Annotated in this window: 50 protein-coding genes and 1 pseudogene (2 of these 51 cut by a window edge); 26 read left to right on the top strand and 25 right to left on the bottom strand. The window is 70.3% G+C overall.

Going from position 1 to position 56,064, the window contains the following annotated elements; genetic code table 11:
- On the top strand, positions 1-704 hold the final stretch of the coding sequence (locus WS78_RS15510; RefSeq protein WP_059581333.1) for a xylulokinase. It extends 721 nt beyond the left edge of the window; only the last 704 of its 1,425 coding nucleotides appear in the window; its start codon lies beyond the left edge, outside the window; its stop codon occupies positions 702-704.
- Positions 705-1,122: 418 nt separating this feature from the next.
- Here the strand turns inward: WS78_RS15510 and WS78_RS15505 are convergent, their stop codons facing one another.
- Entirely contained in the window at positions 1,123-2,166 is a 1,044-nt protein-coding gene (locus tag WS78_RS15505; protein ID WP_038750863.1) for a GlxA family transcriptional regulator, read from the bottom strand.
- A gap of 643 nt (positions 2,167-2,809) precedes the next feature.
- Between WS78_RS15505 and WS78_RS15500 the strand changes: the two genes are divergently transcribed.
- Complete coding sequence (locus WS78_RS15500; protein WP_038750861.1) at positions 2,810-3,916, top strand: S-(hydroxymethyl)glutathione dehydrogenase/class III alcohol dehydrogenase; 1,107 nt, start codon at positions 2,810-2,812, stop codon at positions 3,914-3,916.
- 273 nt (positions 3,917-4,189) lie between these two features.
- Positions 4,190-5,038, top strand: coding sequence for an S-formylglutathione hydrolase (gene fghA / locus WS78_RS15495; RefSeq protein WP_059581337.1), 849 nt, complete (start codon positions 4,190-4,192; stop codon positions 5,036-5,038).
- A 196-nt stretch (positions 5,039-5,234) separates the two neighbouring features.
- Here the strand turns inward: fghA and WS78_RS15490 are convergent, their stop codons facing one another.
- The 4 genes from WS78_RS15490 to WS78_RS15475 all read right to left on the bottom strand — a co-directional run bounded on the left by WS78_RS15490 (position 5,235) and on the right by WS78_RS15475 (position 8,458).
- Entirely contained in the window at positions 5,235-6,026 is a 792-nt protein-coding gene (locus WS78_RS15490) for a metal ABC transporter permease (RefSeq protein WP_059581511.1), read from the bottom strand.
- Positions 6,019-6,915, bottom strand: coding sequence for an ABC transporter ATP-binding protein (locus WS78_RS15485; protein WP_038750858.1), 897 nt, complete (start codon positions 6,913-6,915; stop codon positions 6,019-6,021). Before WS78_RS15485 ends, WS78_RS15490 begins: the two co-directional genes overlap by 8 nt.
- A gap of 24 nt (positions 6,916-6,939) precedes the next feature.
- Complete coding sequence (locus tag WS78_RS15480) at positions 6,940-7,911, bottom strand: metal ABC transporter solute-binding protein, Zn/Mn family (RefSeq protein WP_059581341.1); 972 nt, start codon at positions 7,909-7,911, stop codon at positions 6,940-6,942.
- An 82-nt stretch (positions 7,912-7,993) separates the two neighbouring features.
- Positions 7,994-8,458: a Fur family transcriptional regulator gene (locus tag WS78_RS15475; protein ID WP_038750855.1), complete on the bottom strand. Its 465-nt coding sequence runs from the start codon at positions 8,456-8,458 to the stop codon at positions 7,994-7,996.
- 286 nt (positions 8,459-8,744) lie between these two features.
- Between WS78_RS15475 and WS78_RS15470 the strand changes: the two genes are divergently transcribed.
- The 8 genes from WS78_RS15470 to WS78_RS15435 all read left to right on the top strand — a co-directional run bounded on the left by WS78_RS15470 (position 8,745) and on the right by WS78_RS15435 (position 17,073).
- Positions 8,745-9,521 carry an L-iditol 2-dehydrogenase gene (locus WS78_RS15470; RefSeq protein WP_038750853.1) on the top strand — a complete coding sequence of 259 codons (777 nt, stop codon included), beginning with the start codon at positions 8,745-8,747 and terminating at the stop codon, positions 9,519-9,521.
- A 4-nt stretch (positions 9,522-9,525) separates the two neighbouring features.
- The gene (locus WS78_RS15465; RefSeq protein WP_038750851.1) at positions 9,526-10,482 is read left to right on the top strand and encodes a sugar kinase; all 957 of its coding nucleotides are present in this window, start codon (positions 9,526-9,528) and stop codon (positions 10,480-10,482) included.
- The gene (locus WS78_RS15460; RefSeq protein WP_038750849.1) at positions 10,470-11,894 is read left to right on the top strand and encodes a D-tagatose-bisphosphate aldolase, class II, non-catalytic subunit; all 1,425 of its coding nucleotides are present in this window, start codon (positions 10,470-10,472) and stop codon (positions 11,892-11,894) included. Before WS78_RS15465 ends, WS78_RS15460 begins: the two co-directional genes overlap by 13 nt.
- 50 nt (positions 11,895-11,944) lie before the next feature.
- Entirely contained in the window at positions 11,945-13,273 is a 1,329-nt protein-coding gene (locus tag WS78_RS15455) for an ABC transporter substrate-binding protein (protein WP_059581344.1), read from the top strand.
- A 112-nt stretch (positions 13,274-13,385) separates the two neighbouring features.
- On the top strand, positions 13,386-14,330 hold the full coding sequence (locus tag WS78_RS15450) for a carbohydrate ABC transporter permease (protein ID WP_038750846.1): 945 nt from the start codon (positions 13,386-13,388) through the stop codon (positions 14,328-14,330).
- Complete coding sequence (locus WS78_RS15445) at positions 14,327-15,205, top strand: carbohydrate ABC transporter permease (RefSeq protein ID WP_059581348.1); 879 nt, start codon at positions 14,327-14,329, stop codon at positions 15,203-15,205. The genes WS78_RS15450 and WS78_RS15445 overlap by 4 nt, the downstream gene beginning before the upstream one ends.
- A complete protein-coding gene (locus WS78_RS15440) occupies positions 15,202-15,900 on the top strand; it encodes an HAD family hydrolase (RefSeq protein WP_059581352.1) in 699 nt (232 codons plus the stop codon). Before WS78_RS15445 ends, WS78_RS15440 begins: the two co-directional genes overlap by 4 nt.
- Before the next feature lie 60 nt (positions 15,901-15,960).
- On the top strand, positions 15,961-17,073 hold the full coding sequence (locus WS78_RS15435) for an ABC transporter ATP-binding protein (protein ID WP_059581354.1): 1,113 nt from the start codon (positions 15,961-15,963) through the stop codon (positions 17,071-17,073).
- A 183-nt stretch (positions 17,074-17,256) separates the two neighbouring features.
- Here WS78_RS15435 and WS78_RS15430 read toward each other — a convergent pair whose 3' ends face one another.
- Complete coding sequence (locus WS78_RS15430; RefSeq protein WP_059581356.1) at positions 17,257-18,549, bottom strand: haloacid dehalogenase-like hydrolase; 1,293 nt, start codon at positions 18,547-18,549, stop codon at positions 17,257-17,259.
- 520 nt (positions 18,550-19,069) lie between these two features.
- Entirely contained in the window at positions 19,070-19,954 is an 885-nt protein-coding gene (locus tag WS78_RS15420) for a LysR family transcriptional regulator (protein WP_059581363.1), read from the bottom strand.
- Between the two features lie 116 nt (positions 19,955-20,070).
- On the opposite strand from WS78_RS15420, the gene WS78_RS15415 reads away from it, so the two are divergent.
- Positions 20,071-21,282, top strand: coding sequence for a serine hydrolase domain-containing protein (locus WS78_RS15415; protein WP_059581366.1), 1,212 nt, complete (start codon positions 20,071-20,073; stop codon positions 21,280-21,282).
- Positions 21,279-22,490: an MFS transporter gene (locus WS78_RS15410; RefSeq protein WP_038750883.1), complete on the top strand. Its 1,212-nt coding sequence runs from the start codon at positions 21,279-21,281 to the stop codon at positions 22,488-22,490. Before WS78_RS15415 ends, WS78_RS15410 begins: the two co-directional genes overlap by 4 nt.
- A gap of 40 nt (positions 22,491-22,530) precedes the next feature.
- Here WS78_RS15410 and WS78_RS15405 read toward each other — a convergent pair whose 3' ends face one another.
- The 4 genes from WS78_RS15405 to WS78_RS15390 form a co-directional block, all read right to left on the bottom strand.
- Positions 22,531-23,478 (bottom strand): sugar-binding transcriptional regulator, encoded by a 948-nt coding sequence (locus WS78_RS15405; protein ID WP_038750826.1) that lies wholly within the window; start codon positions 23,476-23,478, stop codon positions 22,531-22,533.
- 87 nt (positions 23,479-23,565) lie between these two features.
- Positions 23,566-25,047, bottom strand: coding sequence for a xylulokinase (xylB, locus tag WS78_RS15400; RefSeq protein WP_059581368.1), 1,482 nt, complete (start codon positions 25,045-25,047; stop codon positions 23,566-23,568).
- Positions 25,048-25,142: 95 nt separating this feature from the next.
- Positions 25,143-26,534 (bottom strand): D-arabinitol 4-dehydrogenase, encoded by a 1,392-nt coding sequence (gene dalD / locus WS78_RS15395; protein ID WP_038750820.1) that lies wholly within the window; start codon positions 26,532-26,534, stop codon positions 25,143-25,145.
- 188 nt (positions 26,535-26,722) lie between these two features.
- Positions 26,723-27,634, bottom strand: coding sequence for a LysR family transcriptional regulator (locus WS78_RS15390; protein WP_038750818.1), 912 nt, complete (start codon positions 27,632-27,634; stop codon positions 26,723-26,725).
- 103 nt (positions 27,635-27,737) lie between these two features.
- Between WS78_RS15390 and mdlC the strand changes: the two genes are divergently transcribed.
- The 3 genes from mdlC (at position 27,738) to WS78_RS15375 (ending at position 31,830) form a co-directional block, all read left to right on the top strand.
- On the top strand, positions 27,738-29,357 hold the full coding sequence (mdlC, locus tag WS78_RS15385; RefSeq protein WP_059581515.1) for a benzoylformate decarboxylase: 1,620 nt from the start codon (positions 27,738-27,740) through the stop codon (positions 29,355-29,357).
- Positions 29,358-29,433: 76 nt separating this feature from the next.
- Positions 29,434-30,885 (top strand): aldehyde dehydrogenase, encoded by a 1,452-nt coding sequence (locus tag WS78_RS15380; protein ID WP_038750879.1) that lies wholly within the window; start codon positions 29,434-29,436, stop codon positions 30,883-30,885.
- A 12-nt stretch (positions 30,886-30,897) separates the two neighbouring features.
- Positions 30,898-31,830 (top strand): ketopantoate reductase family protein, encoded by a 933-nt coding sequence (locus tag WS78_RS15375; RefSeq protein ID WP_059581519.1) that lies wholly within the window; start codon positions 30,898-30,900, stop codon positions 31,828-31,830.
- A 400-nt stretch (positions 31,831-32,230) separates the two neighbouring features.
- On the opposite strand, the pseudogene WS78_RS38200 reads toward WS78_RS15375, so the two are convergent.
- A pseudogene (locus WS78_RS38200) lies at positions 32,231-32,412 on the bottom strand (hypothetical protein).
- A 9-nt stretch (positions 32,413-32,421) separates the two neighbouring features.
- On the opposite strand from WS78_RS38200, the gene WS78_RS15360 reads away from it, so the two are divergent.
- Positions 32,422-33,876: an MFS transporter gene (locus tag WS78_RS15360; RefSeq protein WP_059581374.1), complete on the top strand. Its 1,455-nt coding sequence runs from the start codon at positions 32,422-32,424 to the stop codon at positions 33,874-33,876.
- 31 nt (positions 33,877-33,907) lie between these two features.
- On the opposite strand, the gene kynA is transcribed toward WS78_RS15360, so the two are convergent.
- The 3 genes from kynA to kynB all read right to left on the bottom strand — a co-directional run bounded on the left by kynA (position 33,908) and on the right by kynB (position 36,857).
- Positions 33,908-34,828: a tryptophan 2,3-dioxygenase gene (gene kynA, locus WS78_RS15355; RefSeq protein WP_059581377.1), complete on the bottom strand. Its 921-nt coding sequence runs from the start codon at positions 34,826-34,828 to the stop codon at positions 33,908-33,910.
- Positions 34,829-34,924: 96 nt separating this feature from the next.
- Positions 34,925-36,175, bottom strand: coding sequence for a kynureninase (gene kynU / locus WS78_RS15350; protein WP_059581380.1), 1,251 nt, complete (start codon positions 36,173-36,175; stop codon positions 34,925-34,927).
- 40 nt (positions 36,176-36,215) lie between these two features.
- Positions 36,216-36,857 (bottom strand): arylformamidase, encoded by a 642-nt coding sequence (gene kynB, locus WS78_RS15345; protein WP_059581385.1) that lies wholly within the window; start codon positions 36,855-36,857, stop codon positions 36,216-36,218.
- Between the two features lie 128 nt (positions 36,858-36,985).
- Here kynB and WS78_RS15340 point away from each other — a divergent pair, with 128 nt between their 5' ends.
- Positions 36,986-37,486 (top strand): Lrp/AsnC family transcriptional regulator, encoded by a 501-nt coding sequence (locus WS78_RS15340; RefSeq protein ID WP_038750805.1) that lies wholly within the window; start codon positions 36,986-36,988, stop codon positions 37,484-37,486.
- Here the strand turns inward: WS78_RS15340 and WS78_RS15335 are convergent.
- Positions 37,473-37,988, bottom strand: coding sequence for a flavin reductase family protein (locus WS78_RS15335; protein ID WP_038750802.1), 516 nt, complete (start codon positions 37,986-37,988; stop codon positions 37,473-37,475). The two genes, WS78_RS15340 and WS78_RS15335, sit on opposite strands and share 14 nt — an antisense overlap.
- A 375-nt stretch (positions 37,989-38,363) precedes the next feature.
- Here WS78_RS15335 and msrA point away from each other — a divergent pair, with 375 nt between their 5' ends.
- Positions 38,364-38,921, top strand: coding sequence for a peptide-methionine (S)-S-oxide reductase MsrA (gene msrA / locus WS78_RS15325; RefSeq protein WP_059581389.1), 558 nt, complete (start codon positions 38,364-38,366; stop codon positions 38,919-38,921).
- Positions 38,922-38,955: 34 nt separating this feature from the next.
- On the opposite strand, the gene WS78_RS15320 is transcribed toward msrA, so the two are convergent.
- The 3 genes from WS78_RS15320 to pdxH form a co-directional block, all read right to left on the bottom strand.
- Positions 38,956-40,362, bottom strand: a complete 1,407-nt coding sequence (locus WS78_RS15320) for a DUF72 domain-containing protein (protein WP_059581394.1) — start codon at positions 40,360-40,362, stop codon at positions 38,956-38,958.
- A gap of 27 nt (positions 40,363-40,389) precedes the next feature.
- Entirely contained in the window at positions 40,390-41,610 is a 1,221-nt protein-coding gene (locus tag WS78_RS15315; RefSeq protein WP_038750794.1) for an SAM-dependent methyltransferase, read from the bottom strand.
- Between the two features lie 133 nt (positions 41,611-41,743).
- Positions 41,744-42,388, bottom strand: a complete 645-nt coding sequence (gene pdxH, locus WS78_RS15310) for a pyridoxamine 5'-phosphate oxidase (RefSeq protein WP_038750791.1) — start codon at positions 42,386-42,388, stop codon at positions 41,744-41,746.
- Positions 42,389-42,521: 133 nt separating this feature from the next.
- On the opposite strand from pdxH, the gene tcdA reads away from it, so the two are divergent.
- Positions 42,522-43,415 (top strand): tRNA cyclic N6-threonylcarbamoyladenosine(37) synthase TcdA, encoded by an 894-nt coding sequence (gene tcdA, locus WS78_RS15305; RefSeq protein WP_059581397.1) that lies wholly within the window; start codon positions 42,522-42,524, stop codon positions 43,413-43,415.
- 303 nt (positions 43,416-43,718) lie between these two features.
- Here tcdA and trxA read toward each other — a convergent pair whose 3' ends face one another.
- Together trxA and WS78_RS15295 are read right to left on the bottom strand one after the other, a co-directional pair.
- Positions 43,719-44,567, bottom strand: a complete 849-nt coding sequence (gene trxA, locus WS78_RS15300; RefSeq protein ID WP_059581400.1) for a thioredoxin — start codon at positions 44,565-44,567, stop codon at positions 43,719-43,721.
- Between the two features lie 52 nt (positions 44,568-44,619).
- A complete protein-coding gene (locus tag WS78_RS15295) occupies positions 44,620-45,501 on the bottom strand; it encodes a pirin family protein (protein ID WP_059581403.1) in 882 nt (293 codons plus the stop codon).
- A gap of 194 nt (positions 45,502-45,695) precedes the next feature.
- On the opposite strand from WS78_RS15295, the gene WS78_RS15290 reads away from it, so the two are divergent.
- Positions 45,696-46,580 (top strand): EamA family transporter, encoded by an 885-nt coding sequence (locus WS78_RS15290; RefSeq protein WP_059581522.1) that lies wholly within the window; start codon positions 45,696-45,698, stop codon positions 46,578-46,580.
- A 598-nt stretch (positions 46,581-47,178) separates the two neighbouring features.
- Here WS78_RS15290 and WS78_RS15285 read toward each other — a convergent pair.
- Both WS78_RS15285 and tsaE read right to left on the bottom strand, forming a co-directional pair.
- Positions 47,179-48,735 carry an N-acetylmuramoyl-L-alanine amidase gene (locus WS78_RS15285; protein WP_059581412.1) on the bottom strand — a complete coding sequence of 519 codons (1,557 nt, stop codon included), beginning with the start codon at positions 48,733-48,735 and terminating at the stop codon, positions 47,179-47,181.
- Positions 48,729-49,283, bottom strand: coding sequence for a tRNA (adenosine(37)-N6)-threonylcarbamoyltransferase complex ATPase subunit type 1 TsaE (gene tsaE / locus WS78_RS15280; RefSeq protein ID WP_059581417.1), 555 nt, complete (start codon positions 49,281-49,283; stop codon positions 48,729-48,731). Before tsaE ends, WS78_RS15285 begins: the two co-directional genes overlap by 7 nt.
- A gap of 17 nt (positions 49,284-49,300) precedes the next feature.
- On the opposite strand from tsaE, the gene queG reads away from it, so the two are divergent.
- The 3 genes from queG to xerD all read left to right on the top strand — a co-directional run bounded on the left by queG (position 49,301) and on the right by xerD (position 52,070).
- Positions 49,301-50,530, top strand: a complete 1,230-nt coding sequence (gene queG, locus WS78_RS15275; protein ID WP_038752134.1) for a tRNA epoxyqueuosine(34) reductase QueG — start codon at positions 49,301-49,303, stop codon at positions 50,528-50,530.
- A gap of 71 nt (positions 50,531-50,601) precedes the next feature.
- Positions 50,602-51,069: a methylated-DNA--[protein]-cysteine S-methyltransferase gene (locus tag WS78_RS15270; protein ID WP_059581421.1), complete on the top strand. Its 468-nt coding sequence runs from the start codon at positions 50,602-50,604 to the stop codon at positions 51,067-51,069.
- A 32-nt stretch (positions 51,070-51,101) separates the two neighbouring features.
- Positions 51,102-52,070 carry a site-specific tyrosine recombinase XerD gene (gene xerD, locus WS78_RS15265; RefSeq protein WP_082717346.1) on the top strand — a complete coding sequence of 323 codons (969 nt, stop codon included), beginning with the start codon at positions 51,102-51,104 and terminating at the stop codon, positions 52,068-52,070.
- A gap of 201 nt (positions 52,071-52,271) precedes the next feature.
- Here xerD and WS78_RS15260 read toward each other — a convergent pair whose 3' ends face one another.
- Positions 52,272-53,834, bottom strand: coding sequence for a class I adenylate-forming enzyme family protein (locus tag WS78_RS15260; protein WP_059581428.1), 1,563 nt, complete (start codon positions 53,832-53,834; stop codon positions 52,272-52,274).
- Positions 53,835-53,974: 140 nt separating this feature from the next.
- Between WS78_RS15260 and ybaK the strand changes: the two genes are divergently transcribed.
- Both ybaK and plsY read left to right on the top strand, forming a co-directional pair.
- Positions 53,975-54,466: a Cys-tRNA(Pro) deacylase gene (ybaK, locus tag WS78_RS15255; protein WP_038752123.1), complete on the top strand. Its 492-nt coding sequence runs from the start codon at positions 53,975-53,977 to the stop codon at positions 54,464-54,466.
- Between the two features lie 109 nt (positions 54,467-54,575).
- On the top strand, positions 54,576-55,184 hold the full coding sequence (gene plsY / locus WS78_RS15250) for a glycerol-3-phosphate 1-O-acyltransferase PlsY (RefSeq protein WP_059581432.1): 609 nt from the start codon (positions 54,576-54,578) through the stop codon (positions 55,182-55,184).
- Between the two features lie 686 nt (positions 55,185-55,870).
- On the opposite strand, the gene WS78_RS15240 is transcribed toward plsY, so the two are convergent.
- Positions 55,871-56,064 carry the final stretch of a YajQ family cyclic di-GMP-binding protein gene (locus WS78_RS15240; RefSeq protein WP_038752114.1) on the bottom strand. Its footprint extends 292 nt past the window's final position, so 194 of the gene's 486 nt are visible here — the last part of the coding sequence; its start codon lies beyond the right edge, outside the window; the stop codon is at positions 55,871-55,873.

Below are 56,064 nucleotides of genomic sequence, written 5' to 3'. Positions count from 1 at the left end.
CGCTGCTGACGACCGGCACGGGCGGCCAGATTGTCGTGCTGACCGCGCAGGGCGCCGCGCCGCGCGCGGGCCTGCACCGTTATCGTGCGGCGGGCGGCGCGCGCTATTACACGATGGCCGCGATGCAGAACGTCGGGATCGCGCTCGAATCGGCGCGCGGCTGGCTCGTCTATCCGGATTGGCGCGCCGCGTACGACGATGCGTTCGGCGCTCACGCGGCCGCGCAGATCAGCTTCCTGCCGTACCTGACGGGCGAACGCTCGCCGTGGATGAATCCCGCTGCGCGCGGCGGCTGGCTCGGCCTGTCGCTCGGCGATTCGCGCGGCGCTTTGATGCGCGCGGCGTTCGAGGGCGTCGCGTTCGCGCTGCGCGCGGGGCTCGATGCGATCCGCGCGGACGGCTCGCCCGTGCGCGCGCTGCGGCTCGCGGGCGGCGGCTCGGTCGATCCGCGCTGGCGGCAACTGCTGGCCGACGCGCTCGACGTCGAACTGCACGCAGTCGAGGGCGCGGACGCCGCCGCGCGCGGTGCGGCGCTGCTCGGCGGCGTCGCCGCGGAACACTGGCGCGCGACGGAGCTCGTCGCGCTCGGGCCGGGCGCGACATGCGTCGCCAAGCCCGGGCACGATGCCGCGCTCGCCGCGCGCCATGCGCGCTTCGTCGATCTGTATCGGCGGACCGAAGCGTGGTTCGACACGGGCATTTGAATATGGCCGCCGCTGCGGCGGGCGGCGATGCCGATTCGGTCCGTGCGATGTGATCATTGTCGTGAACGCGATGCGTGCGCCGCGTGCGCCGCGTCGACGCGGTGCCGCGGGGAAGGCCGGGGTACCGCGGCGGCGCAGGCGTTTTTGCCGGCAGCATGCTCGGAGATCGGTGGTTCGGCACGGGCGCGCAAGCGTTGCCGGGGTGTTGCCGGTGCGTTGCGGTTGCGTTGGCGGGGCGGCGACGGCGATGCCGGTCGGCGCGACACGCGCGTCGTCGTCGAATCGACGTATGCGCCGCGCGAATTGCATCGCCGCCGCGCCGCCGGCAAGACCGGACGGCGGCGGCGCGGGGCGCGCCGCCGGGAGCGGTCCGTCCGGGATTCCGGGAACCGTCGCCGCGCTCGCCGCGGCCCGCGCTTCAGTCCGTGAAGTCCGCGCCTTCGCTCGCGGCCGCGTCGCGTACGCCGGTGCCCGAGAAACGTTCGCGGTAAGCGCCGGGCGTCACGCCGAGGCGGCGCACGAACACGCGCCGCAGTTGATCGTCGGAATGGAACCCGCTGCGCACGGCGACCGTCTTGAGCGGCAGTTCCTCCTGCTCGAGCATGCGGCGCGCCTTTTCGAGCCGTGCGATTTCGATGAATTCGGCCGGGCGATAGCCGGTTTCCCGCACGAAGACGCGGATGAAGTTGCGCTCGCTCATCGCGGCGCGCTTCGCGAGCTGCGCGACGCTCAGACGCTCGCCGAGCGAATTCAGAATCCAGTCCTGAACGTCGCGGATCGACGAATGCGCGGTCATCTGGCTCGCCAGATACACGCTGAACTGCGATTGTCCGCCGGGCCGCTTCAGATAGATCACGAGATCGCGCGCGACGGCGAGCGCGATGTCGCGGCCGAGATCCTCCTCGACCATCGCGAGCGCGAGATCGAGGCCGGCCGTCACGCCCGCCGACGTCCACACGTTGCCTTCCCGCACGAAAATGGCGTCGGGTTCCACCTTCACGGCCGGATAGCGCGCCTGCAGCGTGTGGGCGACGCTCCAGTGCGTCGTCGCGCGGCGGCCGTCGAGCATCCCGGACTCGGCGAGAAAGAAGCAGCCCGAGCACAGCCCCACCATCCGGCCGATCCTGCCCGACACGTCGCGGCACCATCCGACGAGCATCGACGTGTCGCGCAGCGCGCGCTCGATATCCCGCGCGCCGACGACGATCGCCGTGTCCGGCACGGCGAGGGTGTCGATCGCCTTGGTCGCTTCGAGCACGATGAGGGTGTCGGACTTGACCGCGCCCTTCGCGGGCGCGGCGATCTGCAGATCGTAGACGGGCGGGAGCCCGGCGGCCGCGAGCCGCGCGTTCGCGTAATCGAACACGTTGATGACGCCGACGGCCTCGATCGCCTTGAATCCCGGATAGATCACGACATCGACGGTCGTCGTGCGATGTCGGAGGGGAATTTCCGCTGCCATGCTGCTTCACCATCGACTTGCCGAGACCGCGCCGATCTTAACCCACTTCATCGGTCGGGACGATCGCTTGCCGCGCCACGCCACGCCACGCCACGCCGCGTAGCGTAGCGGCGCACGGTTGCCTCGCTCGCGATTGCCGTCGCTCGCGAGCATGTCCGGCCGGCGGGCGCGGCCGGGGCCGGCGTTGGGCGCGATGCGCGCTTCGTCCGGCGAGCATCGCCCCTTGATCGCCGGCGCGCATGCGCGGGCTGCTCGCGCGCCTTCGCCGTCTGCGGCGCTCGTCCGCGTTCATTTCGTTCGCCCGTCTTTGCGCCGTTCAGCCGTGTTGTGCCGATCACGCCGCTGACGGCCGGCCGCGCATTCGCGAGTTGGGGTGCAATCACGGGCCGCGCGTCCGGCCGGCGGGCGCGCTCGCGCTCGCGGATGCGCCGGCTGCTTTGCCGCGCGTCGCGCATTCGGCCGGCGCACGCGCGCGCTCGGCCGCACGCAGGGCGGCGCGAGCGGAACGGCCGCCGCGACGGCCGCCGGGCCCTGACAACTTTCCGCCGATTCCTGCCAATTTCCCACCCGCTGCCGCCGGGCCGGCCGCGCATGCGGATACACTTTGGGGCACTCAACCCAGTTATTTCTCCGGAGAACACGCATGAAAACGAAAGCCGCGATCGCCTGGAAGGCGGGCGAACCGCTGACGATCGAAGAAGTCGATCTCGACGGTCCGCGCGCGGGCGAGGTGCTGATCGAAGTGAAGGCGACGGGCATCTGCCACACCGACTACTACACGCTGTCCGGCGCGGACCCGGAAGGCATCTTCCCGGCGATCCTCGGGCACGAGGGCGCGGGCGTCGTCGTCGACGTCGGGCCGGGCGTCGGTACAGTGAAGAAGGGCGATCACGTGATTCCGCTCTACACGCCCGAATGCCGCGAGTGCAAGTTCTGCCTGTCGCGCAAGACGAACCTGTGCCAGAAGATCCGCGCGACGCAAGGGCGCGGCCTGATGCCGGACGCGACGTCGCGCTTCTCGATCGGCGGCAAGCCGATCTTCCACTACATGGGCACGTCGACGTTCTCGAACTACATCGTCGTCCCCGAGATCGCGGTCGCGAAGGTGCGCGAGGACGCGCCGTTCGACAAGATCTGCTACATCGGCTGCGGCGTGACGACGGGCGTGGGCGCGGTGGTGTACTCGGCGAAGGTCGAGGCGGGCGCGAACGTCGTGGTGTTCGGCCTCGGCGGGATCGGCCTCAATGTGATCCAGGGCGCGAGGATGGTGGGCGCGGACAAGATCATCGGCGTCGACATCAACCCGAAGCGCGTCGAGCTCGCGAAGAAGTTCGGGATGACGCACTTCGTCAATCCGAACGAGGTCGAGAACGTGGTCGATCACATCGTGCAGCTCACGGACGGCGGCGCGGACTATTCGTTCGAATGCATCGGCAACGTGAAGGTGATGCGCCAGGCGCTCGAGTGCACGCACAAGGGCTGGGGCCAGTCTTTCATCATCGGCGTCGCGGCGGCGGGCGAGGAGATCAGCACGCGGCCGTTCCAGCTCGTGACGGGCCGCGAATGGAAGGGCTCGGCGTTCGGCGGCGCGCGTGGCCGCACCGACGTGCCGAAGATCGTCGACTGGTACATGGAAGGCAAGCTCAACATCGACGATCTGATCACGCACACGCTGCCGCTCGAGAAGATCAACGACGGCTTCGACCTGATGAAGACGGGCGAATCGATCCGCTCGGTGGTGCTGTATTGATCGCGGGCTTCGGATGGGAGCGGGCGCGGCGCACAAGTCAGCGCAGCGTCCGTTCGGCATCCGAGCGACGGCTTCGGATGGGAGCGGCGCGCGAAGCGCTGGGCTGGGGCCGACGCCGACGCGCTCCCGGCTTTGCAGGGGCCGGACCCGGCGCTCGGTCGCTCGCTTCGGCCGACGTCCGGCCGATATCCGGCTGACATGCGCGCTGCGGCGCCAACCGCTCTGAACGGGATTGGACCCGGCGCTCGAGCGCCGGGTCGACAGGAGAGAACGATGCTTGAACTCGTTTCGTCGCATGCATGTCATGGCGGCGAGCAGCGCTTCTATCGGCACGAATCGAAGACGATCGGACTGCCGATGAAGTTCTCCGCGTACCTGCCGCCGCAGGCGGCGCACGGCCGCGTGCCGGCGCTGTTCTACCTCGCGGGGCTCACGTGCACGGAAGAGACGTTCGCGATCAAGGCGGGCGCGCAGCGTTTCGCCGCGCAGCACGGGATCGCGCTCGTTGCGCCCGATACGAGCCCGCGCGGCGCGGGCGTGCCGGGCGAGGCCGACGCGTGGGACTTCGGCGTCGGCGCGGGCTTCTACGTGAATGCGACCGAGGCGCCGTGGGCCGCGCACTGGCGGATGGATTCGTACGTCGTCGACGAGCTGCGCGAGATCGCGACGGCCGGGCTGCCGATCGACGGCGCGCGGCTCGGCATCTTCGGCCACTCGATGGGCGGCCACGGCGCGCTCGTGCTCGCGCTGCGCAATCCGCACGTGTATCGGTCGGTGTCGGCGTTCGCGCCGATCGCCGCGCCGTCGCGCTGCCCGTGGGGCGAGAAGGCGTTGTCCGGCTATCTGGGCGCCGATCGCGCAGCGTGGAAGCAGTACGACGCGAGCGAACTCGTCGCGCGCGCGGGCGCGAAGCGTTTCGACGAAGGCATCCTGATCGATCAGGGGCTCGCCGACCAGTTCCTGCCGACGCAACTGAACCCGGACGTGTTCGAAGCCGCGTGCCGCGCGGCGGGACAGCCGCTCACGCTGCGCCGCCACGAAGGCTACGACCACGGCTATTACTTCATCTCGACGTTCATCGCCGATCACATCGCGCATCACGCGCGCGTGCTGGGGCGATGAACCGATGAGCGCGCGATAAGCTCAATAAGCCCAGCCCGATCGCGCGCCGCGATGCGGCAACGAAAAGCCCGCACGGCTCGAAGGAGCGGTGCGGGCTTTTTTCATCGGCCGGGCGCGGCGCGTGACGGCACGGCAGGACACCACGCGTGACGGCACGGCGCGCGCCGCCGCGCGCGTCATCGCGCGCCGTCGCGCGTCACGCGTGACGCCGTCTTCCGACGAGGCTCGTGCCGTACACGGCCGCCGACAGCGCGGTGATCCAGAAGCTCGTCGGCCAGTCGGTGTAGTACGCGAGCGTGATGCCGAGCCATGCCTGGCCGAGCGCGAACGCGGCCGCGAGCCAGACGCCCGTCGACAGGCGCGCCGCGAGGTTTTGCGCGGCGGCGGCCGGCCCGACGAGCAGCGTGAACACGAGCAGCACGCCGACGATCTGCGTGCACGCGGCGACGGCGAGCGCGCAGATCGACAGGAACAGGATCGACACGAGCCGCAGCGACACGCCTTTCGCCTCCGCGAGCTCCGGCTGCAGCGACGCGAAGAGGAGCGGGCGCGCGATCGCCGCGAGCGCGGCGAGGCTCACGGCGCCGATCGCGGCGAGCACGACGAGCGTCGCGTGGCTCACGCCGAGCACGTTGCCGAACAGGAGCGCCGTGACCTGCGTCGCATAGCTCGTGTAGAAATGCAGGAACAGCAAGCCGCACCCGAGCGCGACGGACAGGGTCACGCCGATCGCGACGTCGCGGCCCGCGAGCCGCTCGCCGAGCGCGCCCATGCTGATGCCCGCGGCGAGCGTGAAGCCGATCATCCCCCAGATCGGCGACAGGCCGAAGAGCGCCGCGCCCGTCGCGCCGGTGAAGCCGACGTGCGACAGCGCGTGGCCCGCGAACGTCTGCCCGCGCAGCACGAGGAAATAGCCGACGACGCCCGCGAGCACGGCGACGATCCCCGCCGCCGCGAACGCGTTGATCATGAATTCGTATTCAAACATCGTGTGTGCGCCTGCCGCCGTGTGAACGCGCGTGCCCGCGGCCGTGCGCGTGATCGTGGCCGTGGCCATGATCGTGGTCGTGCTCGTCCTCGTGCCCGTGATCGTGCTTCTCGACTTCGACGTCGCCCGACATCACGAAGATGCGGCCGTTCACGCGCATCACGTCGATCGGCGAGCCGTACAGGCGCGACAGCACGGGCTTCGTGATCACCTCGTCGACGGTGCCGAGCGCCGCGACGCCGTTGCCGAGATACAGCACGCGGTCGAGCGCGTTCAAGAGCGGATTGAGCTCGTGCGCGGAGAACAGCACGGTGATGCCGAGCTCGCGCTGCACGCGCCGCACGAGCTCGACGACGCCGCGCTGATGGTTCGGATCGAGGCTGATGAGCGGCTCGTCGAGCAGCAGGAGCTTCGGCGCGCCGAGCAGGCATTGCGCGAGCAGCAGGCGCTGGCGCTCGCCGCCCGACAGCTCGGACAGCGGCCGCTTCGCGAGCGCCGTCGCGCCGACGAGCTCGAGCACGCGGTCGACGTCGGCGGCGATCGCGGCGCTCGCGTGGGGCAGCCCCCAGCGATGGCCGTCCGCCGCCGTCGCGACGAAATCGCGGCCGCGCACGCGGCGTCCGGCGAGCGCGCTGCGAACCTGCGGCATGTAGCCGATCGCCGGATTGCCGCGCGCGACGGGCTCGCCCGCGACGCGAATCGAGCCGGATTGCGCGGGCACGAGGCCGAGCAGCGCGCGCATCAGCGTCGTCTTGCCCGCGCCGTTCGGCCCGAGCACGCCGACGAATTCGCCCGGCTCGACGGCGAAGCTCGCGTCGCGCAGGATCGTGCGGCCGCCGAGCGCGAGCGTCACGTGATCGAGTTCGAGCGCATGCCTGGGGTGGGTCATGTCGTGGCCGTTGCTAGACGTTCGTTACGGGCGCTGGCCGAGCGCCGCCGCGAGCGCGTCGAGCTGGGCGAGCATCCATTGCTGGAAGGTCTTGCCGGCGGGCTGCGTCTCGGTGACGCTCACGCTCGGCACGCGCGCGTCCTGCGCGAGCTTCAACATCCGCTTCGTCATCGGCTCGACCGCCTGGCTGTTGTAGATCAGCACGCGCACCTGGCGCTTCTTCAGATCGTTCTCGAACGCGGCGACGTCGGCGGGGCTCGCCTCGGTATTGTTCATCGTCGCGAGCTGGAAGCGCTGATTGCGCATGTCGAGCCCGATCGCGTCGGCCATGTAGCCGAACACGGGCTCCGTCGCGGTCACGGGCGCGCCCTTGTAGCGTGCGCGCAGCTCGGCGACCTTCGCGTCGACCGGCTTCATCGACGCGACGAACCTCGCCAGATTCGCGTCGTACTCGGCCTTGTGCGCGGGGTCCGCCGAACCGAGCGCCGCGGCGAGCGCGCGCGCGGCGGCGGGCATCGTCGCCGGGTCATACCACAGGTGCGGGTTGTCGCCCGCCTTCCTGCCGACGAGCTCGGCGACGACGACGATCGTGCGCTTCGCGTTCTTCGACGCGGCGAGGAGCTTCGCCATCCACGGATCGTAGTCGGCGCCGTTGTAGATCACGAGGTCCGCGCGCTGCAGCTCGCGCGCGACCTTCGGGCTCGCTTCGAACAGATGCGGGTCCTGATCCGGATTGCTGAGGACGCTCGACACCGCGACGTGCGCGCCGCCGATCTGCTTCGCGACGTCGCCGTAGAAATTCTCGGCGGCGACGATCTTGACGGCCGCGTTCTGCGCGAACGCGGCGCCCGCGAACGCGAGCGCGGCGGCTCCGGCGGCGAGCGCGCGCGCCGCGCGCAGCAGCGGCGACGAGCGAAGCGTGAGCGGCGAGCGCGCCGGGCGCGATGAAGGGGCAAGCGCGCGCAGCGGCGCGCGCGACGTGGCGGCAAGGGTCATGCGGTCGATCCTCGATTCGGTTGACGAGATGAAAAGCCGGAAAAACAGCCGGAAAGCGCGGCGCAAGGACGCGGCGGACGGCTCAGCCGTGGGGCGCGTGCTTCGTCTTGCACTGCCCGCACAGGCCGGTGAGCTCGACGACCTGCCGGTGCACCTCGAAGCCGTGCGCGGGCGGGCTCGCCGACAGCTGCTTGGCGAGATCGCCGCCCGGAATCTCGACGGTCTCGCCGCATTCCTCGCAGATCAGGAACTGCCCTTCGTGCGGCTTGCTGATCTCGCAGCAGGCGATGAACGCGTTCTTCGATTCGATCCGGTGGATGAAGCCGTGCTCGACGAGAAACTCGAGCGCGCGGTAGACGGTCGTCGGCGGCACGCGGCCGCGCTGCGGCTCGAGCTCGGCGAGCAGATCGTATGCGCCGATCGGCCGGCCGGCGGCGAGCACGTGCTCGTAGACCTGCCGGCGCAGCGGCGTCCACGCGAGCCCGTGCTCGGCGGCGAACGCGTCGGCGCGGGAAAGGCGGGCGGCGAGGGAGTGGGTCGAGGCCATCGTGCGAACCGGTCGGGCGGGAGATGCGTGATGATATAACGTATCCGGGCGCGCTGCATCCCCGCGCCGCACATCCCGCCGCAACCCCTGCAAGCCTTGTCCCGCCTGGGCCGTCCGCCTCCGCGATGCGGCGGCGCATCATCGAAAGACCGATTTTCCGCCTTGACAGTGCCGGCTTCGTGGCCGATCATTCGTTCGCAATCGGAGCAAATGATCGGTTAATGAGCGAACGCTCGGTTTCGCGGCCGGCGGCGCGACGTATAACGAATCCGAATCGGAGACACCAGTGAGACTGCAGCGGAAAGTCGCGATCCTGACGGGCGCGGCAAGCGGTATCGGCGAAGCGGTGGCGCGACGCTATCTGGCAGAGGGCGCGCATTGCGTGCTCGTCGATCTGAAACCGGCCGACGGCTCCCTCGCGCGGCTCGTCGACGCGCATCCCGGCCGCGCGGTCGCCGTGCCGGCGGACGTCACGCGCCGCGACGACATCGCGCGCATCGTCGCCACGGCCGTCGAGCGCTTCGGCGGCGTCGACATTCTCTTCAACAACGCGGCGCTGTTCGACATGCGCCCGCTCCTCGACGAATCGTGGGACGTGTTCGATCGCCTGTTCGCGGTCAACGTGAAGGGCATGTTCTTCCTGATGCAGGCGGTCGCGCAGCGCATGGTCGAGCAGGGGCGCGGCGGCAAGATCATCAACATGTCGTCGCAGGCGGGACGCCGCGGCGAGGCGCTCGTGTCGCACTACTGCGCGACGAAGGCCGCGGTGCTGAGCTACACGCAGTCGGCCGCGCTCGCGCTCGCGAAGCACCGGATCAACGTGAACGGGATCGCGCCCGGCGTGGTCGACACGCCGATGTGGGAGCAGGTCGACGCGCTCTTCGCGCGCTACGAGAACCGTCCGCTCGGCGAGAAGAAGCGGCTCGTCGGCGAAGCGGTGCCGCTCGGCCGGATGGGCGTGCCCGATGATCTCGCCGGCGCGGCGCTCTTTCTCGCCTCGGCGGACGCCGACTACATCACCGCCCAGACGCTGAACGTCGACGGCGGCAACTGGATGAGCTGACATCATGGCCGCGATCGTCGTCGCGGGCGAACTGCTCGCCGAATTCGTCGCCGCGAAGCGCGGCCAGGGCTTCGACGCGCCGGGCGAGTTCGCCGGCCCGTTCCCGAGCGGCGCGCCCGCGATCTTCGCCGATCAGGCGGCGCGCATGGGCGCGTCGGTCGCGTATGCGGGCTGCGTCGGCCGCGATGCGTTCGGCGACGCGATCGTCGCGCGGCTCGCGGGCCACGGCGTCGACGTCGCGCGCATTCGCCGCGCCGCGCGGCCGACCGGCATCGCGTGCGTCGCGTATCGCGCGGACGGCGGCCGGCAATTCGTATTCAGCATCGAAGGCAGCGCGAGCGCGCTGCTCGAGCCGGCCGACGTCGATGCGTCGATGTTCGCCGGCTGCCGCTATTTCCACGTGATGGGCTCGTCGCTCACGAGCGAGAACGCGATCGCCGCGGTGAAGCGCGGCGTGATCGAGGCGGCGCGCGTCGGCGCGAAGATCTCGTTCGATCCGAACGTGCGCGCCGAGATGCTCGCCTTCGAGCCGATGCGCGCGGCGCTTCACGAGCTGCTCGACGCGTGCCACCTGTTCCTGCCGAGCGAAGTCGATCTGCCGTACTTTTGCGGGCCGCAGCCCGCCGAGCGCGCGATCGCGGGGCTGCTCGCGACGCATCCGCTGCTCGAGCGCGTCGTGCTCAAGCGCGGCGCGGCGGGCAGCGCCGCGTTCGACCGCACGGGCAGCGTCGCCGCGCCCGCGTACGCGACCGCCGAAGTCGATCCGACCGGCGCGGGCGACTGTTTCGGCGGCACGTTCGTCGCCGGCGCGATCGCGGGGCTGCCGGTGGCGACCGCCCTCATGCGCGCGAACGCGGCGGGCGCGCTCGCGGTGTCGCGCATCGGGCCGATGGAGGGCAACAGCATGCCGGACGACATCGACCGTTTTCTCGCCGAGCGGGGTGTGCGATGCGCGGCGTGAACGCGATCGCGCAACGTCCGCGCGCGAGCGGCCACGTGCAGCTCTTGCGCGAGATCTTCGACGCGAACCGCGCAGGCCGCGCGAGCGGCATCTATTCGGTGTGCAGCGCGCATCGCCTCGTGCTCGAAGCGGCGCTCGAGGCGGCGCGCGCCGACGAATCGCCGCTGCTCGTCGAGGCCACCTGCAATCAGGTCAATCACCGCGGCGGCTATACCGGGATGACGCCCGCGGATTTCCGCCGCGACGTCGACTCGCTCGCGCGTGAAGCGGGCTTTCCGGCGCAGGCGCTGATTCTCGGCGGCGATCATCTCGGCCCGAATCCGTGGCGGCACCTGGCCGCGCGCGACGCGATGCGCGAGGCGCGGGCGATGGTCGCCGCGTATGTGGCCGCCGGCTTCACGAAGATTCATCTCGACGCGAGCATGGCGTGCGCGGACGACGCCGCGCCGCTGCCCGACGCGACGATCGCCGAGCGCGCCGCGCAACTGTGCGCGGCCGCCGAAGAAGCGGCGGCCGGCGCCGGCGTGTCGCCCGTCTACGTGGTCGGTACCGAAGTGCCGACGCCGGGGGGCGAGGTGAGCGCGGCGCAGACGGAAACGGCAAACGATCCGGATGACGAAGCAAATCCGCCTGCGCGCCATGCGCGCGGCGGCGCGGCGGCCGACGACGGCGCGTTCGCGCGGATCGACGTCACGCGCGCGGCGAGCGTGAGCGCCACGCTCGCCGCGCACCGCGACGCGTTTGCGCGACATGGCTTGCTGGACGCGTGGTCGCGCGTGATCGCGATCGTCGCGCAGCCGGGCGTCGACTTCGACGATCGCCGCGTGCTCGACTACGATCCGGTGCGCGCGGCCGAGCTCGGCGCGAGCGTGCTGCGCGCGCCGGGCCTCGTGTTCGAGGCGCATTCGACCGACTATCAGACGGAAGGCGCGCTCGCCGCGCTCGTGCGCGATCACTTCGCGATCCTGAAGGTTGGCCCGGCGCTGACCTTCGCGCTGCGCGAGGCGTTGTTCGCGCTCACTTACATCGAGGATGCGCTCTTCGACGACGCGTCAGAGCGCTCGCAGCTGCGCGACGTGATCGACGCGGCGATGCGCGAGCGCCCCGAATACTGGGCGCCTTACTACCGCGGCGACGCGCTCGCGCAGCGGCTCGCGCGCCAGTTCAGCTACAGTGACCGGATTCGCTATTACTGGCTGCAGCCCGCCGTCGCGGCGGCGCTCGATCGCCTGCTCGACAACCTCGCGCGCCGCGCGCCGCCCGAGACGCTCGTCGCGCAATGGCTGCCCGACGCGTACGCGGCATGCCGGCGCGGCGAGCTCGCGCGCGAGCCGGTCGCATGGGTGCGCCATCGCATCCGGGACGTGATCTCGCGCTACGCGCGCGCGTGCGCATTGCAGCAAGGCGCTTGAAGCAGCCTGCCCGACAGGCGGCAACACGAAATCAAAACAGGAGACATGCCATGCAACGAAAGCCGTTCATCGCCGCCGCCGCCCGCGTTGCCGCCGGCGCCGCGCTCGCGTCGTCGGCGCTCGCCGCGCACGCGGCGACGCTGACGATCGCGACGCTCAATAACCCGGACATGATCGAGCTGAAGAAGCTCTCGTCCGCGTTCGAGAAGGCGAACCCGGACATCCGGCTCAACTGGGTGATCCTCGAGGAGAACGTGCTGCGCCAGCGCGCGACGACGGACATCACGACGGGCAGCGGCCAGTTCGACGTGATGGCGATCGGCACGTACGAAGCGCCGCAGTGGGGCAAGCGCGGCTGGCTCGCGCCGATGACGAACCTCTCCGCCGATTACGATCTGAACGACGTGATCAAGACGGCGCGCGACTCGCTGTCGTACAACGGCCAACTGTATGCGTTGCCGTTCTACGTCGAGAGCTCGATGACGTTCTACCGCAAGGACCTGTTCGCGGCGAAGGGCCTGAAGATGCCCGAGCAGCCGACCTACGACCAGATCGCCGAATTCGCCGACAAGCTCACCGACCGCGCGAGCGGCACGTACGGAATCTGCCTGCGCGGCAAGGCGGGCTGGGGCGAGAACATGGCGTACGTGTCGACGGTCGTCAACACGTTCGGCGGCCGCTGGTTCGACGAGAACTGGAACGCGCAGCTCACGTCGCCCGAGTGGAAGAAGGCGATCAACTTCTACGTGAATCTGCTGAAGAAGAACGGGCCGCCCGGCGCGAGCTCGAACGGCTTCAACGAGAACCTGACGCTCACCGCGTCGGGCAAGTGCGCGATGTGGATCGACGCGACGGTCGCGGCGGGCATGCTGTACAACAGGCAGCAATCGCAGGTGGCGGACAAGATCGGCTTCGCGGCGGCGCCCGTGGCCGTCACGCCGAAGGGCTCGCACTGGCTGTGGGCGTGGGCGCTCGCGATCCCGAAGACATCGAAGCAGCAGGACGCGGCGAAGAAGTTCATCGCGTGGGCGACGTCGAAGCAATACGTCGAAATGGCCGGCAAGGACGAGGGCTGGGCGTCGGTGCCGCCCGGCACGCGCCAGTCGACGTATCAGCGCGCCGAGTACAAGGCCGCCGCGCCGTTCTCCGACTTCGTGCTGAAGGCGATCCAGACCGCCGATCCGAACGATCCGTCGCTGAAGAAGGTGCCGTACACGGGCGTGCAGTATGTCGGGATTCCTGAATTCCAGTCGTTCGGCACCGTCGTCGGCCAGGCGATCGCGGGCGCGGTGGCGGGGCAGATGAGCGTCGACCAGGCGCTCGCGGCGGGACAAGCCGCGGCGGATCGCGCGGTGCGCCAGGCCGGCTACCGGAAGTGAAGCGCCGCGCGCGCGGCGTGGCGCTCCTCGCGGGCGCGGCGCGCACGGCATCGCAGCAACGCGGGCGCGCGGCGGTGCGCTCGCCCGCGCATCGAAAGAGGTGGTTCCGATCATGCGTCACTTACGTCTTCCTCTCGCTCACTCGGCGCCGCTCGGCGATGCGGGGCCCGCCGCCGACGAGCGCGCGCGCGGCAAGCCGGCGCGCTGGCTCGTGACGCCGTCCGTCGCCGTGCTGTTCCTGTGGATGGCGATTCCGCTCGCGATGACGATCTGGTTCTCGCTCACGCGCTACAACCTGCTGAATCCCGACGTCAAGGGTTTCGCCGGCCTCGACAACTACCGCTTCCTCGCAACCGATCCGTCGTTCTTGCCGGCAATCTGGCACACGCTCGCGCTGATCGGCTCCGTGCTCGCGATCACGGTCGCGGGCGGCGTGCTGATGGCGGTGCTGTTCGATCGCAAGTTTTACGGGCAGGGCGTCGCGCGCCTGTTCGCGATCGCGCCGTTCTTCGTGATGCCGACGGTGTCGGCGCTCATCTGGAAGAACATGATCCTGCATCCGGTGTACGGGCTCGTCGCGCGCGCGATGCGCGCGCTCGGCATGCAGCCGATCGACTGGTTCGCGCAGTATCCGCTCGCGTCGATCGTGATGATCGTCGCGTGGCAGTGGCTGCCGTTCGCGTTCCTGATTCTGTTCACCGCGATCCAGTCGCTCGACCAGGAGCAGAAGGAGGCCGCGCGGATCGACGGCGCGGGCCCGATCGCGATGTTCTTCTACATCACGCTGCCGCACCTGAAGCGCGCGATCGCGGTCGTCGTGATGATGGAGACGATCTTCCTGCTGTCGATCTTCGCGGAAATCTACACGACGACGGGCGGCGGCCCGGGCGACGCGACGACGAACCTGTCGTACCTGATCTACGCGCTCGGCCTGCAGCAGTTCGACGTCGGGCTCGCGTCGGCGGGCGGCATTCTCGCCGTCGTGCTCGCGAACGTCGTGTCGTTCTTCCTCGTGAGAATGCTCGCGCGGAATCTGAAAGGGGAGTACGAAGCATGAGCGATCTGACCGCATCGACCACACACGGCGCGTCGCGCGGCGCGGGCGGCGGGCTGCCCGCCGCGCTCGGCGCCGCGAAGCGCGCGCTGCCGGGCGTGCTCGCATGGCTCGTCGCGCTCGCGCTGTTCTTTCCGATCTTCTGGATGGCGATCACCGCGTTCAAGACCGAGCAGCAGGCGTATTCGTCCGCGCTCTTCTTCGTGCCGACGCTCGACAGCTTCCGCGAGGTATTCGCGCGCAGCAACTATTTCGCGTTCGCGTGGAACTCGGTGCTGATCTCGGCGGGCGTCACGGTGATCTGCCTGCTGCTCGCCGTGCCCGCCGCGTACGCGATGGCGTTCTTTCCGGCCAAGCGCACGCAGAAAGTGCTGCTGTGGATGCTGTCGACGAAGATGATGCCGTCCGTCGGCGTGCTCGTGCCGATCTATCTGATGTGGAAGAACGCGGGCCTGCTCGACACCGTGTCCGGGCTCGTGATCGTCTACACGCTGATCAATCTGCCGATCGCGGTGTGGATGACGTTCACGTATTTCAACGAGATCCCGAAGGACATCCTCGAGGCGGGGCGCATCGACGGCGCGTCGACGTGGCAGGAAATCGTCTATCTGCTGATGCCGATGGCGCTGCCCGGCCTCGCGTCGACCGCGCTGCTGCTCGTGATCCTGTCGTGGAACGAAGCATTCTGGAGCATTAACCTGTCGAGCTCGAACGCCGCGCCGCTCACGGTGTTCATCGCGTCGTACTCGAGCCCCGAAGGGCTCTTCTGGGCGAAGCTGTCGGCGGCGTCGCTGCTCGCCGTCGCGCCGATTCTCGTCGTCGGCTGGCTGTCGCAGAAGCAGCTCGTGCGCGGCCTCACGTTCGGGGCGGTCAAATGACGGCGCATGCGAGCGGCGCGCGCGCGCTCGTCTGCGATTGCGACGGCGTGCTGATCGACAGCGAGGCGATCGCGGCCGACGTGCTCGTGCGCGAGCTCGAGGCGCGCTGGCCGGGCGTCGCGGTGCGGCCGATCGTGATGCCGCTCCTCGGCCTGCGCACGGAGCGCGTGCTCGACAGCGCGAGCGCGCGCGCGGGCCGCTCGCTCGCCGATTCGGATGTCGAAGCGATTCGGCGCAGCGTCGAGGCGGCGGCCGTCGAGGCGCCCGTCGTCGACGGCATCGACGCGGCGCTCGCGCGAATCGACCTGACGATCGCGTGCGCGAGCAACAGCCGCCGGCATTACGTCGACGCCGCGCTGCGACGCACGGGCCTCAAGCGTTTCTTCGGCGAACGAATCTTCTGCGCGGACGGCGTCGCGCGGCCGAAGCCCGCGCCCGACGTTTATCTGGCCGCCGCGCACACGCTCGGCGTCGCGCCGTCGCGATGCCTCGTCGTCGAGGACAGCGCGACGGGCGTGACGGCCGCGTCGGCGGCCGGCATGACGGTGCTCGGCTTCGTCGGCGGCGGCCACGCGTCGCCGTCGCATGTGTGCGCGCTGCGCGGCATCGGCGCGCGGCGCGTGTTCGACGACATGCGCGAGCTGCCCGGACTCGTCGCGCAGTGGGTCGAGACGGGCGCGGTCGAGCCGCATTGAACGATCGTGCCGCGCGCGCATGGCGCGCCGCGCGGCCGCACAACTGAACGGAGACAAATCATGGCAAGCGTGCTCCTGCGCAACATCGGCAAGCGCTACGACGACAACGAAGTGCTGCGCAACGTGAACCTCGACATCGCGGACGGCGAGTTCGTCGTGTTCGTCGGGCCGAGCGGCTGCGGAAAATCCACGCTGATGCGGATGATCGCCGGGCTCGAGGACATCACGAGCGGCGATCTGCTGATCGACGGCGCGAAGGTCAACGACGCGCCGAGCGCGAAGCGCGGCATCGCGATGGTGTTCCAGTCGTATGCGCTCTATCCGCACATGACGCTCTACGACAACATGGCGTTCGGCCTGAAGCTCGCGGGCGCGAAGAAGCAGGAGATCGACGACGCGGTGAAGCAGGCCGCGAAGATCCTGCACATCGATCATCTGCTCGACAGGAAGCCCAAGCAGCTCTCGGGCGGGCAGCGGCAGCGCGTCGCGATCGGCCGCGCGATCACGAGAAAGCCGAAGGTGTTCCTGTTCGACGAGCCGCTGTCGAACCTCGACGCGGCGCTGCGCGTGAAGATGCGGCTCGAGTTCGCGCGGCTGCACGACGAGCTGAAGACGACGATGATCTACGTGACGCATGATCAGGTCGAGGCGATGACGCTCGCCGACAAGATCGTCGTGCTGTCGGCGGGCAGCGTGCAGCAGGTCGGCACGCCGAACGCGCTGTATCACGCGCCGGCGAACCAGTTCGTCGCCGGCTTCATCGGCTCGCCGAAGATGAACTTTCTCGCGGGCGCGATCGAATCGGCATCGGCCGACGGCGCGCTCGTGCGCTTCGCGACGGGCGAGACGCAGCGCGTCGGCGTCGATGCGGCGAGGCTGCGCGCTGGCGAGCGCGTGACGGTCGGCATTCGGCCCGAGCATCTGCAGGTCGGCGTCGCGGGCGGCGACGGCATCGTCGCTCGGACGATGGCCGTCGAATCGCTCGGCGACGCCGCGTATCTGTACGCGGAGTCGGCGGTTGCGCCGGACGGGTTGATCGCGCGCATTCCGCCGCTCGACACGCATCGCGCGGGCGAGATGCTGCGCGTCGGCGCACAGCCCGAGCATTGCCATCTGTTCGACGCAGACGGGCGCGCGCTCGAGCGCAAGCCGGAGCGCGCGCTGGCGGCTTGACGCGACGGCGAAGGCGCACATGCTGGTTCGTGACGTGACGTGACGTGACGTGACGTGACGTGATGCGATGCGATGCGATGCGTCGGGCTCGGCGCCGCCTTTCACGCCGGCCGAAGCGCACGCGAGCGAGCCAGGCCGCGTGCGCGATGCGCGCGACGCGACGCCGCCCGCGCGCCGTCGCGATCACGCGAGCAGCTTGGGATCGCGTTTGCCGTACTTGATCGAGCGCTCGTCGGCGACCATCAGCCCGGTGTTCTCGTCGCGCCCTTGCAGCACGAGCCGCGCGTTCTTCGCGCCGATCTGCTCGGCCGCCTTGCGGCTGTCGAGGCCGATCTCGCCTTTCTTCATCCGGTTGACGATCACGCCGACGGCGGTATCGTCGAAGTCGCGCAGCATCCATGCGTCGCCGTCGCTGTCGCCGAACACGAGAAGCGGCCCGTAGCCCTTCTTCGCCTGCAGTTCGCGGCGAATGCCGACCGTCTTGCCCGGCCCGTAGTTGAAATGCCAGTCCGGCAGGTATTCGTTCACGTACTTGCCGTCGGCCGTCACGAGCCGCATGCCGATCACGTTCTCGGCGGGCACGCCGTAGCCGAACGCCGGGTGGCCCGCGAACACGCGCACGACGTCGTCGAGCGACGCGGTGCTGACGTATACGTCGATGCCGTTCGAGCGCAGCGTGTCCATCACCGCGCGAATTTCCTCGTGGATGCGGATGCCGTGGAAGTGCGTCGCGGCGATGACGCCCGCTCGGCCCGGCAGCACGCGCGAGCTCTCGTACGTGACCTTGCGCAGCGCGTCGCCGAGATTCGCGACGTTGCTGTCGAACGCCATCGTCTGCAGTTCGTCGCGCGTCATGCCCGCGTACCAGTACATGATCCACTTGTAGCCGATCTCGACGGGATACGTGTCGCAGATCGCGTCGTACATGAAGTACAGCTTCGCGCGGAAATCCTTGAACTGCTCGCTGCGGCGGATCTCGTCGAGCGGCTTGTCGCCGGCGAGGCCCCGGTAGTTCGCGTGCAGCCAGCGATAGTCGGCGTCGACGTCGGCGGCGATGTCCTCCATGCGCACCGGCTTGCCGTCGACCGTCGTGTAGCCGAGCTTCGCATCGAACGGGCCGTCGGGCACGCCCTGGCGCAGGATCGCGGAGAACTGCTCGGGCGTGAGCCGGTAATGCAGCCCGTCGATCTGGTGCATCAGCAACGCCTCTTCGCAGTCGTTCATGATGCTCGTGTTGTCCCAGTCGAACACCGCGTACGGGCGGCGGTCGGCGCGGTAGCGCGCGCCCGTCGAGCCGTGCTCGGCGAGCACCGCGCGCAGCCGCGCGACGTTGTTCGGCGACCAGCGGCCCGGTGTGAGCGAGAGCGGGGCCGCGGGCGCGTCGGATGCGGCGCGCGCGGGGGACCATGCGGCGGCCGCGAGCGCGGCCGAGGCGCTCGCGACCGAGCGCACGAAGTGTCGACGTCCTGTTTTCATCGAGTTCTCCGAAGGGGATTCGCACGCCGAAGCCGGGCGGATTGCGCGGCCGCCCGCTGAGCCGCCGGAACAGGCGGGTGCCGCTCAGCATCGTTGCCCATAAAACGAATCGCCCGACAAAATCGGACATCCATGTGTCGAAATGCGACCGGGGCGGCGGCGCGCGCGGCTTCGCGCGGCCGGTTCGGGGAAATCCGTGGATATGTGTCGACGTGCGGGCGGTATCGGCACCGGCATTGGCCCGGCATCGGCACCAGCGCTAGCATCCGCATCCGCATCCGCATCTGCATCTGCATCTGCATCTGCATCGGCATCTGCATCTGCATCTGCATCGGCATCGGCATCGGCATCGGCCGCGCCGAGTACGAGCACGAGCACGAGCACGGGCGCGAGCCATCCGATCGCGCGCGGCCGGCGCGTCTCCATTCGCTCGCGGCCGGCGGCCGGCCGCGCCGCGGGAAATCCGTTGCTCGCCCCGTGCGGGCCGATCGACGACGTGCGGACAACGCGCGCGCCTGGCCTACGCGAACATGCGCCCGGCGATGAAATCGACGAACGCGCGCAGCTTCGGCGAAGCGTGCCGCCCCGACGGCCATAGCACGTAGAACGACTGCGAGCGCTCGACGTATGCGTCGAGCGCCGTGCGCAGCCGGCCGCTCGCGAGCTCGTCGCGCACGGCGAATTCCGGCACGCATGCGATGCCGCGCCCGCGCACCGCGAAGCACGCGCGCGTCTCGACGTTGTTGCAGATCATCGACGTCGGCAGCTCGACGTCGGCGTCGCCGGGCGCGGGCCGCAGCGGCCAGCGCTCCAGCTTGCCGCTGCTCGGAAAGCGATAGTGGAGGCATGCGTGGCGCGCGAGATCGGCGGGCGTGTCCGGCGCGCCGTGACGCGCGAAATAATCGGGCGAGCCGACGATGACCTGCTTGTACGTGCCGAGCAGCCGCGACGACAGCCGCGAATCGCGCGGCTCGCCGCCGCGCACGACCGCGTCGAAGCCTTCGTCGATCACGTCGACGAGCCGATCGGTGAAATCGAGGTCGAGCAGGATGTCCGGGTAGGCCGCCATGAAGTCGGCGAGCACGGGCAGCACGGGCGCGCTGATCGCGGGCAGGCTCACGCGCAGCCGGCCGCTCGGCGCGTGCGCGCTGCGCGACAGCTCCTGCTCGGCTTGCTCGATTTCCGCGAGCACGCGCCGGCACCGCTCGAGAAAGCGCGCGCCCTCGGCCGTCAGCGCGATGCTGCGCGTGCTGCGATGAAAGAGCCGCACGTTCAGCCGCGCTTCGAGCCGCGCGATCCGCTTGCCGACGGCCGATGCGGATACGCCCAGCGCGCGGGCCGCCGCGACGAAGCTGCGAGTCTCCGCGACCTGCACGAACACGACGAACCCGCTCAGACTCTCCATTCGATCGCTCCCGATTGCGGACATCGATGTCCGCAGTGTCAGGAACTCTATCCTAGTTTTTCTTCATTCGCCGGCTGCCTACCATGAGCGCTTCATCCACTGCATGAGGAAGCGCCATGTCCCTTTCATCGTTGTCCGGGCTCGGCGGGCGGCTCGACGCGGCCATCGACGCCGCACTGACCGAGCGGCGCGTCGTCGGCGCCGTCGTGCTCGTCGCGCGGCGCGGCGAGCTCGCGTATCGGCGCGCGGCGGGATTGGCCGATCGCGAGGCCGGCGCGCCGATGCGCGAAGACGCGCTGTTCCGGCTCGCGTCGGTTTCGAAGCCGATCGTGTCGGCGGCGGCGATGCGCGCCGTCGCGGCGGGCAAGCTCGATCTCGACGCGAGCGTCACGCGCTGGCTGCCCGGGTTCACGCCGCCGCTGGCGGACGGGCGCCCGGCGCGCATCACGGCGCGACATCTGCTGTCGCATACGGCGGGCCTCGGCTACCGTTTTCTCGAAGCGCACGCGCACGGCCCGTATGCGCGCGCCGGCGTGTCGGACGGCATGGATCTCGCCGGCATTTCGCTCGCCGAGAATCTGCGCCGCATCGCGAGCGTGCCGCTGCAGTTCGAGCCGGGCGCGTCATGGGCGTATTCGGTCGCGACCGACGTGCTCGGCGCGCTCGTCGAAGCCGCGTGCGACATGCCGCTCGAGGACGCGGTGGCGGCGCTCGTGACGACCCCGCTCGGCATGGTCGACACGCGCTTTTACGCGCACGACGCGGCGCGGCTTGCAACGCCGTATGTCGACGCGTCGGGCGTCGCTGCGTCGGGCGTCGCTACGCCCGGCGAGCCCCGGCGCATGGCGTCGCTCGAAATCGCGCCGCCGTTTCCCGACACTGTCGGCATCCGCTTCGCGCCCGCCCGCGCGCTCGATCCGCATGCGTTCGCATCGGGCGGCGGCGGGATGGTCGGCACGGCGTCCGATGTCCTCGCGCTGCTCGAGGCGTTGCGCACCGGCGGCGACGGCTGGCTGCCCGCCGCGCGGATCGACGACATGGCGCGCATCCAGCCGGGCGCGGCCGATCTGCCGACGGCGCCCGGCTTCGGCTTCGGGCTCGGATTTTCGGTGCTGCGCGACCCGGTCGCCGCGCAATCGCCGGAATCCGCCGGCACGTGGCGCTGGGGCGGCGCGTATGGTCACGCGTGGTTCGTCGACCGCGCGGCCGGCTTGAGCGTCGTGGCGCTCACCAATACCGCCTACGAGGGCATGTCGGGACGCTTCGTCGCCGATGTGCGCGACGCGGTGTACGGCGCGGTTTGCGCCGCGCGGGAGCGTGCGGCATGAGCGACTGCACGACGCAATCCGTCGCGTTCGCGCGGCCGTCGCGCGCGGCGGCGCGCCTGCCGCTCGCCGGCCTGCTCGCGCTCGCGACGGCGGGCTTCATCACGATCGTGACCGAGGCGCTGCCCGCCGGGCTGCTGCCGCTGATGGGCCGCGACCTGCGCGTGTCGGAGGCGCTCGTCGGCCAGCTCGTCACCGTCTACGCGATCGGCTCGATCGTCGCGGCGATTCCGCTCGTCGCGATCACACGCGGCATGCGCAGGCGGCCGCTCCTGCTCATCGCGCTCGCGGGCTTCGTCGTCGCGAACACGGCGACGGCGGCGTCGCCGCATTACGCGTTCGTGCTCGTCGCGCGCTTCGTCGCCGGCGTCGCGGCGGGGCTCCTGTGGGCGCTGCTCGCGGGCTACGCGAGCCGGATGGTGGACGAGCGGCTGCGCGGCCGCGCGATCGCGATCGCGATGCTCGGCGCGCCCGTTGCGATGTCGATCGGGATTCCGCTCGGCACGACGCTCGGCGCGGCGCTCGGCTGGCGCGCGACGTTCGCCGGCGTGACGGCGCTCACGCTCGCGCTGATCGCGTGGGTGTGCGCGAGCCTGCCCGATGCGCCGGGGCAGCCGTCGGGCGGGCGGCTGCCGGTCGGCCGCGTGCTGGCGGTGCCGGGCGTGCTGCCCGTGTTGTCGGTGATGTTCGCGTATGTGCTCGCGCACAACATTCTCTACACGTACATCGCGCCGTTTCTCGCGAGCGCGCGGATGGGCGCGCGGATCGATGCGGCGTTGTTCGTGTTCGGCGCGGCGTCGTTCGTCGGAATCGGCCTGACCGGCGTGTGGATCGGCAACGGGCTGCGGCGGCTCGCGCTCGCGAGCATCGCGCTGTTCGCGCTCGCGTCGGCGCTGCTCGGCGCGGCGAGCGAATCGCCCGCCGTCGTCTATGCGGGCGTCGCCGCGTGGGGGCTCACGTTCGGCGGCGCGGCGACGATCTTCCAGACCGCGTCGGCGAACGCGGCGGGCGACGCGGCCGACGTCGCCCAATCGATGATCGTCACGGTCTGGAATCTCGCGATCGCGGGCGGAGGCGTCGCGGGCGGCGTGCTGCTCGAGCGGTTCGGCGCGCGCGCGATGCCGTGGGCGCTCGTCGCGCTACTCGTGCCCGCGTGGGTCGGCGCGTGGCGCGCGCGCCGGCACGGTTTTCCGGCGGCCCGCGCGTCGTGACGGGCGGAATGCGCGCGCGGCGCGAGCCCGGCCGGCGCGGTTATTCCGCGAGCGCGGCCCGCGCGCAAGTCTCGTCGGTCACGAGCCCCGACAGCCAGCCGCCGCGCAGCGCGGCGAGCACCGCGGCGCGCTTGCGCGGCCCGCCCGCGAAGCCGATCGTCGGCCGCTTCGGCGGCGCGTCGAGCGCAACGCTCGTCACGCGCGTGCTCGTCGACGCGACGATCGGCCGGCCCTGCGCGTCGATCGGCAGGCCGAGCATCTCGGCCACCGCGCCGAGCTCGACCATCTCGTTGAGCTCTTGCTCGGTGATGAAGCCGTCCTCGTACAGCGGGCAGTGCGCGCCGATGTTGCCGACGCCGACGAACGCGACGTCCGCCTCCGCCGAGAGCTTCTCGACGATCCGGTACAGCCGGTGATTGCACCACTGCGCGCGCTCGGCCTCGCTGTCGGCGAAGAGCGGCGCGGGCAACAGGAAGTGCTTGCCGCCCGTCTTCTCGGAGATGTGCTGCGCGACGTCGTACGGGTTCGACGAGCCGTCCTGCGCGATCGCGCCCACCATCGACACGAGCCGGTGCTGCGGCCGCTCGAGCTGCGCGATCTGCGCGACCGCGGCCTTCAGCGTGCGGCCGCTGCTCACCGCGATCACCATCGGCCTGTCTTCGTTCAGATAGCGCTCCATCACCTGCGCGCCCGCGACGGCGAGCTTGCGGTCGATCGCGTCGGGCGCGTCGCCGTCGATCGGCACGACTTCGCACATCGCGAGGCCGTAGCGCTTCGACAGCTGCGCGGCGAGATCGAGGCAATCGGCGACGCGGTGGTCGACGCGCACGCGAATCAGGTTTTTCTCGACCGCGAACGCGACGAGGCGCTGCGCGACGGGGCGCGACACCTGCAGCTTCTCGGCGATTTCGTTCTGCGTGTCGCCCGCGACGTAGTAGAGCCAGGCGGCGCGCGTCGCGAGATCGAGTTTTTCGGAGGACTTGGACACGGTAGGGCAATCTCAGGTCGGGCGCGCGCGACGGGCGCGAGGCGGGCTGTCGGGCGCCGGGAAAATTCGCACTTTAGCGCACCGCGCTCAAGCGAGCCGCTCGCGCGACGGCTCGAACAGCGGCCGCACGTGGCGATACAGCGCGCGGAACGCGTCGAGCCGCTCGCGCAGCGCCGCGTGGCGGGCCGGGTGCGGCGCGAACTCGTCGTGCAGCGGCGGCTTCGTCAGCACGTCGCGCGCGTCGCCGCCGACCGCGAGCCAGCCGAGCCGCGCCGCGCCGAGCGCCGCGCCCGTCTCGCCGCCGCCGTGCCGGCGCGTGCGCACGCCGAGCGCGTCGGCGATCAGCTGCGCCCAGTACGCGCTTCTCGCGCCGCCGCCGATCAGCGACAGCGCGTCGGTCTGCGTGCCGCCCGCGATCAGCGCGTCGAAGCCGTCGGCGAGCGCGAGCGTCACGCCTTCGAGCACGGCATGGCCGAGCAGCGCGCGATCGGTGCCGTGCGTCATCCCGAAGAACACGCCTTGCGCGTACGGATCGTTGTGCGGCGTGCGCTCGCCGGACAGATAGGGCAGGAAGATCGGCGCGTTCTCGCACGCGGCGGGAGCGAGCGCGGCGATTTCGGCGAGGAGCGCCGGCTCGTCGGTCGACGTGAGCTTGCAGACCCAGCGCAGGCAGCTCGCCGCCGACAGCACGACGCTCATCTGCTGCCAGCGGTCCGGAATCGCGTGGCAGAACGCGTGGACGGCCGAGGCGGGGTTCGGCCGGAAGCGGTCGCCGACGACGCTCAGCACGCCCGACGTGCCGAGCGACACGAAGCCGTCGCCCGGCTGAGTCGCGCCGATGCCGAGCGCGCTCGTCGCGTTGTCGCCGCCGCCGCCCGCGACGACGACCGTTGCGGCGAGCCCGAGCTCGCGCGCGACGTCCGCGCGCAGCGTGCCGGACGGCGCGTTGCCTTCGACGATCCTCGGCATCTGCGCGCGCGCCATGCCGCCCGCGGCGAGGAGCGCGTCGGACCAGTCGCGCTTGGCGGCGTCGAGCCACAGCGTGCCCGCCGCGTCGGACGGGTCGGACACCTTCGCGCCCGTGAGCTTCAGGCGCAGATAATCCTTCGGCATCAGCACGCACGCGATCTCGCGGAATACGTCGGGCTCGTGCCGCGCGACCCACAGCAGCTTCGGCGCGGTGAAGCCCGGCATCGCGAGGTTGCCGGCGATCGCGTGAAGATCGGGCGCGCGCGCGTCGAGCTGCGCGCATTCGTCTGCGCTGCGCATGTCGTTCCACAGGATCGCGGGGCGCAGCACGCGGTCGTCGCGATCGAGCAGCACCGCGCCGTGCATCTGGCCGGACAGGCCGATCCCGCGCACGTCGGCGAACGCGCGCGGATGCTGCGCGCGCAATGCGGCGAGCGCGGCGAGCGTGCCCGTCCACCAGTCGTCCGGATGCTGCTCGGCCCAGCGCGGATGCGCGCGCTCGACGGTAAACGGCGTGCCCGCGGTGCCGATGACGACGCCGTCGGGCGAAAGCAGCAGCACCTTCACTTCGGAAGTGCCGAGATCGATACCGAGATACATGGGCGAAAACGGTGCGTCGACAGGAAGCCGCTACTTTAGCCGCGCGCTCGCCGCCGTGCCAATGGCGATTTGACCCGAGTGACGCGCGCGGCCGATCAGCGGCTCGCGAGCCACGCGTCGACGCGCGCGAGGCCCGCGCGCAGCGCGCGCTCGAGCGCGGGCGCGCCGGCGAGCGTTCCCCACAGCGCGCGTTGCGCGGCGAGCGCGGCGACGGGGTCCTCCGCGCCCGCGATCGCGCGCGCGACCTCGGCGTCCATCACGCCGTCCTGATACGCGAACGGCAGCGCGCCTTGCGCCCAGCGCTGCAGAAAGCGCAGGAAGAGGGCGGGCAGCACCGCGGTCGACACCGGCTCGACGCCGCGCGCGATCGATTCGGCGAGCGTCGGCGCGATGAAGCCGGGGATCTTCGAGAAGCCGTCGGCGGCGACGCGCTGGTTCGTGTCGCGCACGTGCGGATTGCCGAAGCGTTCGAGCACGACGTCGCGGTAGCGCGCGAGATCGAGCGGGCTCGGCGCGAGGCGCGGGATCACGTCGTTGGTCACGTACGCGTGCGCGAAGCGGCGGATGCCGGCGTCGTGCGTGCCTTCGTGGATGTAGGCGTAGCCCGCGAGCGTGCCCGCCCACGCGATGCAGCTGTGCGTCGCGTTCAGGATGCGAATCTTCGCTTCCTCGTACGGATGGACGTCGCCGACGAGCTCCGCGCCCGCTTTCTCCCACGCCGGGCGGCCGGCCGCGAAGCGGTCTTCGATCACCCACTGGATGAACGCCTCGCCCATCACCGGGCACGCGTCGTCGACGCCCGTGGCCGCGAGCACGCGCTCGCGCACGTCGGGCGTCGGGCGCGGCGTGATGCGGTCGACCATCGAGCTCGGGCACGCGGCGTTCGCGTCGAACCACGCGAGCAGATCGGCGAGCCCGCGCCGCGACAGGAATTCGCGCATGCCCGCGGCAAAGCGCGCGCCGTTGCTGCGCAGGTTGTCGCAGCTCAGCAGCGTGACGGGGCCCGCGCCGCGCGCGACGCGCTCGGCGAGGAGCGCCGCGAGCGCGCCGTAGATCGTGAGCCGCGCGCCTTGCAGGTCGGCCGCGAGATCGGGGTTCGACGCGTCGAGCCGGTCGTGCTCGTCGAGGTAGTAGCCGCCTTCCGTCACCGTGAACGACACGATCCTGCAGGCCGGATCGGCGCCCGCGTCGACGAGCGCCGCGAGATCGATCGACCACGGCAGCACGCGCGCGATCGAGCGGATCGTCTCGTACGCGCGCTCGCCCTGCGGCGTGACCGTTTCGAGCGTGTAGACGCCGTGCTGCGCGGCGAGCGCCTCGCGGGTCGCGCGCATGTCGTCGCGGATGTCGCCGACGACGAGCGGCCACCGTTCGTGCGCCGGCGACGCTTCGTTGACGCGATGCAGATACCACGCCTGATGCGCGCGGTGAAACGAGCCGACGCCGATATGCAAGATCGCCGGCGCGGCGTTGGACGGACTGCTCATCCCGTGTCTCCTGACGGCCGGCTGGCGCCCGCCGAATCGCATATAGATCATTTGCTCTTAATGTGAGCGAATGATCGTATCGAGATGGGCGAAAGTCAAGGCGATCGAGCGGGGTTTCGATGCTGCGGCGCGCCAATCCGCCACGACGCGCTCGACGCGCGCGGCGGCGACGCGCCGGCGCGACAGTGTCAGAACGGCTGGCGGGTCAGCAGCGCGAGCTGCTCGAGCAGCTTCGCGGCCGGGCCGGGCAGGATGCCGTGGCGGCGGCGGAACGCGGTCAGCGTGCGGGTCGCGGCGACGCCTTCGACGGCGAGCGTGTCGATCGTGCGCGCGCGGCGCTCCGCGCGGTACATCGGCTCGGCCATCCAGCTCAGGAAGCCCGCGTGCGCGACGAGGCTCTTGAGCGCGGTCACCGAGCGGGTCTCGACCGCGATGTCGGGCGGCGCGAGCCCCTGCGCGTCGAACGCCGCGCGCATCTGCTCGTACGGCGCGGTGCCGCGCGGCGGGATCGCCCAGCGCGCGGCGCGCGTGTCGGCGAGCGTGAGCGGCGCGGGCGCGGCGCGCAGCGGATGGTCGGGCGCGGCGACGACGTGGCTCACGTCGTCCCATCGGCATTCGGGGATACCGACGATGTCGTCGGTATCCGGCACGCGCGTGCTCAACGCGACGTCGATCTCGTGCTTGAGGAGCGCGTCGACGAGCCGGTCCCACACGCCCTCGACGATCTCGACGCGCAGGTTCGGCCAGCGGTCGAGCACGCGCCCGATCGCCACGGGCAGCACGAGGCTCGCGATGCTGCCGACCGCGCCCACCTTGATCGTGCCCTTCGCGAGCCCGCGCAGCGCGTCGATTTCCTCGCGCGCGTGCCGCGCCTCGTGCTGCAGCAGCGTCGCGTGCGGCAGCAGCGCCTCGCCGATCGCGGTGAGCTGCACGCCCTTCGAGTGACGCTCGAAGAGCGGCGCGCCGATCTGGTCCTCGAGCCGCTTCAGGATGCGGCTCAACGCGGGCTGCGTGACGTGCAGCGCGTCGGCCGCGCGGCCGAGGCTGCCGCTCGCGGCGATCGTCGTGAAGGCGCGCAGTTGGCGCAGGTCGAAAGTCATGCTCTCGCGTAATGGCTTATTGCAGAAAATACAGTATCGAGGAATGTGCGTGCCGCCGATACTGTGGAAACCGATGATGACGACGATGAGGAGACACGCCCGCATGACGCCCCCCGATCTTCGCGCCGACGCGCCGGCGCACGCGCGGTACACGGTTCGCGACGCCGTAATCGATCTGCTGCGCCGGTTCGGCATCCGCAAGGTGTTCGGCAACCCCGGCTCCACCGAGCTGCCGATGTTCCGCAATTTTCCCGACGATTTCGAATACGTGCTCGGCCTGCACGAGGCGGTCGCGGTCGGGATGGCCGACGGCTACGCGCAGGCGAGCGGCAACGCGGCCGTCGTCAATCTGCATTCGGCGGCGGGCGTGGGCAACGCGATGGGCGTGCTCTTCACCGCGTACAAGAACAAGACGCCGCTCGTCGTCACGGCCGGCCAGCAGGCGCGCTCGATCCTGCCGTTCGATCCGTTTCTCGCATCCGTGCAGGCGGCCGAGCTGCCGAAGCCGTACGTCAAATGGAGCATCGAGCCTGCGCGCGCCGAGGACGTGCCCGCCGCGATCGCGCGCGCGTATCACGTCGCGATGCAGGAGCCGCGCGGGCCCGTGTTCGTGTCGATTCCGGCCGACGATTGGGACCGCGCCGCCGAGCCCGTGCCCGCGCGCGCGGTGAGCAGCGAAGTGCGGCCCGCGCCCGACGCGCTCGCGCGCTTGGCCGACGCGCTCGACGCGAGCGAGCGCCCGGCGTTCGTGATCGGCGCGGCGGTTGCGCGCGCGGGTGCATGGGACGACGCGGTGCGGCTCGCCGAGCGGCATCGCGCGCGCGTGTACGTCGCGCCGATGTCGGGGCGCTGCAGCTTTCCCGAGGATCATTCGCTCTTCGCGGGCTTCCTGCCGCCGATTCGCGAGCGGATCGTCGAGCGGCTCGCGGGCCACGATTTCATTCTCGCGTTCGGCGCGCCCGCGTTCACGTACCACATCGAAGGCTTTGGTCCGCACGTGCCCGAAGGCGCGACGCTTCATCAGCTCGTCGACGATCCGTCGGTGGCCGCGTGGACGCCCGTCGGCGACGCGGTCGTCGGCAATCTGCGGCTCGCCGCGCGCGATCTGCTCGCGCGTCCCGCGCCGCGCGCGCGGCCGATGCCCGCGCCGCTGGCGCCGCGCGAGCGCGTCGGCCCGGGCGTGCCGGGCGAGCGGATGTCCGCCGCGTTCGCGCTGCAAACGCTCGCCGACGTGCGCGACGCCTGCGACGTCGTCGTCGAGGAAGCGCCGAGCGCGCGCACGGCGATGCAGCGGCATCTGCCGTTCACGCGCCGCGACACGTTCTACACGATGGACAGTGGCGGCCTCGGCTACGGCATGCCGGCCGCGGTCGGCGTCGCGCTCGGCTCGCCGGGGCGGCGCGTGATCGCGCTGATCGGCGACGGATCGAGCCTCTATTCGATCCAGGCGCTCTGGAGCGCCGCGCATCTGAAGCTGCCGGTCACGTTCGTGATCCTGAACAACGCGCGCTATGCGGCATTGCAGGATTTCGCGCCCGTGTTCGGCTTTCGCGACGGCGAGCCGGTGCAGGGCACGGCGCTGCCCGATCTCGATTTCGTGGCGCTCGCGCAGGGCATGGGCTGCGACGGCGTGCGCGTGCGCGACGCCGCGCGCCTGCGCGACGTGCTCGAACGCGCGCTCGCGTCGCCCGCGCCCGTCGTCGTCGACGTCGAGATTGCGTGACGCGCGCGGTTTGTCGCGCGGCCGCATTCCCGAGCATCACGAAGCATCCGAACGCATTCAGAAGGAGAACACACGCATGCAGGACATCTCGATGCTGATCGGCGGCGAGCGCCGCTCGGCCACGGGCGGCGCGACGTTCGAGCGCCGCAATCCGCTCGACGGCGAAATCGCGACGCGCGCGAGCGCCGCGACCGTCGACGATGCGCGCGCGGCCGTCGACGCCGCGTCGGCCGCATTCGCGCCGTGGGCCGCGCTCGGCCCGACCGAGCGCCGCGCGCTGCTCCTGAAGGCGGCCGCCGCGCTCGAAGCGAAGCGCGACGCGTTCGTCGCCGCGATGGCGGCCGAGACGGGCGCGTCGGCGATCTGGGCGCAGTTCAACGTGCAGCTCGCCGCGAACGGCCTGATCGAAGCGGCCGCGCTCACGACGCAGATCGGCGGCGAGCTGATTCCATCCGACGTGCCGGGCTCGCTCGCGATGGGCATGCGTCAGCCGGCGGGCGTCGTGCTCGGCATCGCGCCGTGGAACGCGCCCGTGATCCTCGGCGTGCGCGCGATCGCGCTGCCGCTCGCGTGCGGCAACACCGTCGTGCTGAAGGGCTCGGAGCTGTGTCCGGCCACGCACGGGCTCATCGTCGATGCGCTGCAGGAAGCGGGGCTGCCGCGCGGCGTCGTGAACTTCGTGACGAACGCGCCCGCCGACGCCGGCGCGATCGTCGACGCGATGATCGCGCACCCGGCCGTGCGGCGCGTGAACTTCACGGGCTCGACGCGCGTGGGCCGAATCATCGCCGAGCGCTGCGCGCAGTATCTGAAACCCGCCGTGCTCGAGCTCGGCGGCAAGGCGCCGTTCGTCGTGCTCGACGACGCCGATCTCGACGCGGCCGTCGCGGCGGCCGCGTTCGGCGCGTTCGCGAATTCCGGGCAGATCTGCATGTCGACCGAGCGGATCATCGTCGACGAGCGGATCGCCGACGCGTTCGTCGCGAAGCTCGCCGACAAGGCCGCGTCGCTGCCGTTGGGCGACCCGCGCAACGGGCCCGTCGTGCTCGGCTCGGTCATCGACATGCGCACCGTCGAGCGCTGCAACGCGCTCATCGACGACGCGCTCGCGAAAGGCGCGGTGCTGCTCTGCGGCGGCAAGGCGGCGAGCACGCTGATGCCCGCGACGCTCGTCGACCGCGTGAGCCCGGCGATGCGGATATATGAAGACGAATCGTTCGGCCCGGTGAAGGGCATCGTGCGCGTGGCGGGCGAGGAAGCGGCGATCGCGTGCGCGAACGACAACGCGTTCGGCCTGTCGTCGGCGGTGTTCAGCCGCGACGTCGCGCGCGCGATGCGCGTCGCCGCGCGCATCGAATCGGGCATCTGCCACGTGAACGGGCCGACCGTCCACGACGAAGCGCAGATGCCGTTCGGCGGCGTGAAGGAAAGCGGCTTCGGCCATTTCGGCGGCAAGGCGGGCATCGCCGAATTCACCGATCTGCGCTGGATCACCGTGCAGACGGCGCCGCGCCGCTATCCGTTCTGAGCGATGACGACGATGAAGATCGCGATTCTCGGCGCGGGCGCGATGGGCTCGCTGTTCGGCGGCCTGCTCGCGCAAGGCGGGCACGACGTGACGCTCGTCGACGTGAATGCCGCGCACGTCGACGCGATCGCGCGCGACGGGCTGCGGCTCGACACCGATCGCGGCGAGCGGCGCGTCGCGCGGCTCGCCGCGCTGCGGCCGGACGACGTGCAGGCGTGCGCCGACGCGCCGCCCGAGCTGCTGATCGTGTTCACGAAGACGCTGCACACGCGCGCGGCGCTCGCGGGCGTGCGCGCGCTGCTCGGCCCGCAAACGTTCTTGCTGACGCTGCAGAACGGGCTCGGCAACGTCGAGGCGCTCGCCGAATGCGTGCCGCTCGACCGAATTCTCGTCGGCGTGACGACGTGGCCGGCCGATCTCGTCGGGCCCGCGCACGTGCGCTCGCATGGCGCCGGCTGGACCCGGCTGATGAGCGCGGACGGCGCGATGCGCCCGATCGTGCAGGCGTGCGCCGACGCGCTCGAACGCGCCGGACTGAACTGCGCGGTCGATGCCGGCGTGTGGACGACGATCTGGGAGAAGGTCGGCTTCAACGCGGCGCTCAACACGCTGTGCGCGCTCACGCGCTGCACGGTCGACGAGCTCGGCGCACGCGAGGACGGGCCGGCGCTCGCGCTCGCGATCGTCGCGGAGGTGGCGGCGGTCGCTCGCGCGAAGGGCATCGGCGTCGACGAGCGCAGGATGCGCGAGAACGTGCTGCATGCGATCCGCGAACATTCGGGGCACCGGCCGTCGATGCTGCAGGACGTGCTCGCGGGGCGGCGCACCGAGATCGAATCGATCAACGGCGCGGTGGTCGCGGCCGCGCGCGAGCTAGGCGTCGCGACGCCGCATGCGCAGACGCTGCTGCGGCTCGTCAGGCTGATCGACGCGCGGATCGGATGACGCGGCGGGCGACGGAGCGGGCGTGACGGCGCGGACGCGAGGAGACGGAACGGAGATCGCGCGTCGGCGGTGACATGGCGAGGGCGTGACGACGATGCGGCGATGCACGCGCGGAATGCGCGTGCCTGCGGCGTCACGACGGGCCGCGCGGGCCGCGCGGCCCGCGGCATCGATCGATCGCGCGGCCGAGGCGACGCTTCCCGCACGCGTCGTCCGCCCGAGCCTGCATCGCGCGCATTCGTCTGGCGGATCGATGCGCGCCGCTGCGATGCGCTTGCCGTTCGACGTTCGACGTTCGACGGCCGCGCCGCGGCGGCATGCCAGCCGCGCTAGGGGTTTCCAATAATTCAACTAATCGAAATTAGTTTTACCATGCGTAAATTTGTGACCTTGCGCTAGATCAAAGTTTCATCGCGCGGACATCGCCGTCCGGCGTCGAGCGACGATCGCGCAGGGCCGACGAAGCCCTTGCGCCGCAGGGTTTGCCCGCGACATCGCGAACGGTTTCGAAGAAAGCCGGGCGAGGCGGGGCCGCGCGACGCGCCGATCCAGAGGACATTCAGGAGACGACATGAAGCACACCCCGACCCCGTGTATCGCCGCGGCGCGCCGCCGCATCGTCGGCTCGGCCGCCGCGCGCCGGAGGCTCGCATGAGCGCCCGCCACGGCCGCGCGCCGCTTTCGGTCGACATCGGCGCGACGCTCGACCATGGGCCGTTCACCGCGATGCAGCGCGTCGCGGTGCTGCTCGCCGCGTTCGCGATCGTGCTCGACGGCTTTGACAGCCAGCTGATCGGCTTTGCAATTCCGGTGCTGATCAAGGAGTGGGGGATCACGCGCGCCGCGTTCGCGCCCGCCGTCGCGGCGGGCCTGTTCGGAATGGGCGTCGGCAGCGCGTGCGCCGGACTGTTCGCGGATCGCTTCGGCCGGCGCTGGGCGATCATCGGCAGCGTGTTCGTGTTCGGCGCGGCGACTTGCGCGATCGGCTTCGCGCCGAACGTCGCGGCGGTCGCCGCGCTGCGCTTCGTCGCGGGCCTCGGGATCGGCGGCGCGCTGCCGACCGCGACGACGATGACCGCCGAATACACGCCCGCGCGCCGCCGCACGGTGATGGTGACGGCGACGATCGTCTGCGTGCCGGCGGGCGGGATGCTCGCCGGCCTGTTCGCGCACGAGGTGCTGCCCGCGTACGGCTGGCGCGGCCTTTTCTGGATCGGCGGCGCGCTGCCGCTCGCGCTCGGGCTGCTGCTCGTGCGCGCGCTGCCCGAATCGCCGCGTTATCTCGCGCGCGATCCGGCGCGCTGGCGCGAGCTCGGCGCGCTGCTCGCGCGGATGGGCCGGCCCGTCGCCGACGGCACCGCGTTCACCGATCTCGCCGAAGCACGCACGCACGAAGCGCAGCGGCGCGGCGTGCGCGCGCTGTTCTCGGCGGGCTACGCGCGCGACACGATCGCGCTGTGGTGCGCGTTCGGCATGTGCCTGCTCGCCGTCTACAGCGCGTTCAGCTGGCTGCCGACGATGCTGACGTCGCAGGGGCTGAGCGTGTCGGTCGCGGGCTCGGGGCTGACCGCGTACAACCTCGGCGGCGTGTTGGGCGCGCTCGGCTGCGCGCTCGCGATCGGACGCTTCGGCTCGCGCTGGCCGCTCGCGCTGTGCTGCGTGGGCGGCGCGGCGAGCGCCGCGTGGCTGCTCGGCGTCGATGCGGCGAGCCACACCGGCTGGCTGATCGTCGGCCTCGCCGCGCACGGCTTCTTCGTGAACGCGGTGCAATCGACGATGTACGCGCTCTGCACGTTCATCTATCCGACGCCCGTGCGCGCGACGGGCACCGCGGGCGCCGTCGCGTTCGGCCGCACCGGCGCGATCCTGAGCGCGTTCGCGGGCGCGTACGTGATCTCGGCGGGCGGCGCGAACGCGTATCTGACGATGCTCGCCGCCGCGATGACGGTCGTGCTCGTCGCATTGCTCGCGCTGCGCCGGCACATTCCACGGCTGCGTCGCGGCGGGTTGCCGGCCGGCGACGAACTCGCGCGCACCACGCCCTGAAGCGCGGCCGCGCGCGTGCGGGCGGCGCGCGTTACAGCGTCGTGCGCACGTGCCAGAGCTCGGGGAACAGCACGACGTCGAGCATCTTGCGCAGATACGGCGCGCCGCTCGTGCCGCCCGTGCCCTGCTTGAAGCCGATGATCCGCTCGACCGTCGTCACGTGGCGGAAGCGCCACTGGCGGAACGCGTCTTCGAGATCGACGAGCTCCTCGGCCATCTCGTACAGCTCCCAATGCGCGTTCGGCTCGCGGTACACGGCGAGCCACGCGGCTTCGACCGTCGGATCGTGGCGCGTCGGCTGCGTCCAGTCCGCGTCGAGGCGTTCGGGCGCGATCGGAAAGCCGCGGCGCGCGAGCAGGCGAATCACCTCGTCGTACAGCGACGGCGCCTTCATCGACGCCTCGAGATGCGCGTGGATCGCCGGCCGATGCGCGTGCGGACGCAGCATCTGCTCGTTCTTGTTGCCGAGCATGAACTCGAGCTCGCGATACTGATACGACTGGAAGCCCGACGACGCGCCGAGATACGGGCGCATCGCCGAATACTCGGACGGCGTCATCGTCGCGAGCACGTTCCACGCCTGCACGAGCTGCTCGAGCACGCGCGACACGCGCGCGAGCATCTTGAACGCGGGCGGCAGCGCGTCGCTGCGGATCGACGCGAGCGCGGCGCGCAGCTCGTAGAGCGCGAGCTTCATCCACAGCTCGCTCGTCTGATGCTGGATGATGAACAGCATCTCGTTGTGATCGGGCGAGCGCGGATGCTGCGCGGCGAGGATCGGGTCGAGCGACAGGTAGTCGCCGTAGCTCATCGACTGCGAGAAGTCGAGCTGGGCACGGTGCCAGCCGCCGGGCGCGTCGTCGCCCTCGGCGACGGGCACGTGCGGCGCTTCGTGCGCATGGACACCGGCGAAAGGGCAGCGCGGCGCGTTGTCGTCGCCGGGCGGCTGCATGTGGCCTGAATTCACAATTGTCTCCGTTGAAAGTGCGTGGCGGTGCGAGCGGTGCGAGCGGTCGGGCGTCGCGCGGATCGCGCGATGCGCGCCGGATCAGGTCACCGCGGCGCGCGTCGCGAATTCCGGCGCGCGCCAGGCTTCGGTTTCGAGAATGTCGCGCAGCGCCTCGACCGCGTCCCACACGTCGACGAAGCGCGTGTAGAGCGGCGTGAAGCCGAAGCGCAGGATGTGCGGCTCGCGATAGTCGCCGATCACGCCGCGCGCGATCAGCGCCTGCATCACTTCGTAGCCGTGCGGATGCTCGAAGCTCGCCTGCGAGCCGCGCTGATGATGCGCGCGCGGCGTGACGAGCTTGAGCGGCTGGCCCGCGCAGCGCGATTCGACGAGCGCGATGAACGCATCGGTCAGCGCGAGCGACTTGCGGCGAATCGCGTGCATGTCGGTTTGCGCGAATACGTCGAGCCCGCATTCGACCATCGCCATCGACACGATCGGCTGCGTGCCGCACAGAAAGCGCGCGATGCCCGGATCGGGCTCGAATGCGGGCTGCATCGCGAACGGCGCGCGATGGCCCCACCAGCCAGACAGCGGCTGCTCGAACGCTTGCTGATGGCGCTTCGGCACCCAGACGAACGCGGGCGAGCCGGGGCCGCCGTTCAGATACTTGTACGTGCAGCCGACAGCGCCGTCCGCGAGCGCGCCGTTCAGATCGACGGGCACGGCGCCCGCCGAGTGCGCGAGATCCCACAACATCAGCGCGCCGGCCTGGCGGACCGTCTGCGTGACGGACGGCATGTCGTGCATGTAGCCCGTCCGGTAGTTCACGTGCGTGATCATCGCGACCGCGGTTTCGTCGTCGAGCGCGTCGGGCAGGTCGGCGGGATCGTCGATCAGGCGCAGCTCGTAATCGCGATCGAGCTGCGCGATCAGGCCCTGCGCGATGTACAGATCGGTCGGGAAGTTCGAGCGCTCCGACACGATCACGCGCCGCTTCGGCGCATGCCGCGCCTGGTGGCGCAGCATCGCGGACAGCAGCTTGAACAGGTTGATCGAGATCGTGTCGGTAATCGCGATTTCGCCTTGCGCCGCGCCGATGAGCGGCGCGAGCCTGTCGCCCAAGCGGCGCGGCAGCGCGAACCAGCCGGCCGTGTTCCAACTGCGGATGAGGCCTTCGCCCCATTCGGCGCCGATCACCTGCTGCGCGCGGGCGGCCGCCGCGCGCGGCTGCGCGCCGAGCGAATTGCCGTCGAGGTAGAGCACGCCGCCGGGCAGCGCGAATTGGTCGCGCAGCGACGCGAGCGGGTCGTCGCGGTCGAGCGCGAGCGCTTCTTCACGTGTTTTCATGATGTCGAACCTGGTTGGGGAAAGGGGCCATGCGAGCGCGTCAGCGCGGCGCGCCGGGCAGCGCGCGCAGCACCGCGCGCACGGGGCTCGCGTCGAGCGTCGCGAACTTCAGCGGCAGCGCGATCAGCTCGTAGTCGCCGGGGGCGACGTCGTCGAGCACGAGGCCTTCGAGAATCGCCATCCGATGCGCGCGAATGCGGTGGTGCGCGTCCATCGTCTTCGATTCCTGCGGGTCGAGCGACGGCGTGTCGATGCCGACAAGGCGCACGCCGTGCGCGGCGAGCAGATCGATCGTTTCCGGCGCGACCGCGCAGAACGCGCTGTCCCACGCGCGCTGCGGCGCGTTCCGGTACGTGCGCAGCAGCACGCGCGGCGGCGCGCCGGCGAGCGCCGCGCGTACGTCGTCGGGCGCGACGACTGGGCTCGCGCCGATGCAATGGATCACGCGGCAGCGCCCGAGATACGCGTCGAGCGGCACCGCGCCGATCGGCGCGCCGTTCGCGTCGTAGTGCAGCGGCGCGTCCGCGTGCGCGCCCGTGTGCGGCGACAGCGTGACGCGCGCGACGTTGACGGGCGAGCCCGCCTCCATGCGCCACACGCGCTCGACGCCGACGGGCGTGTCGCCCGGCCAGACGGGCGTCGCGGGGGCGATTGACGGGGAGATGTCCCAGATCGTGTCCATGCGTTGTCGAAGAGCCTCGAATGCTTCGCATGATAGGCAAACACGCGAAGCAAGTGCTTGCGAAATAAGCATGGACAATCCACCAATATGGCAGATAATTCGAATTAGATCTAAAACGGAGACCAAAAATGCATGCGATCACGCTGGACGCAACCGATTGCCGTATTCTCGCGGTCCTTCAGCAGGAAGGACGGATCAGCAACCTCGATCTGGCCGAGCGCATTGCGCTGTCGCCGTCCGCCTGCCTGCGGCGGATGCGGCTGCTCGAAGAGCAGGGGGTGATCGAACGCTATCGCGCGTGCCTGAGCCGCGAGAAGCTCGGGTTCGAGCTGGAGGCGTTCGTGCAGGTGTCGATGCGCAACGACCAGACGCAATGGCACGAGCGCTTCGCGGAGGCGGTGCGCGAGTGGCCGGAGGTGGTCGGCGCGTTCGTCGTGACGGGTGAGACGCACTACCTGCTGCGCGTGCTCGCGCACAACCTGAAGCACTACTCCGATTTCGTGCTGAACCAGTTGTACAAGGCGCCCGGCGTGCTCGACATCCGCTCGAACATCGTGCTGCAGACGCTGAAGGACGAGGCGGGGCCGCCCGTCGCGCTCGCGCGCACGGGCGCCGTCAAAGCTTTGTGAGGCGGTGGAAGACGCCGTTCTGGAACACGAGCGGCGCGAGCGCCGCGGCGTCGGGGTGCACGCCGCAGCGCTCGACCTCGCCGACGAAGATCACGTGGTCGCCTTCGTCGTAGCGGCTGCGGTTGTGGCATTCGAACCACGCGAGCGCGCCGTCGAGCACGGGCATGCCGGTGTCGCCCGCCGCGTGCGACACGCCTTCGAAGCGGTTGCCCTTGAGCGTCGCGAAGCGCATGCACAGATCGTGCTGCGACGCGGAGAGCACGTTGACGACATAATGGCTGTTCGTGCGGAACACCGGCATCGACGCCGACTTGTGCGCGAGGCTCCACAGCACGAGCGGCGGATCGAGCGACACCGAGTTGAACGAACTCGCGGTGATGCCGATCAACTGGCCGGACGGCGCGCGCGTCGTGACGACGGTCACGCCGGTCGCGAACTGGCTGAGGGCTTGGCGGAACGCGGCGGCGTCGAAGTTCGGCGGGCTGGCCTGTGCGTGTTTCATCGTGTGACGGCCTCGAGCGACGAAGGCGTGGTGCGGTGAGCGGAACGGGCGGCGGCGCCGAATGCGCAATGGCGGGAAGTGAGCAGGACGGTCATCGGAATATTCGTCTGGTTGGGACCGATTTTAGCGGAATCGCGCGGCGCTGCGACGGGCCGTCGCGCCCGGCGAGTGGTCGATGCCACATTTTTCGCGGAATGCGGCGCGCGTCGCGGCGCGCGTCGATGTGCGAACGGCGCGTGCCGGCGCGGCGCGAACGCGCGTGCGGCCGCCGCAACGATGCGGCGCGCGGCGATGCTTGGCGCATGCGCTTCGAGCGCGTCCGCGCGCGGCGTGCGAAACGCACGTAACGAACATAACGAACGAAAGGAAACCGATATGAGCGAAGCAACGAACGAAGTCGCGACGCTGGGCGGCGGCTGTTTCTGGTGCCAGGAAGCGGTGTTTCTCGACATCGACGGCGTGACGGCCGTGGAATCGGGCTATGCGGGCGGCCACACGCGCAACCCCGGCTATCACGACGTGTGCGACGGCGACACGGGCCACGCGGAAGTCGTCAACGTCACGTTCGATCCGAGCCGGATCGGCTATCGCGACATCCTCGAAATCTTCTTTGCGACCCACGATCCGACGCAGCTGAACCGCCAGGGCAACGACGTCGGCACGCAGTACCGCTCGGCGATCTTCACGCACTCGGACGCGCAGCGTGACACCGCGCTCGACGTGATCCGCACGCTCGAGCGCGACAAGCTGTACGACGATCCGATCGTCACGCAAGTCGGGCCGCTGAACGGCAATTACTGGCCCGCGGAGGCGTATCACCAGAACTACTACGCGCAACATCCGGGGCAGGGCTACTGCGCGGTCGTGATCGGGCCGAAGCTCGCGAAGTTTCGGCAGAAGTTCGCGCATCGGCTGAAGTCGCGCGGCGCGTGACGGCGCGTGACGGCGCGGGCGGCGCCGCCGCGCGCTACGCCGCCTCGCTGCGCCAGCGCGCGCACGCGGCCGCGATTTCCTTCGCGAGCGCGATGCACGACAGCGGCGCCGACCCTTCCGCCTTGTTGTTCACGGTGATGAGCACCGGCTGCCCCGCGAGCACGTAGCGCGCCGCGAGTTCGGCGAGCGCCGAGCGCGTGTGCGGGTCCTCGTCGACGAGCCGGTCGAACGGCTCGTACTTGGCTTTCGCCTGTTCGTACTTGAAGCCGCCGTGCAGGCTCCAGCGCACGATGAGCGGGCCCGACGGATCGCCGTCGAGGAGCGCGAGCGCCGCCGCCTGGCGCAGCGGGTCCGGCATCTTCGCGTGCAGCCCGACGCAGTAGCGCACGCCCGCCGCCGCGAGCGCGCGGATGAAGCGCGGCGTCAAAAGGCTCGCGTCGCGGATCTCGACCGCGTAGCGCGGGCCGTCCGGATCGTCCGGCAGCGGCGGCAGCGCGCCGAGGAACGCGCTCAGGCGATCGACGAGCGCGGCCGGATCGGCGAGCAGCGTGTCGGGCAGCGGCGGGAACTGGAACACGAGCGCGCCCGCTTTGTTGCCGAGGCCTTCGAGGCACGGGCGCACGAATTCGTCGGCGGCGAGCCGCGTGTTCAGGAACGCCGGATTCGGGCCGGTCGGCTCGCCGCGCGCGCCGCGCAGCACGGCGTCGGTGACGAGCGCCGGCGCCTTGACGACGAAGCGGAAATCGTCCGGCACCTGCTGCGCATAGCGCAGATAGTCGGCCACCGTGAGCGGCGCGTAGAACGAGCGGTCGAGACTCACGCTCTTCAAAAGCGGATGCGCGGCGTACGCTTCGAGGCCTTCACGCGACAGCTTCGACTGCGCGTAGTCGTCGCCGTAGACGATGTCCTTCCAGCCGGGGAAATACCACGACGACGTGCCGAGCCGCACGCGCGGCGGCAGCTCGCGCGCGGCGGCGGCGACGTCGTCCGAGATCGCGGCGGGCGCGACGCCGCGCCGGCGTGCGCGCTTTTTCGGCGGGGCGGGACGCGGCGTGTCGAAGCCGGGGAGCGTGGGCGTCGCGTCGGCGTCGGCCGGCGCGTCGGCGCGGTCGGCTTCCGTTCCGGGTTGGGGATCAGCGCCGGCGTCGGCATCGCGGCCGCCGTTCGCACCGTCGCCCGCGTCTGTACCGGCGTCGGCCGCGGGCCCGGCAGTCCGCGCGGCGGCCGGCGGCGTATCGCTTGACGCCGCGTCGCGCTTCGCGTCGCGCGGCTTGCCGCCCGGTGCGCGCTTGCGCTTCGCGCCTGACGCGGAATCTGACGAGGACGAGGACGGCGAAGCAGGCGGCAGCGGCTGCGCCCCGAACAGGTCGAACTGATCGCCTTGCGCGTCTTCTTGTCGTGTCGGCGGCGCAGGTTTGCGCCGCGTGCTGCCGTCACCCATCCGTCATCGCTGAAAGGCGCCGCCCTTCTAGCGCGGCAGCGCGTGTTGGTACATGTAGCGCCGCGACCACGGCAGCGTCTTCGCGCTCTGCCCGGCCTTGCGGCACACGATCTGGAAGATCGACACGTCGTCGTGCTCGAACGCATACGCGCAGCCGGCCAGGTACACGCGCCAGATGCGGAATTTTTCGTCGTCGACGAGCTTTCTGGCTTCCTCGGCCTTCGCCTCGAAGTTCTCGGTCCAGATGTCGAGCGTGCGCGCATAGTGCCGCCGCAGGCTCTCGACGTCAATCGCCTCGAGCCCGCCGCGCTGCGCCGCTTCGAGCGCGAGGCTGATGTGCGGCAGCTCGCCGTCCGGGAATACGTAGCGGTCGATGAACTCGCCGCCGCCGAGCGCCGTCTCGCCGCTTTCCGCGTCCGTCGACGTGATGCCGTGGTTCATCGCGACGCCGTCGTCGGCGAGCAGCTCGCGGATGCGCGAGAAGTAGAGCGGCAGGTTCTTGCGGCCGACGTGCTCGAACATCCCGACGCTCGTGATCCGGTCGAACTGGCCTTCGACGTCGCGATAGTCCTGCAGCCGGATCTCGATCTTGTCTTCGAGGCCCGCCCGCTTCACGCGCTCGGTCGCGAGATCGAACTGGTTCTGCGAAAGCGTGACGCCGACGCAGCGCGCGCCGAACTTGCCCGCCGCGCGCAGCACGAGCGCGCCCCAGCCGCAGCCGATGTCGAGCAGGCGCTGGCCCGGCTGCACGTGGATCTTCGTGAGGATGTGGTCGATCTTCTTGATCTGCGCGGTGCCGAGGTCTTCGTCGCCGTTCTCGAAATACGCGCACGAGTAGACCATGTTCTCGTCGAGCCACAGCTTGTAGAACGCGTTCGACACGTCGTAGTGATACTGGATCGCCTTCTTGTCGGAATTCTTCGAGTGGTTGAAGTAGCGCCGCACGCGCGCGAGCTTGCTCGCGTTCGTCACCGTGCTGCGCGCGAGCGAATAGCCGATGTTGATGATGTCGGCGAGCTTGCCTTCGATGTCGATCTTGCCCTTCACGTACGCCTCGCCGAGATTGTCGAGGCTCGGCTCGAGCAGCAGCGGCAGCGCCGACGCGTTGTTGACCTTCAGCGTCACCTGCGGCGCGGCGAACGTGCCGAAATCGAGTTGCTGTCCGTTCCAGAGGACGAGGCGCGCCGGAATGTTCGACGTCTCCCGTACTTCGTCCGCCCACTGTGCCAGTTTCTTTTCCCAGAACATTTGGAATCCCCTTTTGTTCGTTGAAACGAAATACAGCCAAGTTGTCGGGCGGGCGGCCGGCGTGCGAAAACGCCGGCCGCCCGCGAGCAAAACGAAATGCACGGCAGGGCGGACGCGGGCGCGCCGCGGCGAGTTACGGCGCGAGGCGCGAGATTTTCCAGCCGCTCGCCGACGCGCCATCGCGCGCGTACAGCAGGCGGTCGTGGAGCCGCGACGGGCGGCCCTGCCAGAATTCGATCGAGCTCGGCACGAGACGGTAGCCGCCCCAGTGCGGCGGGCGCGGCGGATTTTCGCCGAAGCGCGTGCTGATTTCCTTCTCGCGCGCTTCGAGCGACGCACGGTTCTCGATCACCGCGCTCTGGTCGGACGCCCACGCGCCGATGCGCGAGCCGAGCGGCCGCGATGCGAAATAACGGTCGCTTTCTTCTTCGCTCGTCTTCTCGATGCGTCCTTCGACGCGCACCTGCCGCTCGAGCTCGATCCAGTAGAAGAGGAGCGCCGCGTGCGGGTTGCGCGCGAGTTCGCGCCCCTTGCGGCTCTCGTAGTTCGTGAAGAACACGAAGCCGCGCTCGTCGACGCCCTTGATGAGGACGATCCGCGCGGACGGCCGGCCGGATTCGTCGACGGTCGCGAGCGTCATCGTGTTGGGCTCGGGCAGTTGCGCGCTGAGCGCTTCCTTGAACCAGACGTCGAACTGGACGAACGGATTCGGGTTCACGTCCGCGACGTCGAGCGACGCGCGGGAGTAGTTGGTGCGGAGATCGGCAAGTGTCGTCATTGGTGTGCGAACGCTCAATCGGGGCCAGTATAGCGAAGGTGGAAAAATCCTGCGTTGCAGTGGTTCGGCGTGTGTTCGCCGCCGGCCGATCAGGCAAAATAGCGGGCTGTCCCTCGCCTTTCGTTCAGCTTGTATGTCACGTACCGACGCCATTGCGACGCCTCACGATCTTACTCCGCAGCCATCCGGGCAGCTTGACGCCGATCGGGCGCGGCGCTTCGGCGGCGTCGCGCGGCTCTACGGCGCCGGCGCGCTCGCCGCGTTCGAGCGCGCGCGCGTCGCCGTGATCGGCATCGGCGGCGTCGGCTCGTGGGCGGCCGAGGCGCTCGCGCGCAGCGCTATCGGGGAACTGACCCTGATCGACCTCGACAACGTCGCCGAAAGCAACACGAACCGGCAGGTCCACGCGCTCGACGGCAACTACGGCAAGCCGAAGGTCGACGCGATGGCCGAGCGGATCGCGCTCATCGATCCGGCTTGCCGGGTCGTGAGGATCGAGGATTTCGTCGAGCCGGACAATCTCGACGCGCTGCTCGGCGGCGGCTTCGATTACATCGTCGACGCGATCGACAGCGTGCGCACGAAGGTGGCGCTGATCGCGTGGTGCGTCGCGCGCGGGCAGCCGCTCGTCACGGTCGGCGGCGCGGGCGGGCAGCTCGATCCGACCCGCATCCGGATCGACGATCTCGCGCAGACGATCCAGGACCCGCTGCTGTCGAAGGTGCGCGCGCAGTTGCGCAAGCAGCACGGCTTTCCGCGCGGGCCGAAAGCGAAATTCAAGGTGAGCGCCGTCTATTCGGACGAGCCGCTCATCTATCCGGAGGCGGCCGTGTGCGACGTCGACGACGTCGCGCAGCACACGGCGACGCACGCGCACGCGCCCGGGCCGACGGGGCTCAATTGCGCGGGCTTCGGTTCGAGCGTGTGCGTGACCGCGAGCTTCGGGTTCGCGGCGGCGGCGCACGCGCTGCGGGCGCTCGCGGCGCAGGCGGCGCGGGCGGGGCAGGCGGGGCAGGCGGGGCGGTAACGCCCGCGGTGGCCGGCTGGCGCCGCCGGATTTGCCTTCGGTGTTCGTTGAAATGGCGTTGGCGGCGCGCACGCACGACGCGCGGCGCGCACCGTCGGCCTCACGCCGGCGTGCGCGCCTTCGCCGCACATGCAGCGCCGGGCGGCGCAACCTTCGCGCAATTCTGCTGCGCAACGACCGAGCGACGGCCGAGCAACGACCGAGCGACCGCCGCGCAATCCCGCCGAAAAAAAAAGCGGCGGACGCGCAACGCGCGCGCCGCCGCATGGCCGCTCCGGCCTTAGCTTGTCGTTACCCGTTTGGTCAGTTCAGCGCCGCGCTCAGCCTGCGCCGCCACGCCGATACGAGCGCGGGCTCGTCCGCCGCGAGCTCGAACACCGAAATCATCGTCTTGCGGCCGACGTCGTCGCCGAACGTCCGGTCGCGCCGGACGATTTCCAGCAACTGCTCGAGCGCGCCTTCGTACGCGCGCCGCGCGATCAGGCTCTGCGCGAGGTCGAAGCGCGCTTCGAGATCGCCGGGGTTGCTCGCGATCCGCGCTTCGAGCGCGTCGGTCGGGGGCAGATCGGCCGTCGCGTCGAGCGCGTCGAAGCGCGTCTTGATCGCCTGGTAGCGCGCGTCGGCGCCGCCCGTCGCTTGCGGCGACAGGCGCGCGGTTTCCGCGCGCGCGTCGTCGATCCGGTTCAGCGCGAGCAGCAGCTCGACGAAATCGAGGCGCGCTTCGTCATAGCCGGGATTCAGCGCGAGCGCGTTCTCGAGGTGCGAAATCGCGTCGTCGATCCGCTCCTCGGCGAGCGCGACCTGCGCCGCGCGGCGCTCGGCCTCGTCGGGCGCGGGCACGAGGCGGTCGAGGAACGCGCGCAGCTGCCCTTCGGGCAGCACGCCGACGAACTGGTCGACGGGACGCCCGTCCGCGAACGCGATCACGTGCGGAATGCTGCGCGTCTGGAAGTGCGCGGCGAGCTCCTGGTTCTCGTCGACGTTCACCTTGACGAGCTTCCAGCGGCCTTCGTACTCGCGCTCGAGCTTTTCGAGCAGCGGGCCGAGCGTCTTGCACGGGCCGCACCAGGGAGCCCAGAAATCGACCAGCACGGGGGCGGCAAGCGATGCTTCGATGACGTCTCGTTCGAAAGTGGCGAGCGTGGTGTCCATGGCGTCCTCGTTAGGGTAGGTGGATGCACAGTGAGGGTGCACGGCCGTTTTTTCAATGCGCGCGACGCTCGGGCAGCGCGATCCAGTCGGTTTCGCCGGGTACGGTCCCCATCTCCTGCGCCGTCCACGCGCGCTTTGCGCGCTCGATCAGCTCGCGCGAGCTCGCGACGAAATTCCATTCGATGAAGCGCTCGCCGTCGAGCTTGTCGCCGCCGAGCAGCATCGCGCGCGCGCCGCCCGCGCTCGCGAGCGCAATCCGTGCGCCCGGCGCGAGCACGGCCATCTGCGCGGCCTCGAGCGGCGCGCCGTCGACCGTCAGGTCGCCGTCGACGAGATACACCGCGCGCTCTTCGTGATCGGCGTCGAGCGCGAGCGAGGCGCCCGGCGCGAACGCGGCCGCGACGTACAGCGTGCGCGAGAACGTCGTGACGGGCGAGCGTGCGCCGAACGCGTCGCCCGCGATCACCGTCAGCGCGACGCCGTCGCGCTCGAGCTTCGGCAGCGTCGCGGCCGCGTGATGCTCGAACGACGGCTCGCGGGCTTCGTGCTCGAGCGGCAGCGCGACCCAGGTCTGGATGCCGTGCACCGTTTGCCCGCGCGCGCGCTCGTCGTCGGGCGTGCGTTCCGAGTGGACGATGCCGCGCCCGGCCGTCATCCAGTTGACGTCGCCCGGCACGATCTTCTGCACGGAGCCTAGGCTGTCGCGGTGCATGATCGCGCCGTCGAACAGGTAGGTGACGGTCGCGAGGCCGATGTGCGGATGCGGGCGCACGTCGAGGCCCGCGCCCGGCGGCTGCGCGGCGGGGCCCATGTGGTCGAAGAAGATGAACGGGCCGACGGTGCGCGCGGCGAGCGCGGGCAGCGTGCGGCGCACGGTCAGGTTGCCGATGTCGCGGACGTGCGGCTTCAGGAGGGCTTTGATCGAGTCGGTCATGGCGGGAGGCGTTCGAAGCGTTCGGGGCGTTTTGAGTGTTCGTGCGGCGGATGGGGGATGCGGTCCATTGTAACGGCGTCCCGGCCGATGCGGCGGCGCGCACGCACGCGCGCGCGCCGCCGCCGCCGTCTGCAAGCTTGGCGAAACGCCGGTAAACTTGACGATTCGCGCAAAAAAAACGCATGGAGACGACGATGGCCCCGAAAGACCTGTTGCTGGCGCTGGTGGTGATCCTGGCGTGGGGCGTGAACTTCGTCGTGATCAATGTGGGGCTGCACGGCGTGCCGCCGATGCTGCTCGGCGGGCTGCGCTTCCTGCTCGCGTCGGTGCCCGCGGTGTTTTTCGTGCGCCGGCCGCAGATTCCGTGGCGGCTCCTCGCGCTGTACGGATCGACGATCCTGCTCGGCCAGTTCGTGTTCCTGTTTTCCGCGATGTACGTCGGGATGCCGGCCGGGCTCGCGTCGCTCGTGCTGCAGGCGCAGGCGTTCTTCACGCTGTTCTTCGCGATGCTCGTGCTCGGCGAGCGGCTGCGCGCGCAGAATCTCGCGGGCCTCGCGATCGCCGCGATCGGCCTCGTCGCGATCGCCGTGCAGGGCGGCCGCGGCATGACGCTCGCGGGTTTCCTGCTGACGATCGGCGCGGCGGCGCTGTGGGCGCTCGGCAATGTCGTGACGAAGAGGATCGGCAAGGTGGATCTCGTGTCGCTCGTCGTCTGGGCGAGCCTCGTGCCGCCCGTGCCGTTCTTCGTCTTGTCGTACTGGTTCGAGGGGCCGCAGCGGATCGAGGCCGCGCTGACGTCGCTGTCGGGCGCGTCGATTTTCGCGGTCGTCTATCTCGCATTCGTCGCGACGCTGCTCGGCTACGGGCTGTGGAGCCGCCTGCTGTCGCGTTATCCGGCCGGGCAGGTCGCGCCGTTCTCGCTGCTCGTGCCGGTCGTCGGCCTCGCGTCGTCGGCGCTGCTGCTCGGCGAGCAGCTCACGCACGCGCAGCTCGCGGGCGCCGCGCTCGTGATGGCCGGGCTCGCGGTCAATGTGTTCGGCGATCGCGTCGTGCGGCGGTTCTTCGCGGCGGCGTCTTGAGCGCGGCGCGGGTTTCGGCTGCGATGGGCGAGTAAGCAGGCAGGGCAAAGGTGGGGTGCGGCTCGGCGACGTGCGGCGGGCGCGCCGGTTCGGCAATCGCGGCGGGATCGGCCGATCAGCGCATCGGCCGATCTCGGCTCGGCATTGGCTCGGCATTGGCTCGGCATTGGCTCGGCATCGGCATCGGCATCGGCATCGGCATCGGCATCGGCATCGGCATCGGCATCGGCATCGGCATCGGCATCGGCATCGGCGACAGCGAATGGCGGCGATCGTTCGAAATTGACGGTTGCGCGTGGCGATTCGTTAGCGTCGACGGCCGGCGTCGACGGCATCGACGGCAGGTCGACTTGACGGCCGTTGAGCGTCGAGTCAGCGCGACGCGAGCCGGCCGTGTGAATCGGCGCGCGTGAAGCGACGTGTGCGAAGCGACGCGCGTGATGTGCGAAGCAGCGCGAATCGATACGCGTGAAGCGATGCGCGTCGGGCCGCTCGGAAGAAGAAACGGAGCCGGCGCGCGGGCGTCCCGCTTGCATGGAGACGACGGGCGGCGCGGCCACGGCGTCGCCCGCCGCCCGCCGCCCGCCGCGCCCGCGGCTTACGTCATCCGGCTCTTCGCGAGCGGCGGATTCGCCGCGAAATAGCGCTTGATCCCGCGAAAGATCGCGTCGGCCATCTGGTCGCGGTACGCGTCGTCGTTCAGCCGGCGCTCTTCGTCCGGATTGCTGATGAACGCGGTTTCGACGAGGATCGACGGAATGTCGGGCGCTTTCAGCACCGCGAACCCCGCCTGCTCGACCGAGCCCTTGTGCAGCTTGTTGATGCCGCCGACTTCGCGCAGCACGTAGTTGCCGTAGCGCAGCGAATCGCGGATCTGCGCGGTCGTCGACATGTCGAAGAGCGCGCGGTTCACCGCGACGTCCTGCGTCTTGATGTTGATCCCGCCGATCAGATCCGACGAGTTCTCCTTGTTCGCGAGCCAGCGCGCGGCCGCGCTCGACGCGCCGTGATCCGACAGCGCGAACACCGACGAGCCGCGCGCGGACGGCGTCGTGAACGCGTCCGCGTGGATCGACACGAACAGATCCGCGCCGACGCGCCGCGCCTTTTGCACGCGCACGTTCAGCGGCACGAAGAAGTCGGCGTCGCGGGTCATCATCGCGCGCATGTTCGGCGCGGCGTCGATTTTCGCGCGCAGCTTCTTCGCGATGTCGAGCGCGACGTGCTTCTCGTACGTGCCGCCGCCGCCGATCGCGCCCGGGTCCTCGCCGCCGTGGCCCGGATCGATCGCGACCGTCAGCAGGCGCACGGTGCCGCGGCCGGACTTCGGCGCGGTGAACGCGTAGGTGTCGGCGTCGCCCGAATCGTCGTCGTCGTTCTTGCGCGCGATGACGGGCGGCGGCTTGACCGCGGGCCGCGACGGCGCGACGGGCGGCGGCGTTTGCGCGAGCGGCGGATTGGCGGCGGCGCCGGGCGCCGGGCGCGCCGCGTGCGCGGGCGGCGGGCCGTTCTGCGCGAAGCGCTGGAAGAATGCGTCGCTGTTGTCGGTCGCGGCGGGCGGCGCGGCGGTCGGGCCGTTGAGCGCGGCCGTCGGCGGCTGCGCCTGCTGCGCGCGCAGCGTGTCGTTCAACTGCTGCTCCTTGCGTTCCGTCTGCGCGATCAGGTCGGACAGCGGATCGGGCGCGACGGCCGGATACAGGTCGAACACGAGCCGGTACTTGTAGGTGCCGACGGGCGGCAGCGTGAACACCTGCGGCTTCACCGAGCCCTTCAGGTCGAACACCATCCGCACGACGTGCGGCTGATACTGGCCGACCCGCACCGACTGGATCTGCGGATCGTTCGGCGCGATCTTCGATACGAGGTCGCGCAGCGCCTGGTCGAGCTCGAGGCCGTTCAGGTCGACGACGAGCCGGTCCGGCCCTTGCAGCAACTGCTGCGTGTTCTGCAGCGGCTGGTCCGATTCGATCGTCACGCGCGTGTAGTCGCGCGCGGGCCACACGCGCACGCCGAGCACGGAGCTCGCGTGCGCGAGGCGCGGCAGCGCGAGCCCGAGCACGAGCGTCGACGCGCCGGCGCGCAAGATCTGCCGGCGTCGCCAGTTATGGGTCGCGGTGGCCGCCGATTCGATCGAGCGGAACGGTTTGATCAACATCTTTCGAGACATGCCTTTCCTGATGCGCTGTACGCCCGGGCGGTGAGGAGCCGGCCTTCGCCGTCCACCTCGAGCGAGAACACGAGATCCGGCACGCCGAGGAGCGCGCCCGCCCGCTGCGGCCATTCGACGATGCAGATCGCGCCGGAATTGAAATACTCGCGAAAGCCGGCGTCGGCCCATTCGGCCGGATCGCTAAAACGGTACAGATCGAAGTGATAGACCTCGAGTTCCCCATCGGAACGCGCGAGTGCGTACGGCTCGACGAGCGTGTAGGTGGGGCTCTTCACGCGGCCGGCGTGGCCGAGGCCGCGCAGCATCGCGCGCACGAGCGTCGTCTTGCCCGCGCCGAGATCGCCGTGCAGCTGGATCTGGAGGCCGTCGAACGCGTGCGCGGCGGCGCGCGCTTCGCGCATCGCGTCGAGCGCGTGCGCGAGGCGTTCGCCGAACGCGATCGTCGCCGCTTCGTCGGCGAGCGCGAGCGTGCGCTCGGCGAGCGGAGGGGGCAGGGTGGGCGCGGCATGCGCGTGGCTAGGCTGCTCGGGCATTCTCGTAAAATAGAGCGATGAACCGAATTCCGGAACTCGCAGTCGCAGATGCGCGCCCCTCGCACGACGGGCGCGCCGCGCCGTCTCGCCTCGACGATGCGAAGCTCGCCGAGCTCGCGTCGCGCATCAAGGCGTGGGGGCGCGAATTGGGTTTCGGGGCGATCGGCATCAGCGATACCGATCTCTCGGATGCCGAAGCAGGGCTCGCCGCCTGGCTGGAAGCCGGATGCCACGGCGAGATGGATTATATGGCCAAACATGGGATGAAACGCGCGCGGCCGGCCGAACTTGTGGCCGGCACGCGACGCGTGATCTCCGCGCGGCTCGCCTATCTGCCCGCCGCGACGCTCGGCGACGCGTCCGGCTCCGCAGGCGCGCGGCGCGACTGGCGCGCGCGCGAGGCGGCGCGCATCGCCGATCCGCAGGCGGCCGTCGTGTCCGTTTACGCGCGCGGCCGCGACTATCACAAGGTGCTGCGCAACCGGCTGCAGACGCTCGCCGAGCGGATCGAGGCCGAGATCGGCGCGTTCGGCCATCGCGTGTTCACCGATTCGGCGCCCGTGCTCGAAGTCGAGCTCGCGCAGAAGGCGGGCGTCGGCTGGCGCGGCAAGCACACGCTGCTGTTGCAGCGCGACGCGGGCTCGTTCTTCTTCCTCGGCGAGATCTACGTGGACGTGCCGCTGCCGACCGATGCGCAGACTGCGCCCGACCTCGCGCCCGAGACGCCGGGCGCGCACTGCGGCAGTTGCACGCGCTGCATCGGCGCGTGCCCGACCGGCGCGATCGTCGCGCCGTACCGCGTCGACGCGCGGCGCTGCATCTCCTATCTGACGATCGAATTGCACGGCAGCATCCCCGAGCCGCTGCGCCCGCTCATCGGCAATCGCGTGTACGGGTGCGACGACTGTCAGCTCGTGTGCCCGTGGAACAAGTTCGCGCAGGCTGCGCCCGTTGCCGATTTCGACGTGCGGCACGGGCTCGATCGCGCATCGCTCGTCGAGCTGTTCGGATGGACTGCCGAGCAATTCGACGAACGCATGCAGGGCAGCGCGATTCGCCGGATCGGCTACGAGCGCTGGCAGCGCAATCTCGCGGTGGGCCTCGGCAATGCGTTGCGCGCGGCGCCCGGCAGCGTCGAGCCTGCCGCGCGCGCGGCGATCGTCGCGGCGCTGCGCGCGCGCTCGGGCGACCCGTCGGTGTCCGCGCTCGTGCGCGAGCACGTCGACTGGGCGCTGCGCGCCGCGTGAAGGCGGCGTAAAGTGACGGTTTGGCGGGCGGCCGGCGCGTCGTGCGTGCGCCCCCCTTTCTGGAGACAACGATGTTCAACGCGGTAATCGATGCGCCGTTCGGCAAGATGGGCATTCGCACCGATGCGTCGGTCGTGCGCGAGATCGTCTATTTGCCCGAATCGATGAAGAGCGTTGCGCCGGACACGACGCTCGCGAAACGGGCCGTGCGCCAGATCGAGCGTTATTTCGAGCGCGCGTCGGCCGGTTTCGACCTGCCGCTCGCGGAAGTCGGCACGCCGTTCCAGCATCGCGTGTGGAGCGCGATCGGCGCGATTGCGCCCGGCGTCGTACTGACCTACGGGCAGCTCGCGAAGCAGATCGGCAGCGCGCCGCGCGCGGTCGGCCAGGCATGCGGGGCGAATTATTTTCCGCTCGTGATCCCGTGTCACCGCGTTGTCGCGTCGGGCGGGATCGGCGGCTTCGCGAACCACGACGACGAAGGCTACTACCTCAAGGTCAAGCGCTGGCTGCTCGCGCATGAGGGCGTGCGGTACTGATGGCGCGCGCAGCACGGGTTCCCGAGGCCGACATGGCGGCCGCCGATGCCGAGCGCGCGCTTGCGCCGTCGGCGGACCGTCCGTCCGGCGAACTGGCCGCGTCGCCCGCGTGGGTCGACAGCCGAGCGTCGATCGATCTGTTCTGCGATGCGATGTGGCTCGAGCACGGGCTGTCGCGCAACACGCTCGATGCGTACCGGCGCGATCTGCAGCTCTTCGCGCAGTGGCTGGCCGCGCGGCACGCGGTGAGCGTCGATCATGCGAGCGAGCCGATGCTGACGGGCTACATCGCGGCGCGCAGCGACGGCAAGGCGACGTCGTCGAATCGCCGGTTGTCGGTGTTTCGGCGCTACTACGGCTGGGCGGTGCGCGAGCATCGCGCGACTGTCGATCCGACGCTCAGGATCGCGTCGGCGAAGCAGGCGCCGCGTTTTCCGTCGACGCTGTCCGAGGCGCAAGTCGAGGCGCTGCTCGCCGCGCCGGACGTCGACACGCCGCTCGGCTTGCGCGACCGCACGATGCTCGAGCTGATGTACGCGAGTGGGCTGCGCGTGAGCGAGCTCGTCACGCTGAAGACGGTCGAGGTCGGCTTGAACGAGGGCGTCGTGCGCGTGACGGGCAAGGGCTCGAAAGAGCGGCTCGTGCCGTTCGGCGAAGTCGCGCACGGCTGGATCGAGCGCTATCTGCGCGACGCGCGGCCCGCGCTGCTCGGCGCGCGCGCGGCCGATGCGCTGTTCGTGACCGCGCGCGGCGACGGCATGACGCGCCAGCAGTTTTGGAACATCATCAAGCGCCACGCGCAGCAGGCGGAAGTTCGCGCGCATCTGTCGCCGCACACGCTGCGGCACGCGTTCGCGACGCATCTGCTGAACCACGGCGCGGACCTGCGGGTCGTGCAACTGCTGCTCGGCCATAGCGACATCTCGACGACGCAGATCTACACGCACGTCGCGCGCGAGCGGTTGAAGACGCTGCATGCGGCGCATCATCCGCGCGGATGAGGCTTGCACGGTGCGGTTGCGAGGGCGGTGGGCGTTCGCATCGGATACATCGGATACGTCCGATGAGTTCGATGAGTCCGATGTATCAGACGCATCGAGGCGCGCATCGCGTGCGAATTCGGCGTTTCGCAGCCGCGGGATATCCGATGGCTCGCGGGCCGCACGCGCCGGCCGCCGGTGCGGCGCGCGGGCCGCGTTTCGTCATAGCATCTCGCGCAGCCGGTGCTTGAGCACCTTGCCCGTCGACGCGGCCGGCAGCGCGGCGAGCGTGCGAATTCGCGCGGGGCGCTTGTACGGCGCGAGGCGCGTCGCGCACCAGACTTTCAGATCGTCCTCGGTCGCGGCCGCGTTCGGCGCGAGCTCGACGAACGCGATCACTTCCTCGTTGCCTTCGATCGCGCGCCCGATCACGGCCGACTGGACGACGTCCGGATGCGCGTTCAGCGCCTGCTCCACTTCGGCGGGATAGACGTTGAAGCCCGAACGAATGATGAGCTCCTTGCTGCGGCCGGCGATCGTCACGGCGCCGTCGTCGCCCGCGTGTGCGAGGTCGCCCGTCTTCAGCCAGCCGTCCGCCGTGACGGCCGCGCGCGTGCCTTCCGGATCGCGGTAGTAGCCGAGCATCACGTTCGGCCCGCGCACCCACAGCTCGCCGACTTCGCCCGGCGCGACGTCGGCGCCGCACGTCGTGCAGAGGCGCACGGCGACGCCCGGGATCGGCACGCCGACCGAGCAATCGGCGCGCGGCGCGTCGATCGGCGTTTGCGTGATCGTCGGGCTGCTTTCGGTCATTCCGTAGCCGTTGTGAAGCGGCAGGCCGTAGACACGTTCGACGCGCGCCTTCAGATCGGCGTCGAGCGGCGAGCCGCCCGAATAGACGAAGCGCAGATGCGGCGCGCGCCACGCGTGCCCGTGCGTGCGCAGATGCTCGAGCAGCTTTGCGTGCATCGCGGGCACACCCTGAAAAATCGTGACGTACTCGTCGACGAGCGCGCGGCGCAATGCCTGCGGCGAGAAGCGGGGCGCGAGCCTGAGCGTCGCGCCCGCATAGAGGCTGCCGAGGCATACCGACGCGAGCCCGTAGACGTGCGACACGGGCAGCACCGCGTAGACGACGTCGGTCGGCGCGACGCGCCGCTGTGTGCTCGACACGGCCGCGACGAACAGCAGGTTGCGGTGCGACAGCATCACGCCCTTCGGCGCGCCGGTCGTGCCGGTCGTGTAGATGAGCGCCGCGCACTGGTGCGCGGCGTCGGTTTCGACCGGCTCCGCGCGCGCGTTCGCATCGATCGTGTACGACCACGCGCCGATGTCGGGCGTGACCGGCGCGGCCGGCTGCGCGCCGCTGCGTTCGGCGTGCGCGCTTGCATCGGGCGACGTGCCGGTGACGAACGCGATCAGGCGCGGTCGCGCGTGTGCGGCGATCGCTTCCAGCTCGGCTGCCGCGAGGCGCGCGTTCGATGTGATCGCCCATGCGTCGAGCCTTGTCGCGGCGAGCAGCAGCACGATCTGCGCGACGCTGTTCTCCGCGACGATCATCACGCGGTCGCCGGCTTGCACGCCGAGCGCGCGCAGCCGGTCGGCCGCGGCGTCGATCGCGCGCGCAAGCTGCGCGTACGTGAGCGCGCGCGCGTCCTCGATCAGCGCGACGTGATCGGGCGCGTGTTCGGCGATGCGCGCGGGCAGCGCCGCAATTCGCGGCGGCAGGGCGGCGAGCAGCGCGTCGACGTCGATCGTCGGGCCGGCGGTGAATTGGGTCGTCATGGTATCTCCGGTTGATCGGCGCGAGCGCGGTGCCGCGCAGTTGCCGACCGTGTGGCGACGATCGTGCCATGCGTCCGTCGCGCGGACAATCTGCCATTCGGACAATAGTCCCGCGCGCCGCCTGCAATTAAAATGCGCACATGAGCAAATCCAAACACGTTTCCGAAACGCCCGCGACGCAGTTCCTGCGCCGACACGGCGTCGCGTTCGACGAGCACGTCTACGAGTACGTCGAACACGGCGGCACGTCCGAGTCGGCGCGCCAACTGGGCGTCGACGAGCACGCTGTCGTCAAGACGCTCGTGATGGAGGACGAGCACGCGAAGCCGCTCGTCATCCTGATGCACGGCGATCGCACGGTGTCGACGAAGAATCTCGCGCGGCAGATCGGCGCGAAGCGCGTCGAACCGTGCAAGCCGGAAGTCGCGAACCGGCATTCGGGCTACCTCGTCGGCGGCACGTCGCCGTTCGGTACGAAGAAGGCGATGCCCGTCTACGTCGAATCGTCGATTCTCGAGTTGCCGTCGATCTACCTGAACGGCGGCCGCCGCGGCTATCTCGTGAGCGTTGCGCCCGTGGTGCTGACGACGCTGCTGAACGCGCGGCCCGTGCAATGCGCGAGCGTCGACTGAGGGTTTCACCCGCGTGGCGCGCCGCGCCGCTTCGGTAGAATGAGCGCCGCCGCGGCTTCGCGATCGAGGCCGTCCAATCCATCCATACGTTGAAACAAGAGTCCTTCGCATGCAGATCCTGCTCGCTACCGTCGCCGCCTATCTGATCGGATCGGTGTCGTTCGCTGTCGTCGTCAGCGCCGCGATGGGGCTCGCCGACCCACGCTCGTACGGCTCGAAAAACCCCGGCGCGACCAACGTGCTGCGCAGCGGCAACAAGGGGGCCGCGATCCTCACGCTCGTCGGCGATGCGTTCAAGGGCTGGCTCGCAGTCTGGCTCGTCAGGCGCTTGGGCATCGGCGGCGAGATCGGCGTCGCGCTTTCGGCGATCGCCGTGTTTCTCGGCCACCTGTACCCGGTGTTCTTCCGCTTCCAGGGCGGCAAGGGCGTCGCGACCGCGGCAGGCGTGCTGCTCGCCGTGCATCCGGTGCTCGGCCTCGCGACCGCGCTGACCTGGCTCATCGTCGCGTTCTTCTTCCGCTATTCGTCGCTCGCGGCGCTTGTCGCCGCGGTGTTCGCGCCGGTTTTCGACGTGTTCCTGTTCGGCACGCGCAACAATCCGGTGGCTTGGGCGGTGCTCGCGATGAGCCTGCTGCTGATCTGGCGGCATCGCTCGAACATCTCGAAGCTCCTCGCCGGCGAGGAAAGCCGGATCGGGCAGAAGAAGACGGGCGCGTGAGTCGCGCCAATCCGGCCCGTGCGCTGGGATGAGGCACGCGGCGCGTGCCGGCGCCCGACGCATCGGGCCGAACGCGATCGGCGCCGTCACGGCGGCGCTGCGATGGCGGCCCGTGCGTTTCGGATTCGGACGTCGACTGCGTTCGCGAACGATCGATGCCACAGCTCGCGCAAGCGGCGTGCGAATGCGTATGAATGCGTGCGAATGCGCGCGGGACCGAACGACACGCGTGGCGCGCTCGCGCATTCGTCGCTGCTGCGATGCGGATCGCTCGACGGCATCGAATGCCGAAACGCGAATGCCGAAACGCATATGACGGAAGGGCTTGCGCGGCGCCGGCGACTGATTGCCCGGCGAACGTGGCATGCGGTCGATTCGGCCCGGTCATCCTGCCGTTCGTCACGCCGCGAGCGACGCGGCGGTCGTTGTGGCGTCATGCTGCGTCGTGCGGCGTCGTGCGGCGTCGTGCGGCGAGACGAGCGGCACGACGATCTCTTGGATGCCCGATCCCGTCACGGTCAGCGCCCGCCGAATCGAAGCCGTCCTCCGCGATATGGCCGGCGAGTTACACGATCGGCGAGTTAGACGACCGGCGAGCCGCACGACGAGCGAGTTCCGCAACCGCCGAGCCCCACGACCGCCGAGCCCCACGACCGCCGACTTCCGCGGCCAACATCCTTCCGCCTTCAGTCGCGGAAATTGTTGAAATCGAGCGGCGTATCGGCCACTTCCTTGCGCAGCAGCGCGATCACGCTTTGCAGATCGTCGCGCTTCGCGCCGGACACGCGCACCGCGTCGCCCTGGATGCTCGCCTGCACCTTGATCTTGCTGTCCTTCACGATGCGCACGACCTTCTTCGCGAGGTCGCCCGACACGCCTT

Source organism: Burkholderia savannae, from assembly GCF_001524445.2.
Taxonomy (GTDB): Bacteria; Pseudomonadota; Gammaproteobacteria; order Burkholderiales; family Burkholderiaceae; genus Burkholderia; species Burkholderia savannae.
This window is presented reverse-complemented; position numbering and strand designations above follow the sequence as displayed.

Bases quoted from the DNA above. Each gene is read 5' to 3' on its own strand.
- WS78_RS15505 (WP_038750863.1), bottom strand. From the start codon at position 2,166: ATGGCAGCGGAAATTCCCCTCCGACATCGCACGACGACCGTCGATGTC.
- WS78_RS15500 (WP_038750861.1), top strand. From the start codon at position 2,810: ATGAAAACGAAAGCCGCGATCGCCTGGAAGGCGGGCGAACCGCTGACG.
- fghA (WP_059581337.1), top strand. From the start codon at position 4,190: ATGCTTGAACTCGTTTCGTCGCATGCATGTCATGGCGGCGAGCAGCGC.
- WS78_RS15490 (WP_059581511.1), bottom strand. From the start codon at position 6,026: ATGTTTGAATACGAATTCATGATCAACGCGTTCGCGGCGGCGGGGATC.
- WS78_RS15485 (WP_038750858.1), bottom strand. From the start codon at position 6,915: ATGACCCACCCCAGGCATGCGCTCGAACTCGATCACGTGACGCTCGCG.
- WS78_RS15480 (WP_059581341.1), bottom strand. From the start codon at position 7,911: ATGACCCTTGCCGCCACGTCGCGCGCGCCGCTGCGCGCGCTTGCCCCT.
- WS78_RS15475 (WP_038750855.1), bottom strand. From the start codon at position 8,458: ATGGCCTCGACCCACTCCCTCGCCGCCCGCCTTTCCCGCGCCGACGCG.
- WS78_RS15465 (WP_038750851.1), top strand. From the start codon at position 9,526: ATGGCCGCGATCGTCGTCGCGGGCGAACTGCTCGCCGAATTCGTCGCC.
- WS78_RS15460 (WP_038750849.1), top strand. From the start codon at position 10,470: ATGCGCGGCGTGAACGCGATCGCGCAACGTCCGCGCGCGAGCGGCCAC.
- WS78_RS15455 (WP_059581344.1), top strand. From the start codon at position 11,945: ATGCAACGAAAGCCGTTCATCGCCGCCGCCGCCCGCGTTGCCGCCGGC.
- WS78_RS15450 (WP_038750846.1), top strand. From the start codon at position 13,386: ATGCGTCACTTACGTCTTCCTCTCGCTCACTCGGCGCCGCTCGGCGAT.
- WS78_RS15445 (WP_059581348.1), top strand. From the start codon at position 14,327: ATGAGCGATCTGACCGCATCGACCACACACGGCGCGTCGCGCGGCGCG.
- WS78_RS15440 (WP_059581352.1), top strand. From the start codon at position 15,202: ATGACGGCGCATGCGAGCGGCGCGCGCGCGCTCGTCTGCGATTGCGAC.
- WS78_RS15435 (WP_059581354.1), top strand. From the start codon at position 15,961: ATGGCAAGCGTGCTCCTGCGCAACATCGGCAAGCGCTACGACGACAAC.
- WS78_RS15430 (WP_059581356.1), bottom strand. From the start codon at position 18,549: ATGAAAACAGGACGTCGACACTTCGTGCGCTCGGTCGCGAGCGCCTCG.
- WS78_RS15420 (WP_059581363.1), bottom strand. From the start codon at position 19,954: ATGGAGAGTCTGAGCGGGTTCGTCGTGTTCGTGCAGGTCGCGGAGACT.
- WS78_RS15415 (WP_059581366.1), top strand. From the start codon at position 20,071: ATGTCCCTTTCATCGTTGTCCGGGCTCGGCGGGCGGCTCGACGCGGCC.
- WS78_RS15410 (WP_038750883.1), top strand. From the start codon at position 21,279: ATGAGCGACTGCACGACGCAATCCGTCGCGTTCGCGCGGCCGTCGCGC.
- xylB (WP_059581368.1), bottom strand. From the start codon at position 25,047: ATGTATCTCGGTATCGATCTCGGCACTTCCGAAGTGAAGGTGCTGCTG.
- dalD (WP_038750820.1), bottom strand. From the start codon at position 26,534: ATGAGCAGTCCGTCCAACGCCGCGCCGGCGATCTTGCATATCGGCGTC.
- WS78_RS15390 (WP_038750818.1), bottom strand. From the start codon at position 27,634: ATGACTTTCGACCTGCGCCAACTGCGCGCCTTCACGACGATCGCCGCG.
- mdlC (WP_059581515.1), top strand. From the start codon at position 27,738: ATGACGCCCCCCGATCTTCGCGCCGACGCGCCGGCGCACGCGCGGTAC.
- WS78_RS15380 (WP_038750879.1), top strand. From the start codon at position 29,434: ATGCAGGACATCTCGATGCTGATCGGCGGCGAGCGCCGCTCGGCCACG.
- WS78_RS15375 (WP_059581519.1), top strand. From the start codon at position 30,898: ATGAAGATCGCGATTCTCGGCGCGGGCGCGATGGGCTCGCTGTTCGGC.
- kynA (WP_059581377.1), bottom strand. From the start codon at position 34,828: ATGCAGCCGCCCGGCGACGACAACGCGCCGCGCTGCCCTTTCGCCGGT.
- kynU (WP_059581380.1), bottom strand. From the start codon at position 36,175: ATGAAAACACGTGAAGAAGCGCTCGCGCTCGACCGCGACGACCCGCTC.
- kynB (WP_059581385.1), bottom strand. From the start codon at position 36,857: ATGGACACGATCTGGGACATCTCCCCGTCAATCGCCCCCGCGACGCCC.
- WS78_RS15340 (WP_038750805.1), top strand. From the start codon at position 36,986: ATGCATGCGATCACGCTGGACGCAACCGATTGCCGTATTCTCGCGGTC.
- WS78_RS15335 (WP_038750802.1), bottom strand. From the start codon at position 37,988: ATGAAACACGCACAGGCCAGCCCGCCGAACTTCGACGCCGCCGCGTTC.
- msrA (WP_059581389.1), top strand. From the start codon at position 38,364: ATGAGCGAAGCAACGAACGAAGTCGCGACGCTGGGCGGCGGCTGTTTC.
- WS78_RS15320 (WP_059581394.1), bottom strand. From the start codon at position 40,362: ATGGGTGACGGCAGCACGCGGCGCAAACCTGCGCCGCCGACACGACAA.
- WS78_RS15315 (WP_038750794.1), bottom strand. From the start codon at position 41,610: ATGTTCTGGGAAAAGAAACTGGCACAGTGGGCGGACGAAGTACGGGAG.
- pdxH (WP_038750791.1), bottom strand. From the start codon at position 42,388: ATGACGACACTTGCCGATCTCCGCACCAACTACTCCCGCGCGTCGCTC.
- tcdA (WP_059581397.1), top strand. From the start codon at position 42,522: ATGTCACGTACCGACGCCATTGCGACGCCTCACGATCTTACTCCGCAG.
- trxA (WP_059581400.1), bottom strand. From the start codon at position 44,567: ATGGACACCACGCTCGCCACTTTCGAACGAGACGTCATCGAAGCATCG.
- WS78_RS15295 (WP_059581403.1), bottom strand. From the start codon at position 45,501: ATGACCGACTCGATCAAAGCCCTCCTGAAGCCGCACGTCCGCGACATC.
- WS78_RS15290 (WP_059581522.1), top strand. From the start codon at position 45,696: ATGGCCCCGAAAGACCTGTTGCTGGCGCTGGTGGTGATCCTGGCGTGG.
- WS78_RS15285 (WP_059581412.1), bottom strand. From the start codon at position 48,735: ATGTTGATCAAACCGTTCCGCTCGATCGAATCGGCGGCCACCGCGACC.
- tsaE (WP_059581417.1), bottom strand. From the start codon at position 49,283: ATGCCCGAGCAGCCTAGCCACGCGCATGCCGCGCCCACCCTGCCCCCT.
- queG (WP_038752134.1), top strand. From the start codon at position 49,301: ATGAACCGAATTCCGGAACTCGCAGTCGCAGATGCGCGCCCCTCGCAC.
- WS78_RS15270 (WP_059581421.1), top strand. From the start codon at position 50,602: ATGTTCAACGCGGTAATCGATGCGCCGTTCGGCAAGATGGGCATTCGC.
- xerD (WP_082717346.1), top strand. From the start codon at position 51,102: ATGGCGGCCGCCGATGCCGAGCGCGCGCTTGCGCCGTCGGCGGACCGT.
- WS78_RS15260 (WP_059581428.1), bottom strand. From the start codon at position 53,834: ATGACGACCCAATTCACCGCCGGCCCGACGATCGACGTCGACGCGCTG.
- ybaK (WP_038752123.1), top strand. From the start codon at position 53,975: ATGAGCAAATCCAAACACGTTTCCGAAACGCCCGCGACGCAGTTCCTG.
- plsY (WP_059581432.1), top strand. From the start codon at position 54,576: ATGCAGATCCTGCTCGCTACCGTCGCCGCCTATCTGATCGGATCGGTG.